The sequence below is a fragment of the Rhizobium sp. LjRoot258 genome (assembly GCF_964254185.1).
Classification (GTDB): Bacteria; Pseudomonadota; Alphaproteobacteria; order Rhizobiales; family Rhizobiaceae; genus Rhizobium.
Map to the genome: position 1 here is coordinate 2,962,501 of NZ_CAXUST020000001.1, position 56,647 is coordinate 3,019,147.

The following is a 56,647-nucleotide window of genomic DNA, read 5'->3' on the forward strand; positions in this document are numbered from 1 at the left end:
GTACTGGCTCAATCGCTTGCCGAGAAGCTGAAGTCTTTTGAGGTCGACGTTGTTGTCGGCCTACCGACACTTGGCCTGACGCTCGCAGCCGCCGTAGCGCAGAAGTTGGGGCATTCGCGATATGCGCCGCTCGGGACCTCTCGGAAGTTCTGGTACCTTGATGACCTGTCGGTGGCGCTCTCGTCGATTACCACCCCCACCCAACAGAAGCGTCTTTATATAGACCCGCGTATGCTGCCGCTGCTTAAGGGGCGACGTGTGGCGCTGGTCGATGACGTCATCTCCAGCGGAACCTCGATCGTTTCGGGCCTGCGGCTTCTTGCCGGGTGCGGGCTCGAGCCTGTTGCGATCGGTGCGGCGATGCTACAGTCACGCCGCTGGTGCGAGACCCTCGATGCTGCCGGTTCGCAATGGCGGGAAAGAACAGTTGGCGTGCTTTCCACCCCGATGCTGGAGATCACCGAGACCGGCACCTGGCGCAGGCCTGCTGTCTGAGCGCATCATCAGCGTGGAGCGCGCAATGCTATATTTCGCTCTGTACAGCGCAGGCCGAACCGCTACATTCTCGCCGTGGATTGAGGTTCGGGGCAAACCATGACGTTCGAGCAAGCATCCTTGCTGATCCTCCTGCTCGCGATGCTCGTTCTGTTTTCGTTGGAGCGCTTCCGCATCGAGGTGGTCGCGATTGCCGGTCTGCTCGCCGGTTATGCTCTCCATCTTTATTCCGCCGAGCAGGTTTTCTCCGGCTTTGCCAGTCCAGTGGTCGTCACCGTCGTAGAGATCCTGCTCATCGTGCAGGTCCTTGCGCGGGCGCAACTTTTCGCTCAGCTCGCAGATTTTTTTATACGGGCCAGATTTTCAAAGACTGCGGTCATCGCCACCTTGTCGGGAGCGGCCGGCTTCATCTCCATCTTCATGAATGACATCGGCGCCTTTTCGATCGCCCTACCGGCAACGCTGCGCGTGAGTGCCGCGCTCGCGATACCAAAACGGCAATTGATCATGCCCATCTCCTTTGCAGCCCTCTTGGGTGGGATCGTATCGCTGATCGGCACGCCCGCGAACATGCTTGTCAGCAATGCCTGGACCGCGGCAAGCGGCACCGGCTTTCGACTTTTCGATTTTGCCTATGTCGGCCTTCCGGTCGCTACCGTCGGCATCGTGCTGACTGCATGGCTCGCACCGCGCCTGTTTCCGAACGAAATCGACGAGACGCTTTCGGCAGAACTTGCCTCGCCACCGAGACGCAGGATCACGGAACGACGTATCCCTGCGGGCTCCTCGCTGATCGGTGCGCGCCTCTCGGATCTGCCTGATCGGTTCTCGCTGCAGCCGCATACGCTCGTTCGCAATGACACGTTCGTGTTCGGTACGCCCGAGAAATTGGTCGTCGAGGCGGGCGACCTGCTGTTGGCCGAAGCGGACGATACGGTGTTTGATGGGCTTCAAACCTCAGGAACGCTGCTTCCGCAGCGACGTCCGAGGGCAGCCATTGCCGATCTCGACTCCGTCGAGGCGGTCGTGATGCCGGAGAGCACGCTGGTCGGCTCGCGACTGCATTCTCTGGAGGTATTCAGCAGCCGCGACGTCACGATTTCCGCCCTCTCGATGCGCTCACCGCGGATCGAGGGGCGCTTTGCCGATCTGCAGCTGTCGATCGGCGACATTCTGGTGTTGGAGGGCGAGCAAAGGGCGATCGCCGAAGCGCTCGAGGAGTGCGAGTGTCTCCCGCTGGCGTCGCAGCCGCCGTCCCGAATGTCGGCATCGTCCTGGCAGCCCTTTGCCATTTTCGCGACAGGCGTCGTGGCGACGGCCTTCGAACTCGTCACACCTGATATTGCGTTTGCCGGCGTCGTGCTTGCCCTGGCACTCCTTAATTACCTGAACATTCGCCAGGCGATGGCCGACCTCAACTGGCCAATTATCATCATGCTTGGCGCGATGATCCCGATAGGGTCCGCCGTCGCTACAACGGGCACCGCCCAAGTCATCGCGGCGGCGCTCGGTTCCATGGTGTCGCTGGGCGAACCGAGCACGGGAGTGGCGCTCGTTCTCTTTCTGTCAATGCTCCTGACGCCCTTTGTCAACAACGCGACCGTCGCGATCGTCATGAGCCCCATCGCCGTCGCCTTCGCAGCAACCGGGCATCAGTCTCCATCCGCCTATCTGATTGCCGTCGCCGCAGGCGCCTCGCTGGATTTTCTGACGCCGTTCGGCCACCATAACAATACGCTGGCCATGGGCATCGGGAACTACCGCTTCAGCGACTTCCTGAAGGCCGGCGCACCGCTGACGGTGGTGAGCTATGGTCTTACGCTACTTCTCATCGATCTCTTCTGGCTTTAGGTGCGGGTTTGCTTGACATCCCCGGCGATGGAACTAGAGCAGGGGAAAGTTCACGATCAATGCAGAAGGATGGTCGAGCCCGTGCGAATCCTCTCCGAAGCCCATTTCCCAGAGCTCCCCAATTACTATCGCGGTAAGGTTCGCGAGAATTACGACCTGCCGGACGGGCGGCGCATCATCATCAGCACCGACAGACTGAGCGCCTTCGACCGCATTCTTACCTGCATTCCCTACAAGGGTCAGGTGCTGACGCAGACGGCTCGCTACTGGTTCGAGGCGACGAAGGATATCTGCCCCAATCATATTCTCGACTATCCCGATCCGAACGTTGTCATCGGCAAGCGTCTCGATATCCTGCCGGTCGAAATCGTCGTCCGCAGCTATCTCGCCGGCACGACGGGGACATCGATCCTCACCCTTTATAAGAAGGGCGAGCGCGAGATGTACGGCATGCGACTGCCGGACGGCATGCGCGACAATCAGAAGCTTCCGACGCCGGTTATCACGCCGACCAGCAAGGAATTCGATGGTGGCCACGACGAGCCGCTGACGCCGGCAGAGATCGTCGAGCGAAGACTGTTGACCCAGGAGCAGTGGGATACGCTGTCGCGTTACGCGCTGGCTCTCTTCGAGCGCGGCCAGGAACTTGCGGCCAAGCGGGGACTGATCCTCGTCGACACCAAATACGAGTTCGGCACGGACGAGAGTGGCAACATCATTCTCGCAGATGAAATGCATACACCGGACAGCAGCCGCTACTGGCACGCCGACAGCTATCAGGCAAGCTTCGAGGCAGGAACGCGCCCGACAAGCTTCGACAAGGACTTTGTTCGTGCCTGGGTCGCGGAGCGCTGCGACCCTTACAAGGACGAGATCCCGGAGATCCCCGTCGAGCTGATCCAGCAGACCTCCGAAGTCTACATCAAGGCCTACGAAAGCATCACGGCGCAACGCTTTGTTCCCGACAACAGCGGCGCAACCCCGGTCGAGCGCATCCGTAAAAATCTGTCAGCCTACTTCTCTTAATGTCGCCGGGCAGGAAGCCTGCAACATTGGCTTGCAGGCTTTCAGTCGTTGGCGCTAGCATCTGCAAAACTGGGTGCCGACCTCGAGCCGGCGGGGGAATGGATGGCACGCAGGCCAAGACGCAAGGCCGAAGAGACCCGTGAAGACATTCTGTCTATGGCAGAATTGTTGTTCCGCCAGCGCGGTTTCGTCGCCGTTTCCATCGCCGACATTGCCGCCTCGCTCGGTATGTCGCCGGCCAACGTCTTCAAGCATTTCCGTTCGAAAACCGCGCTTGTCGACGCCATTGCGGAACGCCACCTCGGCGACGTCGCAGATCGCTTTGCCACCTTTGACGACGAACTGCCGCCAAACGAGCAGCTGCTGCGCTTTGTGTTGCGCCTGCTCGACAGCCATCTGCAGGACATTCAGCAGAACCCTTATATCTTCGAAATGGTCCTGATGACGGTGCAAGCCAAGCTCGAGGCCGGCAATCGATATAGAGAGCGCATCGTTCAGAAGCTCGACGATATCATACGGGAAGGTATCGCCAAGGGACGCTATCATTGCAGCAGCCCGGAAGATGCCGCCAACACCGTCGCCGATGTCCTGGCGAGCGTCCTGCACCCTGTTCTGATCGCCCGTGATGATAAGGACACACTTGTCCACCGCGCAAGGCAGATCGTCATTTTCGTCGATGCCGCACTGCAAAATAGCGCTTGCTAAGTGACGATTCATAACTTACGTCACTTCGCAAAGTCTTTCTTAAATTCGGATCAGTGGCATTCGATTCTGGATCGATGATCGGCCTTCATTGTTGATGAAGGTCATTGGTCTGGACGCCACCGCACAAGGAATTCATTATGATACGGCGCATTTTCCTCGTTTCGTCCGCCCTTGCTGTCGGCGGCGTGCTCGTCGCATGCAGCGATAGCGGCAACAAGCAGGGCGCAGCCGGCATCGCTGGCGCAGCCGCTCAACAGGCCGCCCCGGTTGGCGTCATATCCCTGACGAAGGGCACCTTCCCCGTCACCACGATCCTGCCCGGCCGCGCCGAAGCTTCGCAGATCGCCGACATTCGCCCACAGGTTAGCGGCATCATTCGCGAGATCCCCTTCAAGGAAGGTGGCGAAGTCAAGAAGGGCGACGTTCTCTATCAGATCGAAGACGCGCCTTACCTGGCAACTGCTGCGCAGGCGCGCGCCGCCATTGCCAAGGCAGAAGCAAGCGTTCCAAGCGCGCAAAGCAATTTCGATCGTTATCAGCGCCTTGTCGGTTCCGGCGCAACGCAGATCGAGCTTGAGACGGCGCGCACCAATCTTCTGCAGGCGCAGGCCGAGGTCGAATCCGCAAAGGCGGCCCTGACCGCCGCCGAAATCGATGTCGACCACACGAAGATCACTGCGCCCTTCGACGGCGTGATCGACCAGACGGCATACAATGTCGGCAACGTCGTCGCGGCCAACCAGACGACGGCGCTCACCACCGTGCGCCAGCTGGATCCCGTCTATATTCTCCTGACGGAATCGAGCACCAACCTGCTGCGGCTTCGTGACGCGATCCGCAGCGGCGAAGTCAAGGGCAATGCCGGCAACGCCGCCTTCCGCCTCATCCTGGAAAACGGCAAGGAATATGACCAGAAGGGCACGCTCGACATGTCGAAGTCCGTCGTCAGCGAGACGACCGGCACCTTCATCATCCGCGTGCGTTTCCCAAATCCCGACCACATCATTCTGCCAGGCATGTATGTGCGCGCCACGCTAGAACTCGGTGCAGAGGTCGGCTATGCGCTGCCGCAGCTTGCCACCAGCCGAAATGCGAATGGTGAGTTGACCGCGCAGTTCGTCTCGGCCGACGGCAAGGTCGAAACCCGCATCTTCGAAAATGCGTCGCCCTCCAACAATGCCTGGCTCGTTACCGAGGGTATCAAGGACGGCGACCAGTTGATCGTCAGCGGCCTGCAGTCGATTGCGGCAGGCATGCCCGTCAAGCCAATGCCGATGAAAATCAATGAAAAGGGCATCGTTGTGCCCGCTGATCAGGCCGCATCCGGTGCAGCGCAAAAGCCCGCCGCGAAGTAATCGCGACGAACCGTGATCAGAGCCGCACAGGAACAGTAAGCCAATGGCCAAGTTTTTCATCCGACGCCCGATCTTTGCTTGGGTCATCGCGATCACGATCATGCTCGCGGGCTTGCTCGCAATCTTCACGCTGTCGATTTCGCAATATCCTGACATCGCGCCGACCACGGTGCGCATCAATGCGACCTATCGCGGCGCGAGCGCCGAAACCGTCGAAAAATCGGTGACGACCATCATCGAAGATGGCATGACCGGCCTCGACGACCTGACCTATATGACGTCGACCTCGTCGACCGGGTCTGCTAGCATCTCGCTGACGTTCGGCACCAGTGCCGACCCCGACATCGCGCAGGTGCAGGTCCAGAACAAGCTCCAGCTGGTGCAATCCAAGCTGCCCGGCGACGTCATCGATGCCGGCATCAGCGTCACCCGCTCGACCTCGAGCATTCTGCTCGTCGGTTCGCTGGTTTCGACCGACGGCAAGCGCAACTCGGTTGACCTCGGCAACATCATGTCGACGTCCATCGAAGATCAGATCCAGCGCCTGGAAGGCGTCGGCAGCATCAATATCTTCGGCTCCGGCTACGCCATGCGCGTCTGGCTCGATCCGTACAAGCTGTTGAAATACCAGCTGACGACCGGCGACGTTACCTCGGCAATCGAAGCGCAGAACACCCAGGTTTCGGTCGGCTCGCTCGGCGCACAGCCGGCCGTCGAAGGCCAGCAGCTCAACGTCACCATCACCGCGCAGAGCCAGCTCACCACCGTTTCAGACTTCGAGCACATCATCCTGAAGGTCGAGAAGGACGGCTCAACCGTCCGCCTCAGCGACGTAGCACGCATCGAGATCGGCCAGGAAAGCTACGGCGGCTCGTCCCGCTACAACGGCCAGCCGTCGAGCGGCTTTGCCGTCAACCTCGCCATCGGCGCCAACGCCATCGATACCGCCGCCCGCGTCCGCTCCGCCCTCGACACCATTAGTGGCGGCCTGCCTGAGGGCGTGGAGATCACCTATCCCTACGACACGACGCCGTTCGTCGAGCTGTCGATCGAAAAGGTCGTTCACACGCTGATCGAAGCCATTGTCCTCGTCTTCATTGTTCTGCTGGTCTTCCTGCAGAACCTCCGGGCAACGCTCATTCCGACGATTGCCGTGCCGGTGGTTCTGCTTGGCACTTTCGGCATCCTGGCGTTAGCCGGATATTCGATCAACACACTGACGATGTTTGCCATGGTGCTCGCAATCGGTCTTCTCGTCGACGACGCGATCGTCGTCGTCGAAAACGTCGAGCGCATCATGACGGAAGAGAAGCTCTCACCGCTCGAAGCGACCGAGAAGTCGATGGGCGAAATCACCGGCGCCATCGTCGGCATTGCGCTCGTGCTGACCGCCGTCTTCATCCCGATGGCGTTCTTCGGCGGCTCGACCGGCATCATCTACCGCCAGTTCTCCGTGACGATCGTGTCTGCGATGCTGCTCTCGGCCGTGGTTGCGATCGTTTTGACCCCCGCGCTCTGCGCGACCATGCTGAAGCCCGTTGCCGAACACCGCAAGCACCGGATCGGCGATTGGTTCAACCGCAACTTCACGCGTTCCACCAACGGCTATGTCAGGACCATCGGCTACCTGCTCAAACGGCCGATCCGCGTCATGCTCGTCTTTCTTCTCATCGGCGTCGGTTGCGCTTATCTGTTCAACCGCCTGCCGAGCTCCTTCCTGCCGCAGGAAGACCAGGGGGTTCTGCTGACCATCGTCACCACGCCTCCCGGGTCGACCACACAGCAGACCCAGGCCGTCGTCGAGAAAGTTGAGAATTACTACCGCGAGAACGAGAAGGATGCCGTCGATTCCGTCTTTGGCGCCCTCGGCTTCGGCTTCAACGGCTCCGGTCAGAACAGCGCGATCGTCTTCACGAAACTCAAGGACTTCTCGCTCCGCACGGACCCCAACCTGCATGCGCAAGCCGTCGTGACGCGCGCCCTCAAGACCTTCTTCACCTTCCGTGAAGCGCAGGTTTTCGCGCTGCTGCCACCGGCCATCCAGGGTCTCGGCGTCTCGAGCGGCTTCTCCATGTATCTCGTCGATACTGGCGGTCATGGCACCGACGCTCTCGACGCTGCCTCGAAGCGCTTGATCCAGGCTGCAAACTCCAGCGGCAAAGTCGTGGCGCTGCGCAGCAACAACAAGGAAGTCGAGCCGCAGATGAAGATTGTCATCGACCAGGAGAAGATTGGCGCGATGGGCGTCGATATCGCCGCGGTCAACTCGATGCTCTCGGTGATCTTTACGGGTCGCGACGTCAACGACTTCACGCTGAACGGCGAGATCAAGCCGGTCTATGTGCAGGGCGATGCCCCCTTCCGCATGCAGCCGAACGATCTGGACCATTGGTACGCGCGCAACTCGAGCGGCGAGATGGTTCCGTTCTCGGCCTTCACCCGCACTGAATGGGTCAAGGGCGCCCCGACGCTGGCGCGCTTCAACGCGGTGAGCGCCATCCCGCTCGACGGTGCATCGGCGCCGGGCGTGAGCTCCGGCGACGCCATGAACGAAATGGAAGCTTTGACGGCACAGCTGGGTGGCGGCTACACCGTGGCCTGGCAGGGTATCTCTTATCAGGAGCGCTTGTCCGGTTCGCAGGCACCGATGCTCTATGCGATCTCCGTGCTTGTCGTCTTCCTCTGCCTGGCGGCGCTTTACGAAAGCTGGTCGATCCCGTTCTCGGTCATCATGGCCGTGCCGGTCGGCGTACTTGGCGCCCTCGTCGCGGCAACGCTCTTCGGTCAGGCAAACGACGTCTACTTCAAGGTCGGCTTGCTGACGACCATAGGCCTAGCGGCGAAGAACGCGATCCTGATCGTGGAGTTTGCGAAGGACCGAATGGAAACAGGAATGGGACTGCTCGAGGCGACTCTCGAGGCGGCGCGCTTGCGCCTGCGCCCGATTATCATGACCTCGCTTGCCTTCATTCTGGGTGTCGTGCCGCTGGCGATTGCAACCGGGGCGGGCTCCGCGGCGCAGAACGCAATCGGTATCGGTGTGCTCGGCGGCATGCTGGCAGCAACCGCTCTCGGCATCTTCTTCGTCCCCTCATTCTTCGTTGTCATCCGCCGGATCTTCTCGCGGACGCAAAAAAATGAAGCGCGAGTGTGATATAAATGCACTGTGAGAAGATGAGACTCGTTGATACATTGCCGCCAACTGCTTCGGGATGGTGTTTCTCGTACGAGCGAAGCGCGGCCGATAGCGAAGCATGAACGCTTCTGACAAGAATAGATTTGGTCGAGTTACAGGAAGATTTTTAATGGCATCTTTTCGCTTTGCCTCTCCGGCACTTCTGCTTTTGCTCGCGGGCTGTGTGAGTGGCCCGGACCATGTTCCCCCGGAGATGCCGCTTCCGGCGAAGTTCAGCGAGGGCGGGGCCAAGAACATCGGCGACGTGTCGACGGCGGCCTGGTGGACGGCCTATCGCGACACCCGGCTGAACGGTCTGGTGGTTGAGGGCTTAAACGAGAACCTCTCGGTTCAGCAGGCGCTGGAGCGCATCAATGCGGCTGCCGGCGGCGTCACCGTGGCCGGGGCCGGCTCGCTGCCGAGCCTGGTGGTCGGCGCCAGCCAGACCACCAGCGGCAGCATGGGCGAGCGCCGCACGGCGAGCGGCGCCACCAACATCAGCGGCGGCGAGGCCAACGTCTCCTGGCTGCTCGACCTGTTCGGCCAGTACCGTCGCTCGAAGGAAAGCGCCCAGGCGAGCCTCGATGCCGCCTATTCCAGCGCCGACGTCGCCAAGCTCACCTATCTGCAGGATCTGGTGAACTCCTACATCGACCTGCGCTTCTTCCAGGAGCGCCTGGCGCTGTCGCGCGCCAACCTGAAGTCGCGCCAGGAAACCTACCAGCTGACCCAGTTCCAGCTCGAAGCCGGTGCGGCCTCGCGCCTCGACGTCGTCCAGGCCGAAGGTCTGGTGCAGTCGACGCAGGCCGAAATCCCCGGCCTGGAGACCAATATCCGCGTCGCCGCCCACCACATCGCCACGCTGCTCGGCCAGCCGGCCGGCTCGCTGCTCGGCGAGCTGTTGAAGGGCGCGCCGCAGCCGATCTTCCGCGGCGGCATCGCCTCCGGCATCCCGGCCGACCTGATCCGCAACCGACCCGACATTCGCGTTGCCGAGCGCAATCTGGCGGCGGCCACCGCCAATATCGGCGTCGCCATCTCGCAGCTCTACCCGACGATCACCCTGTCGGGCTCGATCTCGCCGACCTATGTCAAGCCGGCCGGCTTCTCCGGCGGCAGCCTGACCACCTGGTCGTTCGGCCCGACCCTGACGCTGCCGATCTTCGACGGCGGTCGCCTGCGCGCCAATGTCGACATCGCCAAGTCCGATGCCAAGACGCAGTATCTGGCCTGGAAGCAGACGGTGCTGAGTGCTGTCGAAGAGGTCGAGAACGCCCTGTCGGCGGTGCGCCGCGACGCCCAGACGGTGGAAGCGCTGCGCGCCCAGGTGAAGACGACCCAGGAAACCCTGGAACTGTCGACCGCCAGCTACAAGGACGGCGCCTCCTCGCTGCTCGACGTGCTCGATGCGCAGCGCCAGGTATCGCTGGCCCAGGCGAGCCTGGCCGCCGCCATCCAGCAGATGGCCAAGGATTATGTCTCCCTCAACGTCGCCATCGGCGGCGGCTACAATCCGGGCGCACCCAGAACCACCCAGCCGCCAAAGGCGAGCTGAGCAACAGCAGACAATAAGCCCCGCTTCGGCGGGGCTTTTTATTGCCGCCATGCGCATCCCAATGCAGGATAAAGGAGGGCGGCGGCAATTTTGGATTCGACAAGGACCATGGCCTGATATACGCAATGATTAAACGATTAATCTACGCATGTCGGAAACCATGCCTCCAACGCGACCCGGACCGAACCTGAGCAGGATTGCAACGTCGCTTGGCGTCTCCGTCGCGACGGTTTCCAATGCGCTCTCCGGCAAGGGCCGTGTTTCCGAACAACTGGCGGAGAGGATCAAGGAACATGCCGCCGAGCTCGGCTATGTTCCGAGCCAGGCTGGACGGGCGCTTCGCACCGGCCGCAGCGGCGTCCTCGGCCTTGTTTTGCCTGACATCGCCAACCCTCTTTTCCCCAAGCTTGCGCAGGCCATCGAATTCGCCGCCAGCGCCGCCGGCTACGGCGTGCTTATTGCCGACTCCCGGGGAGACGTCGCTACCCAGACCGAGGCGATCAACCGGCTCATTGAGCGCGGCGTCGAGGGCATGGTGATCGTGCCCCGCCGGGCGACCCGAATTTCTGCTGCCGCCTGTCCGGTCGCCGTCATCGATACGGCCTCCACGCCTGGCAACACCGTCGCCGCCGATCACATGCAAGGCGGCTGGGCGATCGCCGACCATTTGGCCGAGCTCGGACACCGGCGTGTCCTCATCATCGGCAACAATCCCGGTTCGAACGTCCAGAACGACCGTGCGGGCGGAGTCCGTTCCGGTCTGCGTCCCGGGATGCGTTCGGCAACTCTCTGGATCGAGACGCTGGAACGGCAACGCGGCAGCGGATGCAGCCTCGGCCTCGCTGAAAAGGTGCGTGAGGGCTATACGGCGTTCGCTGCGCTCTCCGACTTGCAGGCGCTGCGAGCTCTCACCGAATTGCAGCGCGACGGCATCGATGTGCCCAGCATGGCAAGTGTTACCGGTTTCGACGACCTCATCTGGTCGTCGGTCATCACCCCATCCCTGACGACGGTGGCGATGGACATGCACACCATTGCGGAAATCGCCATCTCGTCCTTGCTGCAAACCATACAGACGCGCGGCAGCCGCGAAGGCGTGCTTGTCACGTCCGAAACCGACCGCGTTCCGATGCAACTGATTGTTCGCCAATCCTCCGGGCCGGCGGACCCGACAAGAATGTCCTGACAGACGGAGAACAGCTGACATGAAGAATGCCCTCATCGCTTCCGCCGCGCTACTGGCGCTGTCGCCCCTCGCCGCGAAAGCGCAGGAAAAGACGCTGACGATTTCCGTCTATGCCTTTGCGCAGGACGATTTCAAGACGATCGTCTACGATCCCTTCGAGCAGAAGTGCAGCTGCAAGATCGTGGTCGAGACCGGCAACAGCGTCGAGCGTCTCGCCAAGATGGAAGCCAATAAGGCGAACCCGGCTATCGACATGGCAGTCGTCTCCATGGCCGATGCCCTGTCGGCCACACGCAAGGATCTGATCGACAAGGTCGATACCTCGAAGCTCTCCAATTTCGGCAAGCTCTATGACCTCGCCAAGGATCCAAACGGTGACGGCATGAGCGTCGGCTACACCTTCTACGCCACTTCGATCGCCTACCGCGCCGACAAGATGAAGGTCGAGTCCTGGGCAGACTTGCTGAAGCCGGAATATGTCGGCCACGTCGCCTTCCCGAACGTCACCACCAACCAGGGGCCACCGGCGCTCTACATGCTCGGTCAAGCGCTCGGCAACGACAGCCCGGACCTGAAGGCGCCGATCGAGGCGCTTGGCGAGAAGAAGGACGAGATCGTCACTTTCTATGAGAAGTCCTCGCAGCTGGTGCAGTTGATGCAGCAGGAAGAGATCTGGGCAGCCCCGATCGGCCGCTTCTCCTGGGCAGGCTTTACCAAGCTCGATGTTCCCGTGGCATGGGCAACCCCCAAAGAAGGCCAGACTGGCGGCATGAACGTCATGGTCGTTACCAAGGGTTCCAAGAACCGCGATCTGGCGCTCCAGTTCATGGATTTCTGGCTCTCCACTGAGATCCAGACGAAGCTCGCCGAAAAGCTGGTCGACAGCCCGGCGAACAAGGAAGTGAAGCTCTCCGAGGAAGCCGCCAACAACCTGACCTATGGCGAAGAGACCGCCAAGAGCCTGAAGCTCATCCCCTCTGCAGCCGCACTCGATAACCGTGCGGCCTGGTTGAAGGAATGGAACGAGAAGGTCGGTCAGTAACTCTCCAGGCCGGCTCTGGCCTTTGCCCGAGCCGGCTCCTCATCCCTCGAAAGTCACGTCATGTTTCAGAACCGCGCAGAAGCCCTGGCGCTTGCCCTGCCCGCAGCAGTTTTTGCCGCGCTGGTCTTCCTGCTGCCCGTCGTCGCGCTTCTCTCCGAGGGCTTCCGCATCGACGGCAGCTGGACGCTCGGCGCCTATACCGGCTTCTTTTCGGAGTCCCTGAACCGCACCGTCTTCCTGCGCACGTTTCGGCTCGGGCTTGAGGTGACCGCGGTCTCAGCCGTGATCGGCTATGCGGCGGCCTTTGCCATCGTCAACCTGCCGCCCAAGGGCAAGGGCAGGATGATCGGCCTCGTCACCTTGCCGCTGATGATCTCGCCGGTCGCCCGTACCTATGCCTGGATCGTCATTCTCGGCCGCACCGGTATCGTCAACGAGACCATCACCGGCCTGGGTCTGAGCGGCACGCCTCTGCGCCTGCTGTTCACTGAAACGGCCGTTTTCATCGGCCTGCTGCAGCTCTTCCTGCCACTGATGATCCTGTCGCTGATCAGCGCGCTTGAAAACATGCCGAAGGATGCCATCCCCGCCGCCCGCGTGCTCGGCGCCAACTGGTTTCAGGTGTTCTGGAAGGTGATCCTGCCGCTTACCCGGGAGGGCCTCGTCGTCGGCGGTACGCTCGTCTTCACCGGGTCGCTGACAGCCTACATCACCCCCGCCGTCCTCGGCGGCTCGAAGGTGCTCATGCTGGAAACGCTGCTTTATCAGCAGGTGTCCGTTGCCAACAATTTCGTCGCAGCCAGCGTCATCGCCTTCATGCTGATCGTCATGAGCTTTGCCGCCAACATCCTGCTCAAGCGCCTTGCCACGGCGAGGAACAAGCGATGACCGCTCGTATTCTCTCGCCGCTCGTTCTCGGCCTGCTGCTGATCTTCCTGATCGGCCCGTTCCTGATCATCATCGCAGCATCGCTCTCGGCCGGCGACACGCTTGCCTTCCCGCCACAGGGCCTCTCCCTGAAATGGGTCACCAAGGTCTTCACCATCGACAGCTTCCGCGACAGCTTCGCCATGTCGATGTTCCTTGCCGTCTTCGGCACGCTGTCGGCGCTGATCCTCGGCATCCCGGCCGCCTATGCGCTTTCGCGCTACAAGCTGCCCTTCGGCGAGACGGTGCGCACCGTCGTCTCGCTGCCAATCATCGTGCCCGGCATCATCGTCGGCCTGGCGCTGCTGCGCTATCTCGTCGTGCCCTTCGGCTTCAACATCACGCTCGCATTGTTCATGGCGCATACAGCCCTTGTTCTGCCCTATGCCGTGCGTGTTGTCTCCGCCAGCCTCAACAACTTGCGCTCGGATATGGAAGAGGCCGCCGTCCTGCTTGGCTCCTCGCGCGTCGGCGCCTTCGTCCGCGTCGTCATGCCCAATATCCGCGGCGGCATCCTGGCGGCCTTCATTCTCGGCTTCGTGACGAGCTTCAACCAGGTTCCCGTTTCGCTCTTCCTGTCCGGCCCAGGTGTGCGCACCTTGCCAATCGACATGCTGGGCTACATGGAAACCACCTACGATCCGTCGATCGCAGCCCTCTCCTCGCTGCTCGCCTTCCTCTCGATCGGCATCGTCTTCCTTGCCGAACGCTTCCTGGGATTGTCTCGCTATGTCTGACCGTTATCTTCAACTCGACAAGCTGACACTTGCCTACGGCGATACGGTCGCGGTGAAGGATCTCGATCTCGCGATCGCCAAGGGCGAACTCGTCGCCCTCCTCGGCCCGTCGGGCTGCGGCAAGACGACCACGATGCGATCGATCGCCGGTCTGCTCGGACCGACCTCCGGCCGCATCACACTCGACGGCGACGACATCACGCGCGTTTCGGCCAACAAGCGCAACGTCGGCCTCGTTTTCCAGTCCTACGCCCTCTTTCCGCATCTGACGGTCTACGAGAACGTCGCCTTCGGCCTGCGCCTGAAAGGCATCGGAGGCAAGGACCTCGACGCCAAGGTCAGCGCCGGAATCAGGTCCGTCGACCTTGCCAAGTTCGTCGACCGCAAGCCCGCGGAGCTGTCGGGCGGCCAACAGCAGCGCGTGGCGCTCGCCCGCTCCATGGTGATGGAGCCGAAGGTGCTGCTGCTCGACGAGCCGCTTTCCAACCTCGATGCGCGCCTGCGCCTGGAAATGCGCGCCGAACTGCAGCGCGTCCAGAAGGAAACAGGCATCACCATGATCTTCGTTACCCACGACCAGATCGAGGCGCTGGCGCTTGCCGACCGGATCGTCGTGATGCTGAACGGCGGCATCGAGCAGATCGGCACGCCTGAGGAAATCTACAACAAGCCCGTCTCGGCCTTCGTCGCCGATTTCGTCGGCTTCGAAAACGTCTTTGCGCTGGAGAACGGGAAGCTCGCGACATCCAACAGCCTCGTCGAGCTTTCAGGTCCAGCACCGCAGGCCGCAAAGGGCCTGGCCTGGCGTCCGCGCATGGTGATCCTTGGTTCAGGTCCTTTCCAAGGCACCGTGCGCGGCACCTCGTTTGCCGGAAATACCCGCGAGTATCTGCTCGAAACGCCGCTCGGCCCCATCAAGGCCGAGGTCGACGCCGAGTTGCCGACGCATGCGATCGGCGCCACGCTCGCATTCGACCTGCCGCTTGCCGCAGCTGTTCCCCTCTCACACTAAGGTAAGATCATGGGCGTCTGGATCGACACCGACATGGGCTTCGACGATATCGCCGCAATTCTCGTGGTGACCCACGTGAAGCTCGACATATCAGGCATCTCGCTCGTCTTCGGCAACACGCCGCTGCCCCAGGTGCGCATCAACGCCGCCGGCGCTGCCAAGGCCTTCGGCTGGACCTTCCCTGTTCACACCGGCTGCGCCATGCCCGTCCTCGGTGCCCTCGAGACGGCACAGGCCATCCTCGGCAAGACCGGCATCCCGACCAAGGGCAAAGGCCTGCCTGCCGCCCCGCCCTTGGACGAGAGCGATGCGTTTACCGCGCTTTGCCGCTGGCTGGAGGCGGACGGCCCGCACCGCATCCTTGCGCTCGGACCGCTGACCAATATCGCCGCCGTGGCCTTGGCACGCCCCGCTCTGGCCGCCCGGATCACGGAACTCATCTGGATGGGCGGTGGCGTCACGTCGGGCAATCACACCGCATCGGCCGAGTTCAACGCGCTGGCCGACCCTGAAGCGCTCGCCATCGTTCTCGCCCACGGCCTGCCGCTGCGCATGGTCGATCTGGATCTCTGCCGCAACGTCGTCGCAACACCCGACGACGTCGCGCCGGTGCGAGCTGCAGGCGGCAGCAATGCGACGCTGCTCGCCGACATGCTCGACGGTTACATCGACATCGGCACGAGCCGTGGCAGACATGGAATGGCGATCTATGACCCCTGCGCCTCTGTCGCCTTTGCCGCGCCCGAGATCGCCAGCTTCCGTCCTGCCCGGATCGACGTTGAACTGCAGGGCCAGCATACCCGCGGCCGCACCGTTGTCGAGACGCGGGCGACGCACGCCACGTTCAATGCGGAATACGCAATTGACATCGATGTCGAGAAGGCGCGCGCCCTTATCTTCGGCGCATTGATCGATGAGGCCAGCCGATGAGCGCCGCGGAACCGAGGGACCTCAACGATCCCACGCTTCGCGCGCGCGCCGTTGCCGCCGCACGCGGCGACGCAGCCTTCGACATCCTGATATCAGGCGGACGCCTGCTGGATGCCGTCACCGGCCTTACCCGTAAAGCCGACATCGGAATCGTCGGGCCGCTGATTTCAAGCGTCCATGCGCCTGCCAGCCGCACAGACGCAACAGAAACGATCGACGCCACAGACAGCATCGTTTCCCCCGGCCTGATCGATACGCACATGCACATCGAAAGCTCGATGGTGACACCGGCCGAGTATGCTGCAGCCGTCGTTCCGCGTGGTGTCACAACGATCGTCTGGGATCCGCACGAGTTTGGCAATGTGCATGGCCTGGACGGCGTGCGCTGGGCGATCGAAGCCTCCCGCGGCCTGCCGCTCCGCACGATCGTGCTCGCTCCTTCCTGCGTTCCCTCCGCACCGGGGCTTGAAGTCGCCGGCGCCGATTTCGACGCCGCCGTCATTGCCGAAATGCTCCGCTGGCCTGACGTCGGCGGCGTTGCCGAGGTTATGAACATGCGCGGCGTCATCGACGGCGATACCCGCATGACCGCAATCGTCAATGCCGGTCTCGCCTCCAAAAAACTGGTCTGCGGACACGCGCGTGGGCTCGATGGCGCCGATCTGAACGCCTTCATGGCCGCTGGCGTCACCTCCGATCATGAGCTGACCTCCAGCGCCGATCTGCTGCAGAAGCTGGCGGCCGGCCTGACCATTGAGCTCCGCGGTTCGCACGACCACTTGCTGCAGGAATTCGTGAGTGCCCTCAACGCCATCGGCCATCTGCCGTCAACGATCACGCTGTGCACCGACGACGTCTTCCCGGACGAACTGAAGGACGGAGGCGGCCTCGATGACGTGATTCGCCGGCTCGTCCGGTATGGAATGAAGCCGGAATGGGCGCTGAGGGCAGCAACCCTTAACGCAGCGCAGCGATTGAAGCGTTCGGATCTTGGCCTCATCGCTGCCGGCCGGCGGGCCGACATCGTCCTCTTCGAAGATCTGGTTGACTTCGCCACGAAGATTGTCATCGCCAATGGCGAGATCGTATCGACGGCCGGCAAGATGAATGTCCGCATGCCCTCCTTCGAGACGAAAGCCCTGCAAAACTCGGTCAAGCTGTCGCCGTTAACGCAGAACGACTTCAGGGTTCCAGCCGAAGGAAAGCGGGTTCGCGTCGCCACGATCGATCGCCCGCGGTTCACGCAATGGGGCGAAGCCGAAACCGTCGTCAAGGACGGTTTCGTCGTGCCTCCGGCCGGCAGCACCATGATTGCGGTCGCGCATCGGCACGGAAAAGCCGATGGGCGACCGCGCGTCGGCTTCCTCACGGGTTGGGGAACATGGCGTGGGGCCTTCTGCACAACGGTTTCCCACGACAGCCACAACCTCACGGTTTTCGGCGGCAATGCACGTGACATGGCGGTCGCTGCCAACGCTGTGATTGCCGCAGGCGGCGGGATGGCCGTGGCCAGGGATGGTCAGGTTGAAACCCTTCTGCCTCTGCCGGTATCCGGCCTTGTCACCGAGGCGCCATTGGAAGAGACGGCCGCCTCCTTCAGGGCGGTCCGAAAGGCGATGGAAAAGATCGTCGACTGGAAACCGCCTTACCTCGTTTTCAAGGCCTGCTTCGGCGCAACGCTTGCCTGCAACATTGGCCCGCATCAGACGGATCGCGGGATCGCTGACGTCCTGACCGGCAAGCTTCTCGAGAGCCCTGTGATCGCGGTTCTCTAGCGCAAGGAATAGCCGCATCCGGGCGTTTTTGCCCCGGGTGCGCTCGGCCATGGCGCGAAGTGCTGATCGGCCAGCGACCTAAGGCTCGGCCTTCAGCTCGCGCTCCACAAGCGCCGTCCAAAAGGCCACGCCGTAGCCGATTGCACTGTCATTGAAGTCATACGCCGTGTTGTGATGCAGGGCGCCATCGACAGCCGGCCCGTTGCCGAGCCAGACGTAGCATCCGGGCGCATTCTGGCCGAAAAAAGCGAAATCGTCGCCGGCGGTCGAGGGCGGAAAATTCGTGCGCACGTTTTCCCCGAACACCGCGACGGCTGCGCCGAGCGCACGCTCGGTGGCGTTCGCGTCGTTGACGACAGGCGGGATGCGTCGTTCGAACTGATAGTCGAGCGCAATGCCGAACATCGCTGCAGTACCGGCCGCAAGCCGGCCGATTTCTTCCTCGAGCTGATCGCGAACGTCAGGCGAATAGGCCCGAGCCGTACCGCCGATTTCAACAATATCGGGTATCACGTTGAGCGCCTTCGGGTCGCCGGCCTGCAACGAACATGCACTGACAACGGCCGGCTGCAGCGGATCGACGACACGCCCGACGATCGTCTGCAAAGACGCAAGGAACGTCCCGGCCGCCGTGATCGGATCCTTGCCGAGGTGTGGCTTGGCGCCGTGCGTACCTATGCCGCGAAACGTGACGCGCCAGCTGTCGGACGATGCCAGTCGCGGCCCCTCGACGACGGCGATTTCGTCGACGGCAAGGCCCGGCATGTTGTGCAGGCCGTAGACGGCATCGCACGGGAACAGCTCGAACAGGCCGTCCTCGACCATCTTGCGTGCGCCACCCCTGCCCTCCTCGGCCGGCTGGAAGATGAAATGCACGGTCCCTGAAAAGTCGCGTGTTGCCGCCAGATGTCGTGCCGCGCCGAGCAGCATCGCCGTATGCCCATCATGCCCGCAAGCGTGCATTTTCCCGGCAAATTTGGATTTGTAGGGACGATCCGCCACCTCCGGCATCGCAAGCGCGTCCATATCAGCCCGCAATCCGATCGTCCGTGTCCCGTTGCCGACCTGCAGCGTGCCGACCACGCCCGTGCCGCCAAGCCCCCGATGAACCTTGATGCCGGCCTCTTCCAGAAGCTTCGCCACGATGCCGCTCGTGCGCTCCTCCTCGAAGCCGAGCTCGGGATGTGCGTGCAGATCGCGACGCAACTCGGTGAGGAAGGGCAGATCGGTCTCGATCCGGGCGGAAATGGGCATGGGCCTGGATGTCCTGTAAATGCAAGCGGGCGCCAGAACGGCGCCCGTCGCAATCCTTTCCTTATTTAGCAATCAGTCCGAAAATTCAACCTTTTCGAACGGCTTATACCAGGGTCTCCCGCCATCGACCGTCAGCGCGACGTGCTGCCGAACAAAATGGTACTCACGAGTACATTATTTACTGAACGGTAATGCGGAGAGAAGTACACACGTGCGGATCGCCTAGAAGGAGGGCCGCATGGTTAGTGCAGTTTCCAGTTCATCGACATCCGCAACATCGATTTCGACGTCGACCTCGTCTTCGTCGTCATCGGACGATGCAGCAAGTATCAAGCAGGAGATCGCCAGCAAGAAGGCCGAGCTTGCCACCACAGAGGATCCCAACGAAGCACAATCGTTGCAAAGCGACATCTCAACGCTTGAAGCAAAACTGGCAAAGCTGGAAAAGTCCTCGAATTCCGCGGCCGGTCAGCAGGGCAGCGGCCAGCAGGCAAAACTTTCGGGCGAAGGAGACAGGATCGGAACGACGAATTTCGATGACGATAGCGAATTCGGCGAGCGGGTTGCCTACGTCTGATGTCAACGCGTGTGCGCTCAAGACACAGCGTCGGCAGGAAAACTCCCGAGCGGACGCGGCATCGCTGCAAGGGTTGGCCGGCGCGGGAAATATCCCCGTCCCGCAGATGCTGAGCGCACGCACCCGATCCTATCGGCGCACGCTTGACACTGTCCAAGACCGAATGGCCTAATCGCCGCAACGCGAAAGGGGCCACCGATGAGCGATGATCAAACGTCGAGCGACAGCAAGCTCACCACATCGAAGCGCCGGTGGGCGGCGGAGGGAAAATTTCTCACCGGCCGCATCAGTCGGCCGGAAACCGAACGCCTGCCGCCAGGACAACACCTCGTCAAGAATTGGCCGGTCCTGGATCTCGGCCGGCAGCCGCTCATTTCGACCGAGACCTGGCGCCTGGAAGTCCGCGGACTTGTCGAAACTCCGCTTGATCTCACTTGGGCCGCCTTCCAGGCGCTCGAGCAGAGCACCAAGGTCACCGACATTCATTGCGTCACCACCTGGTCGCGCTATGACAACAGATGGAAGGGTGTGTCGACCCGCGACCTGCTCGACCATGCGATGCCGAAGCCGGAGGCCCAGTATGTGATGCTGACGAGCTACGACGGCTACACCACGAATCTACCGCTCTCCGACTTCGCCGCCGAGGATGCGATCCTCGCAACTTCCTGGGAAGGCCTGCCGCTGACGCGCGACCACGGCGGCCCAATGCGGCTCGTCGTCCCGCATCTCTATTTCTGGAAAAGCGCGAAATGGCTGCGGCGTATCGATCTGCTGCCGGCCGACGCAGCCGGCTTCTGGGAAAAGAACGGCTATCACATGTATGGCGATCCCTGGCGTGAACAGCGCTACTCCGGGGATTGATACCAGTAGCGATTGCTGGCGGCGCCAGATGACAGAGCCGGTACCGCAATCTGCGCGCTATAGTTTGCAGATACCCTGCCGCTGCCTCTCGATATCTGCGACCACAAACCCGTTTAACGGGTAATTCGTATGGGTGCAAATTCACCTCAGAATAGATACAGAAAGCAATATATTTTTCAAATTAATGCCTTACGACGATTTGAACGCTATCGACTATTGAACCTCTACCCATTTTGGGTTGTTGTTGTATGCCGATTCCAGATATCGCGTATGGGTTGATGAACACGGGCACTTCATTTCACACTGTCACGCAGAAGCTGCTGGATGCGTGGTTGCATACCACCCCCCAGCTGCCTGCCGCGCCGGCAGATATCTATCGCGACGTCCTCGACCTTCTGACGATCAGGATGAGGATGACGCTCGTCGTTCTCGACGGCGAGGATCCGCTGCAATGGCATCTGAAGGTCGTGCGCCCCTCTGGCTTCAGTTCGCGTCTCCTCAACATCAACAAGCTCTTTGCCGATCAACGCATCGGCGAGTTCAAGGATCGTGCCTACATGGAAACGGCCGTTATCCCGCGCTATCGCGAGGTGATCGCCACACAGAAGCCTTCGATGGAACTGGTCAAGACGAGGGTGCTTGGCGTCAACCTCGGATACGAGCGGTTGATCCTTCCGCAAAAGACAACGGCGCGGCGCCCATCCTGGCTGCTGACGGTCTCGAATGGCCGCTTCATGTTCAACCCGCCGCAGCAGCAAGCCCGCATGGATGCGACTGACGAAGCGGTGATCCAGCTTTTGACGGAAGGCGCGACGGCCAAGGAGATCGCAGCCGATCTCGGGCTCTCGCATCGGACGGTCGAGCACCGCTTGGAGCGCATGAAGGAGCGTTACGGTGCGAAGAATACTGTGCACCTCGCAGCCATGCTGGTTGCAACGCACTTCGACCGCGATGTGGAGAAGAGCTAGAGCGTGATCCGCCGAAGCAGGCGCCGCCCGCAATAGACCACAGCAAGGATCGCCGCCGCGAGCGCCGTCAACGTCGCCATGCTTTCAGGATGCAGCGGAACGTCCCTCCACGCCGGGCGAACGACATCCGCAGTATTGAACGCATCACCGCTAAACTGGCAAGTGATCAGCGCCAAGCCGCCCAGCACCATGCCGGCATCGATCGCCGAGACTATGGCCTCGGCCTCGACAGCCTCGCCGCCCATGCCACGCATCGATAGCAGCACGGCCTTCGTTGCCGCGAGATATGCATGCGAGCACTCATTGAATGGACTGGCCTCGTCCGTCACGCCGCCGGGCATTTTTCCCCAGAGGCAGTAGGCGTGCTGGATTTGCGCATAGTTGAGTACGCGTCGGAACGGCTCGTTCGTGTCCGTGGCGCGCGCCGCGAGATCGATGATCCGATCGCGATACTGTGCGATCATGATCATTTCGCCATGTGAGATTTCAGCGATTGCGATGCCGGTGTGGGGACCACTGCTGCTCTGCTGGTGCGCGCTGGCCGCAACAGACCACAGCTGCAGCACTGCTATCATTGCCACGAAGAAAATGGAACGCCGGTAGGTCATCGCCTGGTGCAGGCTCCGGATCGCTCCGGAGCCTTCTCCGATCAATGAAAAGCCGGCGCGCGTTCGCGTGGGCTGGCAGCGACACCAAGCTTGCGTTCGGCCAGTGCGCCGAAGGCCAGGCCAAGGACGCCCCAGAGGATCACGTGCATGCCGATCGAAGTCGTGCGGAAACGCCACAGGACCAGCGCCGAATAATTCTCCGGCACCTCGTTGATCGGTGGCAGCAGATACTGCACGAGACCGATGAAGACGACATAGGCGAGACCTGCTGCAATCGCCGCATTCCAAACCCCAAACCGAGGCGCCAGGCGGCGTGCAAGCGCAATTGCCGCAACGAGGGCGGCGATCGAAACGACGATCATCAGGAAGAACAGCTCGGTCCTGACGCCGATCGTGTCAGGGTTGCCGACCGCCGGCGGGTTGGCCGGATATTTGATGTTGGGTACGATGACAACGGCGACAAAGGCCGCAATCGCAATGACCACAGACGTTGCGCGCGCTCCGAGCGTGCTGAACCGGCCTTGGACGAAAGCAAAGACGAGCGCAAACAGGCCACCGACGGCGATACTGTAAGCCATCACGCCGGTGAACAGACCAAAGCCCGCCTGCGTGGCACGGCTGACGATTTCGGGCTCGCCAGTTGCGCCTGCCGCCTGGGCAGCGGCTTCCTCGAACGCAATCGCCTGGTCGACAAGCGGCTCACCGAAGGTATGGGCAAAAGCGAAAACGAGGACGCCAGCGATCAGGCCCGCGAGCATCCCGCGAAGCAAAAGATTTCCAACCATGTCCGGAACTCCCTTAGTGGCAGGGGAAGCCGAGCAGATGCCGGCCGTCATGCACGAACTCGTGCACGTACATACCGTTGAAAAGCGCCATCGCGCCCTCTTCGGTGCCGACGAAATAGATGGCGATGAGCATCAGCAGACCGCCGAAGATCGCCCAGGGCAAAAGCTCGCCAACCGGAATCGGGGCCGGTGCGGCGACGGGCGCAAAAGTGGAGTCAGACATGTATTCCTCCTGGAATGACGCGTTCAGTCGAGAATTGTTGCGTGGCAGGGTCTGACTTCCAGTCCGAGGTATCCTCATCCTGATCACAGTGGCGCGACCGCACCGGAATTTCACCGGTTTCCAAACCCACAACAACACCGTTATATCTGCGGCTTCGAACCTGTCAACGAAACTTCATGCAGTGACAGGCCACCCTCCTTGTTATCCGGAGACGACCAACGTGATGACGCGCCTCACCTGGATCTGCCATGGCTCGACCGCCGCCAACCGCGAGGCGCGTTTCCCCTTGGACGAGCCCTTGAACGAGAAGGCAGTCATTGCCACGCAGGCAATTGCGCCTCGCCTTCGGCACGCCGATAACGTCTTCGCCAGCCCGACATTGCGCACGCGGCAGACGGCCGATGCGCTCGGCCTGCAGCCCGCATTCTCCGATGCGCTCGCCGATTGTGATTTTGGCCGCTGGGCGGGACGTTCGATCGCCGAAATCCAGCAAGCGGAGCCGGAAAACCTTGCGGCCTGGATGGCGCGGCCGGAGGAGGCTCCGCATGGTGGTGAGGCAATCGCTGCCGTGTGCACGCGTGTAAACGCCTGGCTGAGCCAGCGCTTGCAGGCCGGCGGCCACATCGTCGCCATCACCCATGCCGCGGTTATTCGGGCGGCCATCATCAGCACGCTGAACGCACCCGTCGCGTCATTCTGGATTGCCGACATCGAGCCACTCGCAATCGTCCACATGACGAGCAATGGAAGCCGCTGGTCACTGCGCGTCGAAGGCGCAACGGCTTAATTTTCAAGGCGATAATTTAGGCCAGCCTTACGCAAGCACGCCATGCCATAGCTTTCCGACCCGACACCGTCGGGGCGTCAATCCTTGCCCCAAGGAGGATCAAGCATGCCTTATGATTGGAGCGGCGCGCAAATGCGGCGCACGCGACTGCTACGCATGACCGCCGTTGTGATGCTTCTCCTGCTTGTCATCGGCGCATCCCTACTGATCAGGCCCTGAGAACGACAGGCGGGCGGCTGCACCGTTCGCCTTTCGAACCACCTCTCCCTGCGCCGTAGATGCAGATACCAAGAATTCACCCTTTGGTTTCAACATACCCTTCAGACTTCAATGATACACCGGCGCCCGGGTGGAGATGGAGTGAAGCATGCCGGTATTCTTCCAGAGCAGGGCCGGGAGGCAATGCCTGTTGGTCATGGCGTGGGGGTTAACGCTGTGGCTCGTCGGTGCGATCCTCGAATTGGACAACTGGCTGGTCGCTTTCGTCGGCGCCTACGAGAACTATGGTGCAGACAAGCTCGTCCTCGCGCTTGGCATCGGCGGCGCCATGAGCTTCGTTTATTCGATCTTGCGCATCCTCGACCTGCGCAAAGAGATGGAATTGCGAACCAGCGCCCAGGCCAAGGCCGACTGGACGGCAACACACGATCACCTTACCAAACTTCCCAACCGTTACGCATTCGAGCGCAACCTTGTTCCGCGAAGGACGAAGACCGACGTCGAAGACGCCGAGTGGGAGCAGAATGTTACGATCTTCTCGGTCGACCTCGACGGCTTCAAGAAGGTCAATGATCTCGTCGGCCACAATGGCGGCGACGCCCTGCTGATCGAAGTGGCAAAGCGCATCTGTGCGATCGGAAATGCTGATTGCGTCTATCGTTTTGGCGGCGACGAGTTTGTCGTCGTTGCGCTCGGCCTCTCCCCCCGGCACGAGGAACGCTTCGCGCGGTTGCTCATCCAGGCCGTAACACGCCCCATCCATATCAATGGGTTTGCCGTCGAAGTCGGCGCCAGCGTCGGTTACGATCGCTGGGAACAGGGTCGGGAACCGCTCGAGTACGCCGCCCATCGTGCCGACCTGGCCATGTACGAGGCCAAGTCACGCGGACCAAACCACCATATGGTGTTTGAAGCCTCGATGCAGGACAAGGTGGCAAAGCGCGCAACGCTGGAATCCAAGCTGCGTATCGCAATCCAGAAGAAGGCGATCCGGCCGTTTTATCAACCGTTGATCGATCTCAAGAGCGGCAAGGTCTGCGGCTTCGAGGCGCTCGCCCGCTGGACGGATGAAGAGGGCGTCGCCATTCCGCCGCCGGTCTTCATCGGGATTGCCGAAGAAACCGGAATGATTACCGAGCTCTTCGAAGATCTACTGGCTCAGGCCTGCAGGGATGCGCTGGCCTGGGACGACCACGTCACCCTGTCTTTCAACGTCTCTCCGGTGCAGATGGAGGACAAGCTGCTGGCCTCGCGCATCTTCAAGGTGCTTTCGGCAAATGGTCTGCCACCGCGCCGCCTGGAGATCGAGATCACCGAGAATGCGCTGATTCAGGATCCGGCAGTTGCCGCCATCATTTTGGACGAGCTCCACGATGCTGGCGTCCAGATCGCCCTCGACGATTTCGGCACGGGTTACTCAAGCCTCGCCCAGCTCGCCCGATATCGCTTCGACAAGATCAAGATCGACAAGAGCTTCATCGCGACCTACCGCGATGATGAACGCCAGGAAAAGATCATTCGCGCAATGCTTGGGCTCGGCCGCAGTCTCAACATCCAGACCACTGCCGAGGGCATCGAGGAGCATCGCCAACTCGGGCACCTGCTTCAGCTCGGCTGCGATGTCGGACAGGGCTATCTCTTCGGCAAGGCCATGCCTGCCGAAGAGACGCGCTCCTTCGTTCTTGATCGTGACGAGGCATTGGCCAGCGGATAAGCGCCGCGAAATACGCGCCGCGCGCCACCTCGCACATCAGAAATTCGTGATGGAACCCTTTCAGACAGGGCAACGTTAGCTCGTTGGTTCTGTGGGCGGACACTTCCACTGAAAGTGTATCTGCATGCCGCATGGGCCGCGATCATTGATCGAGCCCAGCTCGATTGGTGTGCAAACGGAGTGGACCCTTGTCATAGGAGAGGGATTTATCATGTATTTTCGTATAATTGCTGCCTCGGCGGCCTTTATGGGTCTTGCGGGGGCTGCATCGGCCGCTGACCTTGTGAGCGAGCCGCCGGCAGCCCCGGTTGCACAAGCCGCACCGGTTTTCACCTGGAACGGCTTCTATGTCGGCCTGCAAGGTGGTGGCGCCTGGGGCAACGGTGACTTCTCCGGCATCGGCGACGCCAACCTCAACGGCGGCCTCATCAACGGCTTCACCGGATACAACTGGCAACTCGACAACAATATCGTGCTCGGCGTCGAAGGTGACGTTTCCTACAATTGGAACGATGAAACCGTTGGCGGCAATGAATACAAGTTCGACACGACAGGCTCCGTCCGCGCCCGCGTCGGTTACGCTCTCGATCACGCGCTGTTCTATGGAGCCGCCGGCTGGACGGGCGCAAGAGGCCATGTAAACACACCCGTCGGCGATGACGACGCCACGTTCTCGGGCTGGACCGTTGGAGCCGGCTTGGACTACGCCTTCACCGACAACATCTTCGGGCGGGTCGAATATCGCTACAACGATTACGGCAGCAAGGACCTGCTCGGTGTGGACACCGACTTCAATCAGAACGTTGTCACCGTCGGCGTCGGCTTCAAGTTCTGAGATCTCTGAACCTGCCGACGAACGGGCAGGAAATGACAAAGCCCGGGCAACGACCCGGGCTTCGTTCATTTGATATGACGGTGACCGCCGTGAAAGGCGGTCCGTTCGCCTTCTAGTGGTTTCCGCCGTGGCCACCGCCATGGTTACCGCCACCTTCGTTACCGCCACCCTGACTGCCGCCGCCCTGGCTGCCGCCACCGTCGTTGCCGCCACCCTGATTGCCGCCGCCCTGGCTGCCGCCACCTTCGTTGCCGCCACCCTGGCTGCCGCCACCCTGGCTGCTGCCGCCCTGGTTGCCGCCGCCTTCGTTGCCGCCGCCCTGGCTGCCGCCGCCCTGGCTGCCGCCGCCCTGGCTGCCGCCGCCCTGGCTGCCGCCGCCCTGGCTGCCGCCGCCCTGGCTGCCGCCACCCTGATTGCCGCCACCCTGGCTGCCGCCACCCTGGCTGCTGCCGCCCTGGCTGCCGCCACCTTCGTTGCCGCCACCCTGGCTGCCGCCACCTTCGTTGCCGCCGCCCTGGCTGCCGCCACCTTCGTTGCCGCCACCCTGGTTACCGCCACCCTGGTTGCTGCCACCCCGGTTGCCGCCACCTTCGTTGCCGCCACCCTGGTTGCCGCCACCTTGGTTGTCTCCACCCTGATTACCGCCGCCTCGGTTCTCGCCACCTTGGCTGCCCCCGCCGTGGTTACGACTACCGCGCGGACCGTCACCCTTGGAGGCGTGCTGGCTTTTTGGGCCATCGCCGCGAGGGCCGTCGCCCTTGGAGCCGTGGTGGTCTTTCGGGCCATCGCCCCGGGGGCCGTCCCCCGTGGAGCCGTGATGATCCCTGGGACCGTCGCCGCGAGGGTCATCGCCCTTCGAACCGTGGTGATCTCTCGGGCCATCGCCGCGAGGACCGTCGCCCTTGGGACCGTGGTGGTCTTTCGGGCCATCGCCGCGAGGGCCATGATCTTTGGGTCCGTGGTGGTCTTTCGGACCATGGTGATGGTGGGCCCCGCCATGATGACCACCGCCGCTGCTGCCATCGCCGCCGTCACCATCCCCATTGCCACCGCCGCCATTGCCATCGCCGGCGCCACCAGAACCTTCGCCTGTGTTGCCGCTGCCGCCGCGTCCATTGCTATCACCGCTGCCAGCGTCGGAGCCGCCGGCATTCCCTCCCCCGGAAGAATTGCCTGCGGACTGCCTGCCTCCCAGCAATCGGCCACCGTGATGATCAGGATCGGCAAAAGGATTAAGATTGATGGATGCTACCGGCCCGCACAATCTCTCCTCAATCGTGCCTGGCCGCACCGCCTGACAATTGAGCCGCTGACTCTGTGCACTTGCGAGGCTGGTTCCGGCAAGAAGAAAAGCGATGCCGGCAGAAATTGTCAGTAAATTTGTACGCATAGTTACTCACTCCCAAAGTTAACAGAGCGTTAACGAGGAGATTTATACAGTCCTAATAAAGTAAAAAGAAGAATAACTATCGTAAACAGACCCTAAAACGTTAGTATATAGTTAACCTTTAAAATATAAAATTCTAATTAAAAGGTGGCAGCTTAAAGTGTATAATTGGCAGGTCAGCACTCAGCCGAAGGGATGTTTTCGATGCGAGCCTTTGCAGCTTTCGCGGCGTTCACTCTTGTTTTCGCAGCGTTTGCGGGTGAGAGCTACGCAGGCTCAGCCCTTCGCCCATCACGCTCGATCGGAGCCCCGATAGGCTTTCCCTCCGCATGCACGCGCTATGCTTGGCTCTGCCATGGCACCGGCGGTCGTGAGATGAGCGACGAAGAGGCGATGCCCCTGCTCCAGAAGGTGAATAGGCAGGTCAACGCCGGCGTTGCAGCAGCAACGGACACACGGACATCAGGAAAATCGGAATACTGGTCGCTGCCCATTAACAACAAAGGCGACTGCGAAGACTATGCGCTGCTGAAGATGAAGACGCTGCTCGGCGCAGGCTTTGCATCAAACAAACTGGCGCTTTCGGTCGTAATCGATCGAGGCGGCAACAACCATGTCGTCCTGCTGGCGCGATTGAAGTCAGGCGACTATGTGCTCGACAATCTTGTCGGTAAAGTAAAACCCTGGGCAAGCACGGGATATACTTTCTTGGCAAGCCAGAACTTCAGCAACAAGAGTGACTGGCAAGTAACGCTGGCGGGCCCGAGAGCTGCGCAATTCTCCGGAACGTGAGGAAGTGGGATACCGCAATTCTCCAATTGCCCGATCCAGGAGAACTCCTTCATGCGACCGAGCAAGGGTTAGTGGACCGACGGGTCCTCTTCTTCCAAAAATGTTCTGATCCCTTCGCGCGCGACCGTCGCCAAAAACTCGTCAAACGCCTCGCGATCGGTCGCAAAGGGCGCCTCCCATTCGATGAGGTCCTCGTGCTGGGTCACCACTTCCATCTTCCAGTCGCCATTCGTGCCCGCAGGGCGGAAGATGTCGACGAGCACCGTTACGCCGTCATCGGTGAACTCACCAGCAAGGTCGGAATGCTCCAGTTTCGGCTCGTTCGCCATTCTCAAATCCGATCCGTGATTTCGTCGAGTAGTCTAAGCCGCAACGATGACACGCCTGCAGACCCACCATCGTGCATAGCGTACGCAAAGGAGAAAGGCCCGAGGCCAAACTTTATTGAAAATTCCACAGGAGAAAATGCGTCATTTAGCTGGTAGTGGAGGCGCGCCTTTCAACGCATCTCTGGGATTATCGTTGGCCGTGTCGAGGCTGCGTGAACTGAGGGCATAGCATCCAGGATCCGGAAACCGAATACCCGTCGCCTTCGACGGCGGGCTTTCTGCGGAGCGGAAGACTACTTCCGCCCCCCACTTGGGCGAGGTTTTCCGCCCGCTCCACCTGCGGTCTTGGCGTCGGGCGCCTGGCCAAAATTGGTTCCCCCTAGTGCCCTCCACCGCTCGTATTTGCAACTTGGCGCTCCGATTTGCGCTGGATCTCAGCCGCATCGGTTTTGCTCATTCTAGATTCCTCTTCCTTGCAAGAGTGATCGCTGCCCGACGTAGCCGGCAGATGAAATCGATTTTGGGAGAAAAGGTCTGCTTGACGCCAACGGGCGCGAAACGAAGCTCGACTAGCAAACTGAAACAGGTAAGCAGAGCCGCCATTGTGTTTAAACCAAGTTCTCTAGACCGGTGGAGCAGCCAACAAAAAAGGCCGGGGCGAAACCGCACCGACCTTCCTCACATCGCTACTCACACCAGTGCCAGTACATCCGTGGTCAAAAGCAGAAAGCAATTGCGGCGATTGCGAGCGACAGATACTTTCCAGCGCTCATCAGCAATGCCGATAGCAGGGATATAGGCACTCCCCGCATGAAACGCAACCTCAATTTTTGGTTTTGTTACCGAGACCTTATAAAAACGAAAATTGCAGGAATCACGTTGCATGCGGAGCCGCGCTCAGGCATGGTGACTCCTTCAGCAGCCAATGTTACGGGCGCTGCTGCATCAGGGCTACCGGCCCTTGCCCCAAATGGAAGGAGGACCGAAATGTCTTCCGAACTTAGCTCTGTCTTGAAGTCAAAAGACCTCACGATGCTGCAAGGCGTCTTGGATGCGGCTGGATACTGTTCGGCCAGTAGCGTTGCTGATCCCGAACGATACAACGTCGCGGCGAAACTGCTTATCGAACGTTTCCGGCACGGGATGACCTCCGCCGACGACCTATCCCGGGAATTGGAAAGGCATTTTGGCACTGTGATTTCGGCAATATCTCCGCCAAGCTTCGAGCGGACGCGCGCTGCCATTCAGGGACGCCCTCTCCAGTAGAAGCTTCCGGGAGCCGCAGGGCGGGGCTCCCAAAGGCGTCGGCCGCTCATAGCCTTCTGCTCTTGGGCTATGCAAAACATCGAACCTGACGACTTTGTCTCCGCCCCACGGCGCTTTCAAATTCTCCCTCAATTTCAATCGACGACGGTCCAGCTACTCGCGATCGAACATTGCAGCCGCTGCGCCGAAGCGTTGCAAGATGCAAGGGCAATAGTGGTAGCGGAGGACCGTAGCGGCCTCTATCACCGACTGGATTCCTCGGGCCTTATCGACTTCGGAAACTGGCAGATTGCCTTGCGGAATGCGATGTCTGAATATCTTCGAGTCGCAACGCCGAGTACAAACGGCCAGATGGAGCCGGTTAATGCCAGGATGGAAGCAGCCCCCGTCTCCATGGGTGGCGAAGGCATCGAGGATGCCGGTGACGCCATCGACCTGCCCCTGAGTTAGAGACGTGCCGAAAATACCGGATGCCCGGCGGCGCACCGCGGCGAAGAGAATCTTGCGGTCGATAAGATGTTCAAGATTTGTCTGAAGGAGAGTGTTGCAGTTCCGCACTCGACTCGCCGCTGAAGCGATGTTTCAAGTAGCGAAGCCTAAAGTTGGGAGTTGGCGATGTACTACGAGTGGGACGAAGCGAAAGCGAGACGGCAGTATCTGGTCAAGTTTGCCTCGGTCTGGCTAGCAGCGATTGCGCTGGCATTTCTTCCTGTGTGGTGGCTGGTACAGGAAACCACCTTTTAGCCCGTCACGGGGCGGACCAGCGATATTGCCATCAATATTACAGCCAGAAACTTATTTTGAGACGACATCGCTCCTAGGTCCGGTAGGCTCCATATCCATGTGGGGAGGAGCTAGGATGACCTCGGAAGCTCATGAACATCAAGCCGACTGGCAAAGCATCGCCATGGTGCTAACAATGCCATTGGCCATTGCCATTGTTTCAATTGGATGCCAATTCTTTCTTTAAATCACGCGGTTACGCCGGCCTTGAAATAACCCGCAACTCAGCCAAAAAGCCGGGCACGGTTGGTTGCGAGGCCGCTGACCGGCTTGGACCTTGGCCAGTTCAGAAGAGATCTGAAGGCCTCGACGCGGCAGTGAAGAAGGCGTCGCGGATCAGCGAAACCCATCGCCTCGAAGCCGGCCGCCATCATCGCATCAGTCCGAACGAACGTCCCGCTACACTCGTAGGCGATCTGAACTGCCTTCGAATGTGTCTTGATCCAAACGTCGCCCTGATCAGGCAGGCCGGCAGGAAGGAGCTGAGCTGCAGCCTGAACTGCCTAGCTGACACACTGGTGACAGAGGCGGCGGCGGGATCGGGAAGGCGACCACTCCTGACTATCCTCAGGAAGCTTGCCGGCGACGTGCGTGTGCCCGCCAAAACCGCGGCGCATGCCATTCTTGACCGGCACGGGCTGGTCGCTCTTCCCGGCGTGATGCCTTTCAGGCTGCTGTAAATGATATGCCCCGCTATGCAGCGGGGGACGAGCGGCGAAGCAGCATTTCTTCAAAACCATTTACGCATTTCTGAAAAAAGGCAATGTCCGGTATTGGCGGCGCACAACTGCCGTAGGCGTCGTCGGCTTTTGACGCCCCAAGCGGACGTTCGTGCCTCGGCTGTCATGCCCATGCCCCCAAACGGCCATTCCCATTGCAAACTCGGACGTAACGCGTGGTTGGAATCGGTCTTGGATCGCAACGAGGCTACACGCCATCAGCCGTTCCTCCTGCCGCCGCGGCAAGGTATTCTTGTCGCGGATTGCAGCGAGTGTTAGCATCGAACGTGGCGGGATGTCCGGATAGCCGGATGGCGAAGTTGGCGGCGACCGCACCGTCACGGAAGCAGGAGCGCGCTAGCCCGTCGCCACGGCGTCAAGCCGCTTGCGCGCCGCACGGGCTCGACCTCGAAGCACTTGTCGCCTTGTCTCTTCTTGACTGGTCCTTCGGGCGAGGAGGTTGTCCATGTCTGCGCATTATTTGGACCATCCGTTACAACCGGGCGATCAGGCCCCGAACATCGTCCTGGATGCGATCTCACGCGAGGGGAAGATCGCACTTGATGAATTTCGCGGCCGTAGCCCGTTGTTGATAGGTTTGTTTCGAGGCCTGCTTTGCCCGTTCTGCCGACGCCATGTCGCGGCGATGGCACAGCTCGTCCCGGCCCTACACGAGAAAGGCGTGGACTCTCTAGCGGTGGTAAACACCCCGGTCGAACGCGCGCGACACTATTTCCGCTATCATCCGATACCCGGTCTTCATGCTGCATCCGACCCGGAGCGAGCTTCGCACCGCGCTTTCGGCTTACCCATCCTCGAGTTCACGCAGAATGAGACCAACTGGCCTTACAAGGTCGGAATGGATGTGGTCATGACAATGCGGGTTGATCTGCCGGGGGAGTTGCCCGAACCGATGGATCCGGCGGCCGCGGGCGACCTTCTCAGCGAGAAGGATGGGTACGAGATCACAGAAGCCGATCAGCAGATGAGGACACCCGGACAGATGCAGCTTGTCGGCCATTTCCTGCTCGATCGAGAAGGCGTGGTGCGCTGGAGCTTCACAGAAGTTGAAGAGGAAGGCCGACATGTGTGCCGGGCGCTAGATCCCGAAGAATTGATGTCGGCAGCTTCCCAAGTCGCACATTGACAGCGAAAAACTCGGTCGACGATCAGCGCGCCGGCGGGTTGACTCTGCTACGCGGACAATCGCCATACCAGAAACCGTGCAGAACTCCGCGAAAAGCGCAAGACGCAGAACGCGTGTGTTCATGGGCGGTTCAGGCGCGATGGTTCTATGTAGTTAGCGAGGAGGAGTTCATGATGAAAAAGCTCTTATCCGCCCTCGCAGCTGTAGTCCTGGCTGCCTCTTTCGCCCTACCGCTAAACGCCGCGCCGATGTTCGTGCCGAAAGCAGAACAAGTGCAGACCGGCGATGTCGTGCAGGTCAAAAACCGGCACCATGGTCATTGGCGTTCGGATCGCTACTGGAACCGGCGGTACGCCTACCGTTCCTGCGGTTACTACGGCAACTGCTACTCTCGCCCATATGGATACCGCAGTTATCCGAGGTACTATGGCTATCCTCGGTACGATGGCGGCTATCCTGACTATTATGGCTACCACCGGCGGTCGGGAGTGACCCTCTATTTTGAATTCTAAAGCTTGTCGCGTCTAAATCGCCTCATACCCTGCGGCCTTGAAGTAGTTTCGACATTCTTCAACGGGGAACAGTGCACAGATGTCGCTCAGGGCATTTGATATTGCGTCGAAACTCCTTGCGGCTTTCTTTCGTAGGAGCGTCTTGAGTTTCGAGAAGGCCATTTCGATCGGGTTTAGATCGGGCGAGTACGCAGGTAGAAAAAGCAGCCAGGCACCCTTTTGTCTGATGAGATTTTCGGCCTTTTCGCTTTTGTGGAAACGAACATTGTCGGCAATCACGACGTCGCCCTTGGATAGAGTTGGGACGAGTTGCGTTTCGATCCAGGTCTCGAATATCTCGGCATTCATTGGCGAGTTGACGATCCATGGGGCGACCATGGAATGCGATCTGAGGCCAGCGATGAACGTCTGCGTCTTCCAGGATCCGAAAGGCGCATGACTGCGGTAACGGTGGCCCTTTGGCGACCATCCGGAGCGTTTTGTCAGCTTCGTGTTCGTTGACGTTTCATCGATAAAAGTAAGGCGAGCCAGAGCCTTATCGAAGAATGGCTTGCGCCTTTCGAGCCATAGACTTCTCGCCCGAGCGATTTCCGGGCGAAGCTGCTCGCTTGCCATGAGGCTTTTTTTATGGCTCAAACCGAGCCGGTGCAACATGCGTCCAACGCTCGAGCGATGCACAATGACGCCGCGCTCTGCAAGCTCGAGGCACAATTCGTCAAGCGTCAAATCACCCTTCTCAGCCATACGTTCACGGAACCATGTTCCATGGTCGCTCAACTTGCCGCCGCCGACATGGCCCTGTCGTCTTGGCAACAGAGAGCCCGTTTCACGCTTCAGGATAACAAGGTTATTCACAAACCGAGGCGACACACGGAAATGCCGAGACGCCTCGCGATGGGTGTTACCTTCTTCAACGAACGCAACAACACGGGAACGCAACTCGATCGGATGTGATTTGCCCATGATCGGTCTCCTTCCAGCTACGAAGGAATCACAAATCGGCCGATTCGAGAACCTGAATCAAAAAACGGGCGACGCGCTTTAGCCGATGGCATTCGCAGGTTAGGGAACGCCGCAGCCACCATATAAGGGCGCACCACCACAAGGAAGACTTGGCCCCGTCGGCGCGAATGCCGGCGGGTTTTTCGTGTTGCATCCGTGTTGCAAGTCATAAACTGCAACACGTTGAAAAGCCCGGAAATGGGCCGTTATAGCACGCAACACTGCAACACGGACCAGGCAGCCAATAATTACAAATTATGTAATAATTTCAGTTAGTTGACTGGTAGCGGAGGAGGGATTTGAACCCCCGACACAAGGATTATGATTCCTCTGCTCTGACCTACTGAGCTACTCCGCCACTGGTCAACGGTGCCATTCGCGATGCGGCGGCCCGTGGGATGAGCGGCTTATAAGGTGCGCTTCGGCTTTGTGTCAAGCGCATGATCGAGAAAATACCACAGGCTTTTTCAAGCTGCGACCGGGCTCGCTAGCAGGGCCTTCAGCGAGGCTTCCGCCGCCGGTTCGCGCTCGGAACGCTCGATGAAACCACCGCCGTAAACGCGGGCGTCGTCGCCATGCGCCGAATAGAGTGCGCAGGCCTGGCCCGGCGCAACGCCAGCTTCCCCGATCGCGAGGTCGACGTAGATGCCGCTCGCATCGGCATGCAGGACAGCGGGTGTCGGGGCCCGCGTCGAGCGGACCTTGGCAAAGCATGCGAAGCCTTCTCCCGAGGCAGCCTCGGCAAGCGGCTCGTCGCCGAGCCAGTTGACATCCCGCAGATAGACGCGGTGCGTCTCCAGCGCCTCCCTCGGCCCGACGATGACCCGGCGAGACCGGGCATCGAGATAGACGACATAGAGCGGTTCGCCAGCGGCAATGCCGATGCCGCGGCGCTGGCCGATGGTGTAGTGTAGGATGCCTTCATGCTGGCCCAGCACGCGGCCGTCGAGATGGACGATCTCGCCTGCGAGCGCCGCATTCGGCTTCAGCTTGTTGATGATGTCGGAGTATTTTCCCTGCGGCACGAAACAGATGTCCTGGCTGTCAGCCTTCTTGGCGACAACAAGGCCCATGTCTTCGGCAAGCTTACGGGTTTCGGCCTTGGGTAGGCCGCCAAGCGGAAAGCGCAGGTAGTCGATCTGCTCCTGCGTCGTCGCAAACAGGAAGTAGCTTTGGTCGCGATCGGCATCGGCGGGACGATAAAGCGCGCGGCGACCGGGATTGCCAGATGCCGGATTGGACCGCGAGCGAATGTAGTGGCCAGTTGCCAACGCGTCGGCACCGAGCTCCTTGGCCGTTGCCAGGAGATCCGCGAACTTGACGGTCTGATTGCAGGAAACGCAGGGGATGGGCGTCTCGCCGGCCACATAGCTGTCCATGAAGGGATTGATCACAGTGTCGCGGAACCGCTTCTCGTAGTCCAGCACATAATGGGGAATACCAAGTGTCTCGCAAACACGACGGGCATCGTCGATATCTTGACCGGCACAGCAGGAACCGGCGCGGTGAACGGCCGCGCCATGATCATAGAGCTGCAGCGTAATGCCGAGCACGTCATAGCCCTGGCGTTTGAGAATACCTGCCACCACGGAGCTATCGACGCCGCCGGACATGGCGACGACAACGCGGGTATCTTCCGGCCTCTTGTCAAAATCCAGTGTGTTCACGGGTGGCTGCCAATTCTAAGCTTGCTGCGATCCGCCCATCAGAGTCGGCGGATTTGGTGTGTCCGAGCGGGATCGGCCGCCGGACTTTCGTTGCCGAGGATATAGAAAGGATTGGGTTCCTGCGCAAGAGGCGGGGGATTTGCGGGCATCTCGGCGCAGATTTCAACCCTTACGCAATCGCTTCAGAGTATCCCGAACAGCTTCCACGCCATCCCAGCGGCGGCACATCCGAACAGTGTGGGAATAACCGACATCCTGAACCGGAAGATCGCAACAGCGGCGGCAATACTGAGAACGAGCGATGGCAGTGCCGGCGACGACCACACGGGCAGCTCTATCCATATAGGGCCGAGCCGATGGATGCGCGCCTCGGTGAACAGGAAGTGCAGGCCGAACCAGATCGCGAGGTTCAGAATAACGCCGACCACGGCAGCGGTGATGGCCGACATGGCGCTCGCGAGCGCCGCATTGCCCCTGAGCTTTTCAATGAAAGGCGCACCGAGAAAAATCCAGAGGAAGCACGGCACGAACGTCACCCAGGTCGTAAGCATCGCAGCCAGCGTAGCGGCTGTGATCGGATCGAGGGTCCCCGGGTCGCGATAAGCGCCCATGAACCCCACGAATTGGAGAACCATGATCAGCGGGCCTGGCGTCGTCTCGGCCATGCCGAGCCCGTCGAGCATCTCCGTCGGCCGCAGCCAGCCGTAGTGCTGCACCGCCTCCTGCGCGACATAGGCGAGCACGGCGTATGCGCCACCGAAGGTCACCACGGCCATCTTGCTGAAAAAGACGCCAATCTGCGTGAACACGTCATCTCCGCCGCGGAAGACATAAAGCAGCAGAAGCGGCCCGAGCCAAAGCGCAAGCATGACAGCCGAAATCTTGAGCGACCACAACAGGTTCGGCCGCGCATGGACCGGTGTTTCCTCGCCAAGCGCGGAGTCTGCATCGGCAAGAACACGACCGGTCGTGGCCTTGTGGCCATTGCCTGTCTGGAAGAGCCTCGAGCCGGACTTGGCCCCCGCTAGGCCTATGATCGCGGCGACCAGAATGATCAGCGGGAACGGGACATGAAAAACAAAGATCCCCAGGAAGGCCGCGGCCGCGATGGCGATCATGGCCGGGTTCCGGAGCGCCCTGCCCCCGATCCGAATGACGGCTTGCACGACGACCGCAAGCACGGCGGCCTTGAGGCCGAAGAACATGCCTTCTACGGCGTCGACGTTTCCAAACACCACGTAGACGTAGCTGAGGGCAAGGATGGACAGGAAGCCGGGCAAAACGAAAAGGATGCCGGCCACAAGCCCTCCTGCCGTCCTGTGCATAAGCCAGCCGATATAGATGGCGAGTTGTTGCGCCTCGGGCCCAGGCAACAGCATACAATAGTTGAGAGCGTGCAGAAAACGCTGTTCGCCGATCCACTTCTTTTCGTCGACGACGATCCTGTGCATGACGGCGATCTGCCCGGCCGGGCCGCCGAAACTCAGCGCCGCCACGCGCAACCAGACGCGAAACGCCTCGCCGAAGGAGATGCCGTGGCTCATGACGCCCGCCGTTCCCTCGGCGGGCGTATCTGTGACAAGGTTGGCCATCTCAGCTTCCCTTCTTCGCGGAGGGCCAATTGTGGGTTTCCTCGGTCGCGTCCCGGCACCATCGGTAGAAAGCATCGTACAGGGTCATGCCTGCGGCCAATTGCTCGAGGTCGTCGGCAAACATCCGCGAGAGCCCGAGCGAGGCCGCCAGTAATCCCGCCGCTTCGGGCGCGAGATCAAGCCTTGCGGTATCTGCAGCCCTGACGATCGTAGCAAGCCTAAGGAGCGGCCCGGATTGAAGGGCGAATTCCTCCACCATGATATCGAACGAGCATCGATCGCCGCGGTGGCTCCAGAAGACATCCTCGATGTCGAAAGGTGTTGCCCCGAAACGGTCGGCGACCATAAGCACGTCCGCGGCAGGAACGAACAGAAAGACCGCGGACGGATCCACGAAGCGGCGGATCAACCAGGGGCACGCTATACGGTCGATCTTCGGGCGGGCGCGAGTGACCCAAACCGTCCGCCCCTTGGCGTCGCGAGGCGGCAGCTTCTCCTCGGGCACGGCGACCCCGCCTGCCTTGATCCATGCCTCGAACCCGCCCTCGAGCGTTTCGGCCTGCACGCCCATGACACGAAGATGCGCGGCAACGCCGTGGCTGAGCTTGGCGCCATGGTGGCAGACGATGACGGCCGGGCCGTGGATTTCAGCACCCCATTCGTCCACATCCTTGAATGGCCTGCGGATCGAACCGGGGATGAGACGAGGATCGGCGGAAAAGTCCTCGTCATTGCGCACATCGATCAATACCGGTGCACCCGGCGTGCCGATGAGGCGGTTCAGTTTATCGGTTGAGATTTCGGTGAATGACGGCATCGCGCGTCCTCCGTTTTAGCGGCTTCGTTGGACGCGACTCTTCGGCTGGCGCCTCGTGGGGTGATCGCGACCCCATGAACCATATGATCCACGGTGGGTCGGGTATGTCAACACCTTCCAACTGCTTGCGCTGCCGGACAATTGAGATGTAACGACTGAACCACAGGGCGAAGCCGCAGCAGCCAAGCTGAAGGACCTTCAGGTCGCCGTCAGATTTGAGAAGCAGAAGACCCATGGCGGGTAGTTTGTGAAAGGTAGTTCGAATGGTCGACGTCGCCGGCTCAAGACCCTCGGCCCTGCGGGCGATCCCGAAAGGCGTCTGGGCTCTTGGCTTCGTCTCCCTGTTCATGGACATCTCCTCCGAGATGATCCACGCGCTGCTTCCGGTCTACATGGTTGCCGTCCTCGGTACTTCGGCATTTGCGGTCGGGCTGATCGAAGGCATTGCCGAGGCGACCGCCGCCATCACCAAGGTGTTTTCCGGAGCACTGAGCGATTGGCTTGGCAAGCGAAAGCTGCTTGTGGCCCTGGGCTACGGCATGGCTGCGTTGATAAAGCCCGTCTTTCCCTTGGCACCATCGCTTGGCTGGCTGGTGGCAGCACGTTTCATAGACCGCGTCGGCAAGGGCATCCGCGGCGCGCCACGCGACGCCCTGATCGCCGATATCAGTCCGAAGGAAATCCGTGGCGCAAGTTTCGGTCTGCGCCAATCGCTCGACACGGTCGGCGCATTCCTTGGGCCGGCGCTGGCTCTTGTTTTGATGTGGTGGACCGCCGACCACTATTCGACAGTCTTCTGGATCGCGGTCATCCCGGCGTTCTGCTCCGTCGCGATTATCCTCTTTGTCGTCAAGGAACCGCAGCGGACCGAGCAGCGCCGCATTCGGGTCCCGTTCCACCGCTCGGAGCTGGTCCAGTTGCCTGCGATCTACTGGCTGGTCGTTGCCGTTTCGGCAGTATTCACCCTTGCGCGGTTCAGCGAGGCCTTCCTCATTCTCGACGCTCAACAGATGCGGCTTCCCGTCATGTTCGTGCCGGTCGTACTGATCGTCATGAACATTGCCTATGGGTTGTCGGCCTATCCGGCAGGCGTCATGGCGGACCGCGTTGACCGGATAACTCTGCTGATTGTCGGCCTGGTGCTTCTCGTTCTCGCCGACCTCAGCCTTGCGCTCCTTCCCGGATTGGCGGGCCTCGGGATCGGGGTACTGCTGTGGGGTCTCCACATGGGATTTACGCAAGGGTTGTTGGCCGCCCTTGTTGCGGATGCCGCACCCGCCGAACTGCGCGGAACCGCCTTCGGCATCTTCAACCTGATTGCGGGTACCGCGCTTCTCGCAGCGAGCGTGCTTGCCGGTGCCCTTTGGGACTGGGGCGGACACCAGATGACCTTCTTCGCCGGCGCGGCCTTCGCTTTGCTCGCCGGCCTTTCGCTGCTGCCGCTGAGAAAGCGACTAAGAAGTGCTTCGTAAAGCCAGAGCTGGCGATCCGGCGTATTGGATAAATGATGAAAATCCGCGTGCGCGGTAGCGAACACGCGGATCGGCGATCATCGACTGCCGATTATCCGGCCGGCGATCTTGAAGGAAGCTTGCCCACGAAAATCGACAAGCAGAATGCAATCGCCCAGGCCGTGAAAAATGCCTTCAGCCATTCGTGCAGCCATTCTGCTGTCGGCCCGAGCGTCAGGAGACTGAACAGTCCCGTCATGCAGAAGGCCATCATGCAGGCGATCAGCAGTCGGGCGATCAGCAGGGTTTTGGTATCGGTCGTTGTCGTTCTCCACGTGGGAGGCGGACTGCGCCAGAAGCGTTCTCCAAAGACACAGGCACCACCTCTCAGTAAGGTCAGGTGCCGTGGGTTCGCCTTTGGCGACCAATTCCCGCTGGTGCGAGGGGCCGGAATAACCAACCGGCCGATCATTTTTCGGCCCGCTCTGGTTATTGCGGCATGTCGAGTCCGTCAATCGACAGGGCCAAAGGAACAGTGAGCCGTCGCCTCACGCGCTCGCTCGCTTCGCAGCCCGATCCTAGTCGAACTTCTCAGTCGTATCTGCCTTCCCCTTCACCCAATAGCCGGACGCCTTGATCCAGTGCAGCGGATAGCCTCTCTCGGCGACCAGATACTCGCGAACGGCGCGCGTGACCGAAGCCTCTGCCGCGACCCAAACGAAGGTCCCGGGCTCGATGTCCATGTTGCGCAAGATTCTCAGCAGCGGCCCGGCGTCCGTCGCATCCGAAAGAGGACGGTCCGCCCAATGCAAATGCAGGTCCGCCTTGGTTTCGAAGATCTGCCTCTCTGCCGGACCGGCCACCGCAGCGATCGCGGTGATTACTGTACCGGTGTCGCATTCTTCGATCCGGCGTCCCATCGCCGGCAAGGCAGTCTCATCGCCGATCAGCAGCCACCGGGTCACGCTGGCGGAGACCACCGCCGAGCCTCGCGGCCCACCGATGGCTAGCGTATCGCCCCGGGATGCATCGATCGCCCATTGGGTCACCGGACCCGCCTCATGCAAGGCAAAGTCGATCGTCAATGTGCGGGCATCGTTGTCGTACCGCCGAGGCGTGTAGTCGCGGCGCGCTTCGCCCTCGGCCGCGGGTACGAAAATCTTCACGTGATCGTCGGGCGCTAGGCTGACGAAGTCCGCGAGATCGTCACCCGTGAGGACGATGCGGCGCATGCCCGGCGTGATATCGGTGACTTCGGCGACCATCAGGGAGCGGCGACGCAGCTCATGGCGAACCCGTTCGATCTGTGGAGCCGGCAGGCTGTGAGTTGGGTTTTGATTGTTATCCATCGTGTCCTTCAGAGGCTCTTTGCCTCGATCCGCAGGACACAGTCGCGCAGATCGAAGCCGCAGAGCCGTTCGATCATACGCGTTGAGTGACGTTAACGCTTACGTGACCGAGAGATGCTCGGCCATTGACGAACCCGATGTAATCGACATCTCAAGGCCGTGCAACAACCGCCGGCGGCAAATGTCGATTGTTGCGAAAGTTTAACTTTCATGCGGGCGTCAGCCGGTCAAGACTTCCCGGGCGGCGGCCGCTCAAGTGGAGGCTGGACTTGCCGATTGGATCGATTTCAGGATCGGTGACGCGGTGCAGATGATCAGTGAGCTCACGGATGGCATCGACCTTGTCCTGGTGGATCTCTGGAAGGACTTGTACCTGCCATGCCTGGAGGCCTTTTACCCCAAGCTCAATCCCAGCGCGATCGTCGTTGCCGACAACATGCTGCGTCCGGGCGACGAGAACGTCAGGCAGTATGGCGCAGCTATCCGGGCCAAGCCGGGCATTACCAGTGTGCTTCTGCCCGTCGGTGGCGGCATCGAGGTCAGCCGCTTCGGTGGGTGAAATCGAAACCGGCGGTGCGGGCCATTCAAGCCTGATCGGCAAGGCTTGGATCGGCAAAAAGCGTGCCGTCAGCAGCCCCGAAACAGGTTCTGATGGCAACCACGATCCAGATCCCCGACAGCGCGACGACCAGAACTCCGCCAAAGATGGCGATCGCCGGGAGATGAACCGCCGCCGCCAGGCGCAGCGTGGCAACCGCATAGACTCCGATCGGGAAGGTATATCCCCACCAGCCGAGATTGAACGGGGGGCCGTTCGGCAGGTAGCGCGCAGTTGTGGCGAGCGCTATGCCCAGCCACCACAAGCCATAGGCCCAGAGCAGGATTGCGCCGAGGAGGGCGGCACCGGACATTGCACCGGCGAAGACGCCGAGACCGTTGGCGATAAGCACCGCGTTCCCGTTCAGGGTAAAAAGGATCAGTCCGAGCGCGCCGGTCCCGATCGGACCGAGCGACAGGAAAGCGGTCGACGCCATGTGAGCCGGCGGCAGCTTGTGGAGGACCATGCGCAGGAAGAGGATGGTGAGCAGCCCCAGCGCCAGCGGCACCGAACAGGCCCAGAGCACGTAGCTCGCAAACAGCACCGTCATCTGGTCACTCGCGCCGGGAATATGCGGAAGAAGCAGGCCGCCGCTTGCCGCGGTCACTTCGCAGGCAACGATCGGCAACAGCCAGATCGCACTCATCTCTTCGAAGACATGGTTCTGCCGGGTGAACATGGCAAATGGGATGGCCAGTCCGGCAAGCACGGCGAGCGCGGCATCAAGCCACCAGAGGCCGATGGCGACGGGAACGGCCGCTTCGCCAAACCGCGTCAAGCCGAAGATGACCGTTCCGTTGACGATCGTCGCAAGTCCCATGGGAATGCACCCGAAGAACATCGATACGACGGGGTGTGAGAAAGCGCGCAAGGCCTCGCGCGGGTGTCGGATCCATTTTCCGGCATAGAGGATCGAAAGACAGGCAAACAGCACGATATTCGAGAGCCATAGAACCTCCCCGGCCGCAACCAATGCCAGTGCATTCGGGAACTGTGCGAGACAGGTGGCAAGAATGCCTGTGCCCATCGTCGCCGCGTACCAGTTCGGCGTAAAATGCAGGACGCACCGGCGTCCTTCCGATTGCGTGGGTCGAATGCCTAGGACGGTGAATGCGGTCATGGCCATATCCTTAAGAAGTCGTCCATCGATACGCCCACAGATCAATCGATTCCAACGAATTGTAATTCTAGTTACGTTCGATAAAATCGAATGATCGAGCCACAGCGAATGATCCCTTGACCCTCGAGCAGCTTCGCATTTTCGTGGAGGTCGCCGCCCGCCAGCACATCACCCAGGCAGCGGCCCACCTCAACATGACGCAATCGGCCGTCAGCGCCGCAATCACTGCGCTTGAAAGCAGGCATCACGTTGCGCTGTTTGATCGCGTCGGACGCTCGATCGTGCTGAACCAGACCGGACGCGTGTTCCTCAAGGAGGCGCAAGCCGTCCTTTCGAGCGCGCGCGCTGCCGAAGCCGCTTTGATGGATCTGTCGGGTCTCATGCACGGTGAACTGTCGATCATGGCCAGCCAAACCGTCGCCGGCTATTGGCTGGCCCCACGTCTCGCGGACTATCGCAACCTCTACCCCGGCATCGCGCTCAAGGTTCTCATCGGCAATACGGAGGAAGTCACCGACGCCGTAGTGCAGGGAAGGGCAGAGATCGGCCTCATCGAATGGCCGCAGGAACGCCGGAGCCTGTCGGCCAGAAGGATTGCCACTGACGAGATGATTGTGATCGTCGCGCCTGGACACCCCTGGGCCGACGGCAAACCGCTAACCGTCGACGACTTCCCGAAGACGGCTTGGATCCTGCGCGAGACCGGTTCGGGAACCCGCCGCGCATTCGAGAGCCTACTGGAAACTGCCGGGTTGACGGCCGCCGCGCTGGATATTCCAATGTCGCTGCCGGGCAACGAAACGGTGATCGGCATCGTTGAGGCTGGACTAGGGGCAACGCTGATGTCACGAAGCATCGCCGCCCCTTTCCTCCGGGCTGGAACTCTCAAGGAGGCGAACATCCCGCCCCTGCCCCGCCCGTTCTTTCTGCTGCGCCATCAGGAACGCTATCGCAGCAAGGCTGCCGACACCTTCGATGCGATGATTTCAGCCACGGGCTCCGACAAGCAAGGGTGAGGCGTCGCCTTCGATCAGAGCCTGCGCCTCGGCCTGCAGCATCGGCCTGCCAAGCAGGAAGCCTTGCACCTCGCTGAAGCCTTCGGCGCGCAATTTCTGCAACTGCTCCTCGGTCTCGATCCCTTCCGCAAGCGTCGTTGCGTTGAAGCCGGAGCCGATACCGACGACCGCACGTACGATCGCCAGATTGCCGGGATCCGTTTCGATGCCAGAGACGAAGCTGCGGTCGAGCTTGATCTTGTCGAAGGCAAAGGCCCGCAAGTAGCTGAAAGACGAATAGCCGGTGCCGAAATCGTCAATGGCGATGCGGATGCGAAGTTCCTTCAATGCCCGCAGCAGCGGCAGGCTTTGCTCGACGTCGGCAAGGAAAACGGATTCGGTAATCTCGATCTCGAGGCGTTCTGGACGAAGGCCGGTCTCGTCGAGTGCGGAGACGACCATCGCAAGCAGGCCGTTGTGCCGGAACTGGCACACGGAGAGATTGACCGCGATCTTCAAATGATTGGGCCAGGCAGCCGCCGCCCGGCAGGCTTCGCGCAACACCCACTCGCCGATCTGGATGATGAGGCCAGTTTCCTCTGCGAGGGGTATGAATTCCATCGGCGGAATGAGCCCTCGGACGGGATGGCGCCAGCGGATCAAGGCCTCGAAGCCCGCCAAGCCATCGTCATCAAGTTGCACGATGGGCTGGTAGTGAAGTTCGAACTGGCCCTTTAGTAGCGCCTCGTGAAGTTCGGACGTGAGCATGTGCCGGCGCTCTGCTTCCAGACGCATCTCCGGCAGATAGAAGCGGTAGGTCGAGCGGCCGCTCTCCTTGGCTGCATAGAGCGCAAGGTCCGCGTTCCGCATCAGGACATCGTCGTCCTCGCTATGTTCAGGCGCAAGCGCAATGCCAATGCTACAGGTGACGTGCTCGTTGACGCCGTCGAGATCAAACGGGGTCGATAGCGATCTGAGCAGACGTTCGGCAAAGCGTTCGATGCTCTCGCGTCGCTCCAAGCGCAGAAGCAGCGCGAATTCATCGCCGCCGAGGCGAGCGACGAGATCGCCGTCTGCCACCAGTTGCATCAGACGTGCCGCGACCTGGCAGAGCAACGCATCGCCTGCCGCGTGGCCCTTGCTGTCATTGATGTGCTTGAAATGGTCGACATCGAGGTAAAGCAACGCCAGCGGGTGTTCCGCCGTGGCGATCGCTGCTTCCCGCTGGATATGATCGGCAAAGAATGCCCGGTTCGGCAGGCCGGTCAGTGCATCATGCATTGCCATGTAGGCGAGACGTGCCTCGACCGACCGCTCCTCGGTCACGTCCTGGGAAATGCCGAGCACATAGCGCGGCGCACCGCCATCCGGTGCGGGAAGTGCACGCTTGATCGTCCGCAGGATCCGCGGCGCCCCATCGGCGCGCTGCATCGTCTCCTCGAAGCTGATGGTTGCTCCGGCCCCAAGAGCCCTAGAGTCCTGCTCGCGAAAAATGGCCGTTTGCCTGTCGTCGAATAGGATGCGATCGCTCTGGCCGACAATGTCTTTCGGGTCATAGCCGACGATGCCGCCGCAAGCCTCGTTGAAAAGGATGTAGCGGCCGTCTTCGTCCATGTCCTTCACGAAGACGCCGACGGGCAGGTTGTCGACGATGCTGTCTAGCATCGAGCGCGTGTCGCTCACCTGCCGCTGGGCTGCGTTGACCTCGGTCCGGTCCTGAACGATCGCGAGGATCGCATCCCGCCCGTCAAAACGAACCGCCCGCCCATAGGTAAGGACTTCCAGGGTGTGGCCATTGGCTTTCACGTGCGTCCAGCGCTCGGCGCGTTCCATGTCGGTTCGGCGCTGCACGGCATCGAGCATTCGCTTGCGCTCCTGCTCCGGCCTGATGTCGAGGACCGTCATGCGCGCATAGTCCTGGCGCGAATAGCCATAGAGATCGACAGCAGCGTTGTTGACGATCAGGAAGCGAAGGCTGCCGGGGTCGTAAACCCACATCGGCGAGGGATGGGTTGCAAACAGCGACTGAAAATCGTCGTTCGGCGCATCGATCGGAAGAAGTGCTTTCTGAAGACCGGTCATGAGGAAATCACATGAAATAATGGCGGCGGATCGACAGGTTATAGACAGAAAAGCTAAATAAAATCAGAATCATAGTGCGCCCAAACTTTAGGCGAAACGCCTTTGGATTGTGCAGTATATCTTCCGGCTCTGTTGTCGTTTCTTTGGCTTATCGATCCGGCATCCATCGTCAGTGACGGGCGTGACTGCACTGACCGTGATCCGCCAGAACCTCGATGACCCGGCACTGATCGACGCGACCATGACCGCAGCCTTCCACCATCAGTTCCAGTTCCGCCTTCAAGGCCATCAGGCTTCGGATTCTCTGCTCGACTTCGACGAGACGGGCCTTGGCGATCGCGTCCGCAGAAGCGCAGGACTGATGTGGATCGTCCTGCAGTGTCAGAAGCGCGCGGATCGCTTCCACCTCGAAACCAAGCTCGCGAGCATGGCGGATGAAGGCGAGCCTGCGCAGATCTGCGGGTTCGTACGCGCGTTGATTGCCCTCGCTGCGGTTTGGCTCCGGCAGGAGGCCGATGCTTTCGTAGTAGCGGATCGTCGGTACCTTAACGCCGCTTTTTCGGGAGGCCTCGCCGATCGTGATCTTTTTCATGATTTTCCTCTTGCACCTCTAGTCGCTAGAGGATGTAGGAAGGATGCTTCTGTCTGACAAGGAAGCGGATCATGGGTGAAACGGTGGAGAAGCGTTACAGGGTTGGCGGCATGGATTGCGCCGGCTGCGCAGCCAAGATCGACACGGCCGTCCGGCGTATGCCAGGCGTCGAAGACGTTTCGGTCTCAGTGACGGCAGGAACGATGACGGTGCGCCACGATGGCAACAGCGACCCTGTCGCGATCGAAAGGAAAGTGGCGAGCCTCGGCTATGCCGTCTCGCAGGTCGCCGGAAGGTTGCCGGCCCAAACACCACCGGCAAATCATGCACACCAGCACCACGACCACACTGACCATGATCATGCCAACCACGATCACACAGGTCACGAACATACCGAGGAAAAGGCGACGGACGCACTTCAGGGCCTCCACGGTCACGACGTGACAATGGCCGGACCTTGGTGGCAAAGCAAGAAGGGCCGCCTGACAATCCTTTCCGGCGCAGCGCTCGTTGTCGCCTACGTCATTGGTCACCTCGTGCCGGCAATTGCGCCCTATGCATTCATCGTGGCAATGCTCGTCGGGCTTGTTCCAATCGCTCGGCGCGCCGTCGCCGCCGCCTTCGCAGGCACACCCTTCTCGATCGAAATGCTGATGACGATCGCGGCGGTCGGCGCGGTGATCATCGATGCAGGCGAGGAAGCCGCGACAGTGGTCTTCCTGTTCTTGGTCGGCGAACTGCTGGAAGGCGTCGCCGCCGGCAAGGCGCGCGCGAGCATCCAGTCTCTGACGAGCCTGGTTCCGAAGCGTGCCTTCCTCGAAGAGGCTGGTACGACCCGGGAAGTGCCGGCCGAGAGCCTCGCCGTCGGTTCGACCATTCTCATTCGTCCGGGCGACCGCATCGCGGCTGATGGCACCATTCTCTCCGGCGAGAGTGCAATCGACGAAGCGCCGGTCACCGGCGAAAGTACGCCAGTGCGCAAAGGCGATGGCGACATGGTTTTTGCCGGCACCGTCAACGGTGACGCAGCGCTTCGGGTAAAGGTGACGGCCGCGGCAGCCGACAATACGATTGCACGCGTCGTCCGTCTCGTGGAGGAGGCGCAGGAATCCAAGGCGCCGACGGAGCGCTTCATCGATCGTTTTTCTCGCTATTACACGCCTGGCGTCGTCGTCGTTGCAGCCCTCATCGCAATCCTGCCACCGCTTCTTGCAGGCGGCGCCTGGGACGAGTGGATCTACAAGGGCCTCGCGATATTGCTGATCGGTTGCCCCTGCGCCCTGGTGATTTCGACCCCGGCCGCAATTGCCGCCTCGCTGTCTTCGGGAGCGCGCCGTGGCCTGCTGCTGAAGGGCGGCGCGGTCCTCGAGACGCTTGGCAAAGTCACCGCCGTCGCTCTCGACAAAACAGGCACGCTGACGGAAGGCAAGCCGCAGGTGACTGATGTGATTGCGTTCGGACAGGACGAAGCCGAAGTCCTCAAATATGCCGCCGCCCTTGAGACTGGGTCTAGCCATCCGCTGGCGCTGGCGATCCTGGCAAGGGCAACGGCCGCGGCGATCACGCTCCCCGCAACGACAGACGCCAAGGCTCTAGGGGGCAAAGGCATTACCGGGACGGTCGAGGGCCAGCCGGTGTTCTTCGGCTCTCCCAAGGCCGCCGGCGAGCGAATTCCTCTTACGGCCGATCAGACGGCGCGCATCACGGCGCTCAACGACGATGGAAAAACGGTCTCGGTGCTCGTCGTCGGCGACACGCTGGCAGGAGCCATTGCCATGCGCGACGAACCGCGTGACGACGCCAAGTCCGGCCTTGCGGAATTGACGGAGGCAGGCATCAAGATCGTCATGCTCACCGGCGACAACCGCCGCACCGCTGAGGCCATTGGCAAGCAGCTCGGCATCGAGGTGCGCGCCGAGCTGATGCCGGAGGACAAGCAGCGCATCGTGAACGAGCTGAAGCGTGATGGTTCGATCGTTGCCAAGGTCGGGGACGGTATCAACGACGCTCCGGCGCTAGCTACAGCCGATGTCGGTATCGCCATGGGCGGCGGCACCGATGTGGCGCTCGAAACTGCCGACGCCGCCATCCTGCATGGCCGGGTCAGCGATGTTGCGGCATTGATCGCGCTTTCCAAGCGCACCATGCGCAACATCGTCGAAAACATCACCATCGCGCTCGGCCTGAAGGCCGTGTTCCTGGTGACCACCATCGCTGGTATCACCGGCCTATGGCCCGCGATCCTGGCCGACACCGGTGCCACGGTACTGGTCACCATCAACGCGCTGAGACTGCTGAAACCGGCCAAATAAGGATCGCCGGTCCCGCGCCCATCCACAGCGAGCGTCGGTCACGGAGACATCGGTCGTTCGTTCTACCGTTTCTCTCCGAGGTACTGAAACAGTGTCCGCCTCCAACGCTGGTCGTGGATTGCCTCGAGGACGGCGACGTCGATTGCCTTGCGATACGGGCGGCCGAGCGGCATGGCAAGCCCGTAGCTCTGCGGTTCGAAGTCGATATCCAGGACTTGCACGGTGCTGGAGAAATGTTGCTCCACTGTCCAGGCGAGAAGCGGCTTGTCGTACACGAAGGCATCGATCGATCCGGCTTCGAGCGCCTTGAGCCCGTTGTCAACCTTTGCAAACGTGCGATGCTTGATGCGCTCGCCGTCCAGGAAGCCGATGGTTGCCGAGTTGGCCAGCGTCCCGACGCGCACGCTCGGCAGGTCCTCCACGCCGTTGACCAGCCCGCGCATCTGCCTGGTCGTCAATGCGGAAGTGACGCTGGCAGTAAAGACCGCGATCGTGATGATCGAGACCACCATCCAGATAATCGCGAGCGCCCTGCCCGCGATCGTGATCGGTCCGCGATGTCCGGTGCTGGCTTGCGTCATTGCCTCCGCGGACCACCAAATGCTCGCGCCCAATCCGCGTCCCACCGGTCCTCCGAAGTCGTCGTTATGGCGCCGCTCAAACAGCCATACCAGCGCGCCGACGAGCAGCGAGATGCCGATCAGCGCTCCCGCCGCCTGCAGGAAGCCCGCTGAGATCATCGTCCGGACGATTTCGCGCCACACCGACACGCTGTTGACGGATACCGCGATCCCCAGGCCGGTATCGTAGAAAGGCTGGCTGAAATCCACGCTGCGTTCGCGTTCGGCCGTGATCGTGATCGCCGCCACGGAAACATCTTAGTCGCCCCGCGACGTCGCTTCGATGAGCTTCTGGACATCAGGTTCTTCGGAGAGACGAAATTGCAGTCCGAGCTTCTGTGCAACCTCGCGCCAGAGCTCGATGGAAATGCCGCTCCAATTGCCGTGAGCATCCTTCATCGCGAAGGGCGGTGCCTCCTTGGTACCGATAACAAGCTCTCGCTGAGGAAAGTCCTGCCTATTTGATTGCTGCGGCATCTGGCCGTAGACACTGCCTTCACCAACCGCAGCTGCGCCGATCGCCGCGAGGCCAATTAGCGCGCGCCCGACATAGCGGAGCGCGCCGTGCAGCCAATTACGTCCGCTGCTCGCGTCAAACACTGCAAGGGAGACTGCCATCATACCCGTTCCACCAGCCTCCAACGTCGAAAAGAACCGCCCGCAGGGGCCGCCCAGTCCGCCGTGATCGCCGGCTGGTCACCCCGGTTGGGCGGCGGTCCGAAGCGAGCCACGGAAGAGCGTAAATTGGAAGTACGTTACGGTAAAATTGCTCTCAGCTTCACGGCGTTCGTGCGCCTGCAAACCTCTTGCGCCGTTTACCTTCGGAATTTGCACGCGGCCCGGAACATTTTGCGCGCTAGGGAGTTAACGTTAAGAGGAGGAGTAACATGACGAATGACTTCAACAAACCAAACCCGATGAATACCTCAGCGTCCAAGAGCAAGACGCTATGGATTGTTTTAGCAGCCATTGTCGTTATCGTAGCTCTAGCAGCCACTTACTGGCCGAGATCACAGAGCAGCTCGACCGCGACAGCTCCGAACGCACCGGCTCCGACCGCTTCTGAGCCAGCTTCGCCGCCACCCGCATCGACTGCACCGGCAACAGCGCCGGCAGCTAATCCGCCAGCAGCGAATCCGGCCGCTGACGCTCCGGCAACTCCTGCGGCTCCTGCGGCTCCTGCGGCTCCTGCCGCTCCGGCTCCTGCGAACCCGCAGTAATTTCGAGCCCGCTTGCTCAGGCGGGCTTTACTGCTTCCCCAGAATAGAGGCCGGCTGTTCGACTTAGTTCGCGCCGGCCTTGAGGACACGATGCGTGCTGGCATCGAGCGCATTGCCCGCCTCCCTGCCGTCCTTGGCAAGACCATTCGCCGTGTTTGCGCAGGATGAGAGGCCGATTAGCGATGCAAGCGCAATGGCGATAGCGACGGCTGACTTTGTCATGGAAGCTCCCGAATTGACCGTGAAAGAACGATAGTCGCCCGCGTGACAGTGATCAACTCGGACGACCGAGAGCCAAAACGAGAAAACCCGGCGTAAGGTTCCCACGCCGGGTTTTCTGATTGCCTTGGGAGCAAAACTCAATCGACCGCAAAGACCAGCGGCTTTGCCTGGCGGATCGCCGTGTTCGCCGTCAGCTTGGCAAGCACCTCATCGCCAATCGGACCATCGACGTAAAGCAGCGCGATCGCATCTCCACCCTGCTTGTCACGGCCGAGTTGGAAATTCGCGATATTGACGCCGGCGGCGCCAAGCGTCGTGCCGATGAAGCCGATCATGCCGGGCACATCGGTGTTGGTGATGTAGACCATGTGCGAGCCGACGTCGGCATCGAGGTTGATACCCTTGATCTGGATAAAGCGCGGCTTGCCGTCCGAGAACACCGTACCAGCGATGGAACGGGTCATCGAGTCGGTCTTGACGGTCAACTTAATGTAGCCGTCGAACACGCCGGTCTTGTCCCGCTTGACCTCGGAGAGCACGATGCCCTTTTCCTTGATCATGATCGGCGCGGAGACCATGTTGACGTCGGCAACCTGCGTGCGGATCAAACCGGCAAGCAGTGCGCTCGTCAGGGCGCGCGTGTTCATCGTGGCCGTCGCACCGTCGAAAAGGATCTCGATTTCCTTGATCGGCTCTTCGGTAACCTGGCCGACGAAGGCGCCGAGAACGTCGGCGAGCCGGATGAACGGCTTTAGGATCGGTGCTTCTTCCGCCGTGATCGACGGCATGTTGATGGCGTTGGAAACGGCACCCTTCACCAGGTAGTCCGACATCTGCTCGGCAACCTGCAGCGCTACGTTTTCCTGTGCTTCCGTGGTCGATGCGCCGAGATGCGGTGTGCAGACGACGTTCGGCAGGCCGAAAAGCGGGCTTTCCTTGGCCGGCTCGACTTCGAAGACGTCGAAGCCGGCACCGGCGACATGGCCGGACTTGATGGCTTCGGCAAGGGCCGCCTCGTCGACGAGACCGCCACGAGCGCAGTTGATGACGCGAACGCCGGGCTTTGTCTTCGCAAGGTTTTCAGCGCCGAGAATGCCGCGCGTCTTGTCCGTCATCGGCACGTGCAGGGTGATGAAGTCGGCCTTGGCCAGCAGCTCGTCGAGCTCAACCTTGGTGACGCCCATTTCCTCGGCGCGTTCCTTCGAGAGGAAGGGGTCGTAGGCCAGAACGTGCATCTTCAGGCCGATGGCGCGCGCGCAGACGATCGAGCCGATATTGCCGGCACCGATGACGCCGAGCGTCTTGCCGGTGATTTCGACACCCATGAACTTCGACTTTTCCCACTTTCCGGCCTGCGTCGAGGCATCGGCAGCCGGCATCTGGCGGGCGACCGCGAACATCAGCGCAATGGCATGCTCGGCCGTGGTGATCGAGTTGCCGAACGGCGTGTTCATGACGATGATGCCGCGGCGCGAGGCGGCCGGAATATCGACATTGTCGACGCCGATGCCGGCGCGGCCGATGACCTTGAGGTTGGTCGCAGCGGCGATCAGCTTCTCCGTCGCCTTCGTGGCGGAGCGGATGGCGAGACCGTCGTAATTGCCGATGATTTCGGCGAGCTTGTCCTTGTCCTTGCCAAGCTGCGGCTGGAAATCGACTTCGACGCCGCGATCACGGAAGATCTGGACGGCGGTTTCCGACAGTTCGTCGGATACGAGAACGCGAGGTGCCATTGGGGGCTTCCTTCAAAAATGTTCAGCGATGGATGAAATCAGAAATGCGAGGCTCCGCCCGTTCGGCGGAGCCGGATGCGATCAGCTCAGGCAGCAGCCTGGGAAAGCGTTGCCTTCTGCGTCTCGAAGGCCCAGGAAAGCCACGGCATCAGCTTCTGCATGTCGGCGGTTTCGATCGTGGCACCGGCCCAGATGCGCAGGCCCGACGGCGCGTCGCGATAATGGCCTATGTCGTAGGCCACACCTTCCTTGTCAAGCAGGCTGACGATCCCTTTGGCGAAGTTCGCCTGGCCATCGGCATCGAGCGCCAGAACGTCCCTGTCGACGATCTTCAGGCAAACGGAGGTGTTGGAGGCCGTCTCCGGCTTCACGGCCAGGTTGGCGATCCAATCGTTGGCAGCCACGAAATCGGCGATGACCTTGGCGTTCGCATCGGCGCGGGCCATCAGGCCCTTGAGACCGCCGACCTGCTTCGACCACTGCAGCGCATCGACATAGTCTTCGACGCAGAGCATCGAAGGCGTGTTGATGGTTTCGCCGCTGAAGATGCCTTCGATCAGCTTGCCGCCCGAGGTCATGCGGAAGATCTTCGGCAGCGGCCAGGCCGGTGCGTAGTTGAGCAGACGCTCGACGGCTCGCGGCGACAGGATGATGACGCCATGTGCGCCCTCGCCGCCCAGAACCTTCTGCCAGGAGAAGGTGACGACATCGAGCTTGGCAAAATCGAGGTTCTGCGCGAAAGCGGCAGAGGTCGCGTCGCAGATCGTCAGGCCCTTGCGATCGGCCGGGATGAAATCGGCGTTCGGAACGCGCACGCCCGAGGTCGTGCCGTTCCAGGTGAAGACCACGTCGCGGTCAAAATCGATGGTCGAAAGATCCGGCAGCTCGCCATATCCGGCTTCGATCTTGCGAACGTCCTTCAGCTTCAGCTGCTTGACGACGTCGGTGACCCAGCCCGCGCCGAAGCTTTCCCAGGCGACCATGTCGACGCCGCGCTCACCGAGGAGCGACCAGAGCGCCATTTCGACAGCTCCAGTGTCAGATGCGGGAACGATGCCGATGCGGTAGTCGGCCGGCACTTCCAGAATTTCACGGGTAAGATCGATGGCCTGCTTCAGCTTCGTCTTGCCGATCTTCGCACGGTGCGAACGGCCAAGGGCCGCGTCGGAAAGAGCTTCGAGCGTCCAACCGGGGCGCTTCGAGCAAGGGCCAGAAGAAAAATGAGTATTGTTCGGACGTACGTCCGGCTTTGCGGTCTTCGCCATGTGCTATCCTTCCAGATAGATAGCTCCTCGTTGGGGAGGAGTGTCCCGCCGCCGTCGTTATAGGGCGGTGAGATCGAAGTCAAGCAGTCGGCGTCGCAACGAGAGAAATTTTTGGCGTGTACGCGGCATTGCGTCGCGGATCAGCCGACCCTACCAGCCAGCGATGCGCAGGCCGATGCGGACTTCGTGCCGGGTCATCCCGTCATCGCGCCCGCTTGCCGAGGAGGGACCTGTAAACATGCTGCCGCCGGCAATATCGGAAAAGCGATAGCCAAGATCGACCTTGATGTTGTCGGTGACTTCATAGCTGACGCCAACCATCAGTGCATAGGTGAAGCGCCAGCTGTTTTCTCCGTTGAATTCTTGCGGGGCGAAGGTCGCTCCCGCGCATGTCGAGGCGCCGTCGACGCAGTCCGGTTGGGAACTCACACTCCCCCATCTGACATTTGTTATCCCGACGCCGGCACCGACATAGGGGGTGAAGCCGGCAACGGTCGCAAGGTCGGCATAGCCGTTTGTCATGATGCCATACGCCCGAACATCGGCACGCGTGCCGTAGGCGCAACCGGTTCCGATAGGAGCGGAGGCCGCACAAGGCAGATCGAGGCGTGCTGTACCGGTAAAATCGCTTCTGAAGAAATCTGTCGTTAAATCAGCACGCCAGATGTCGGTGAATTGATAACCGATCCCGACGCCACCGGAAACGGGCTGGGAAAAGCGCGCCGGATCGAACTCGCCGGCGTCGGCACCACCGAGGTGATAGGTTGGCTTTTCGTTGCCCGTCCAGGGCGCATAGCCGAGATCACCCCGAAGATACCATCCGGTCGTCATTGAGCCGTCGGCGATGCTAACCTCCGGTACGTCCGTGATGAGCGGTTCTTCCGCCGCCACCGGACTGCCGAGCAGCACAAGGCTTGCTACAGTGGCGAGGATCACTTTGGACGATTTCATTGGAAATTCCCGGCCGGGCAAGACAACGCCCGCATGACTGACTAGGCGGACATTATTCCAGCGAGATGCTAACGCGCGGTTAACCATATTTGTTAACTGCGGTCAGCGTTCGGCCGATGCGAAAAAGGCTGCCGTGAAGGCAGCCTTGCAAGTGAGAACTCACACAACGAAGAACGTGGCTGGCTATTGCAATGAGTAGCGCAAGGCGAGCTTGAAATCGTGCGAAGTAATGTTGTCGAAATGCATCGGCCCAGTGTTCACCGTGTTGTCATATGAGTGGATCCGGCCGGTCTGTGCATCGCCTAGATCAAGGTAGGTATAACCGAAATCGACGGTGAGACGATCTGTCACTTGATAGCCGAGACCCGCATGCAGCGCCCAGGCAAAGTTCCAGGTCGAGTCGCTGTCGGCATAAGCAACCCCCTGGGTCGGGACGTTGACGTCCCTGAAACCGGAGATAGTGTTGCGGGAGGTACCGACACCGGCCCCGACATACGGTGTAATGCCGTACCAGGTGCCTAGATCGACATAGGCGTTGGCCATCAGCAGCCATTCCGACTTGGCACCGTCGTAATCATTCGTGGCATCCCAAACAGCCGTCCCCGTTGCATCGGTGTGCCCATAACGATCGAGTGCGGAGAAGTCGGCTTTGCCGCGATACTGGACGATCGCGTCGGCGCGTAGCCACTGGTTGAATTGATAGCCTACGCCCAATCCACCAAGCGGCGCGCTGTCGAAGCCGCCATCGTCCAGAAATTCATGGAGCTCCACGTCGTCAAACAATTCTTGCTGCAACCCGCCAAGGCGCTGGTTGCTCATGCCCAATTCGCCGCGCAAATACCATCCGCCGAACACAGGCGCCGGTGCCGGCGGATCGACATAGAGATCGGCCGCGAGAGCTGGGGCAGTTCCCAGCACCACCGCTGCCGCGGCAATCAAAAATCTCTTCATAATAATTCTCCAGGAATACAAATAATCCGCGTGTCAGTCGACCGCATCCGGCTCTTATTCGTCCCGAAGTCTTACAAATCAGAGTTAATGTCCGATTAAATTTACAAGATGTTCATCATGGCCTTATGCAAAAAAATGCATAGCGGGGTCGAATCGACATCCGCCATGCACGGCCGCCTTCACGCCGCGTCGCGCACCCCACCGATCACGCCAGTCAGATCATTGACGATGCGTTCAATCTGGGCGCGGTCGTCGCCCTCGGCCATGACCCGGATCAGTGGCTCGGTGCCGGACGGACGGATGACGAGGCGGCCGTTCTTGGCAAGCTCGGCCTCCGCATCGGCGATCGCCTTCTGCACCCGGATATCCTCCAGCGGCTTGCCGCCGGAAATGCGGACGTTGCGCAGCAGCTGAGGCACCGGATCGAAGCGACGGCAAACTTCACTCACCGTCTTGCCGGTCCGCTTGACCGCAGCAAGGATCTGCAAGGCGGCCACCAGACCGTCGCCAGTCGTGCCGTAGTCGGACAGCACGATGTGGCCGGACTGCTCGCCGCCGACATTGTAGTTGT

The 56,647-nt window shown here is 60.9% G+C and carries 51 protein-coding genes, 1 tRNA gene and 2 pseudogenes (2 of these 54 running past the window's edge); 31 read left to right on the forward strand and 23 right to left on the reverse strand.

Features of this window, described 5'->3' with window-relative positions; translation table 11 throughout:
• From ACSQ9D_RS14595 to ACSQ9D_RS14660, 14 genes are all read left to right on the forward strand, one after another.
• Positions 1-495, forward strand: partial view of a phosphoribosyltransferase gene (locus ACSQ9D_RS14595; protein WP_436282813.1) — the 3' portion only. It extends 201 nt beyond the left edge of the window; 495 of the gene's 696 nt are visible here — the last part of the coding sequence; its start codon lies beyond the left edge, outside the window; the stop codon is at positions 493-495.
• Positions 496-594: 99 nt separating this feature from the next.
• Positions 595-2,346 (forward strand): SLC13 family permease, encoded by a 1,752-nt coding sequence (locus tag ACSQ9D_RS14600; RefSeq protein WP_436282814.1) that lies wholly within the window; start codon positions 595-597, stop codon positions 2,344-2,346.
• 81 nt (positions 2,347-2,427) lie between these two features.
• Entirely contained in the window at positions 2,428-3,372 is a 945-nt protein-coding gene (locus ACSQ9D_RS14605; protein ID WP_436282815.1) for a phosphoribosylaminoimidazolesuccinocarboxamide synthase, read from the forward strand.
• A gap of 102 nt (positions 3,373-3,474) precedes the next feature.
• Positions 3,475-4,077 (forward strand): TetR family transcriptional regulator, encoded by a 603-nt coding sequence (locus ACSQ9D_RS14610; RefSeq protein ID WP_436282816.1) that lies wholly within the window; start codon positions 3,475-3,477, stop codon positions 4,075-4,077.
• Between the two features lie 137 nt (positions 4,078-4,214).
• Positions 4,215-5,432, forward strand: coding sequence for an efflux RND transporter periplasmic adaptor subunit (locus tag ACSQ9D_RS14615; protein ID WP_436282817.1), 1,218 nt, complete (start codon positions 4,215-4,217; stop codon positions 5,430-5,432).
• A gap of 43 nt (positions 5,433-5,475) precedes the next feature.
• On the forward strand, positions 5,476-8,586 hold the full coding sequence (locus ACSQ9D_RS14620) for an efflux RND transporter permease subunit (protein WP_436282818.1): 3,111 nt from the start codon (positions 5,476-5,478) through the stop codon (positions 8,584-8,586).
• Positions 8,587-8,737: 151 nt separating this feature from the next.
• Entirely contained in the window at positions 8,738-10,162 is a 1,425-nt protein-coding gene (locus tag ACSQ9D_RS14625) for an efflux transporter outer membrane subunit (RefSeq protein ID WP_436282819.1), read from the forward strand.
• 160 nt (positions 10,163-10,322) lie between these two features.
• Positions 10,323-11,348, forward strand: a complete 1,026-nt coding sequence (locus ACSQ9D_RS14630) for a LacI family DNA-binding transcriptional regulator (RefSeq protein WP_436282820.1) — start codon at positions 10,323-10,325, stop codon at positions 11,346-11,348.
• A gap of 19 nt (positions 11,349-11,367) precedes the next feature.
• Positions 11,368-12,390 carry an ABC transporter substrate-binding protein gene (locus tag ACSQ9D_RS14635; RefSeq protein ID WP_436282821.1) on the forward strand — a complete coding sequence of 341 codons (1,023 nt, stop codon included), beginning with the start codon at positions 11,368-11,370 and terminating at the stop codon, positions 12,388-12,390.
• A gap of 60 nt (positions 12,391-12,450) precedes the next feature.
• A complete protein-coding gene (locus tag ACSQ9D_RS14640) occupies positions 12,451-13,278 on the forward strand; it encodes an ABC transporter permease (protein WP_436282822.1) in 828 nt (275 codons plus the stop codon).
• On the forward strand, positions 13,275-14,054 hold the full coding sequence (locus ACSQ9D_RS14645; RefSeq protein WP_436282823.1) for an ABC transporter permease: 780 nt from the start codon (positions 13,275-13,277) through the stop codon (positions 14,052-14,054). Before ACSQ9D_RS14640 ends, ACSQ9D_RS14645 begins: the two co-directional genes overlap by 4 nt.
• Entirely contained in the window at positions 14,047-15,066 is a 1,020-nt protein-coding gene (locus tag ACSQ9D_RS14650) for an ABC transporter ATP-binding protein (protein ID WP_436282824.1), read from the forward strand. The genes ACSQ9D_RS14645 and ACSQ9D_RS14650 overlap by 8 nt, the downstream gene beginning before the upstream one ends.
• 9 nt (positions 15,067-15,075) lie before the next feature.
• Entirely contained in the window at positions 15,076-15,996 is a 921-nt protein-coding gene (locus ACSQ9D_RS14655) for a nucleoside hydrolase (protein WP_436282825.1), read from the forward strand.
• Positions 15,993-17,771 carry an adenine deaminase gene (locus ACSQ9D_RS14660; protein WP_436282826.1) on the forward strand — a complete coding sequence of 593 codons (1,779 nt, stop codon included), beginning with the start codon at positions 15,993-15,995 and terminating at the stop codon, positions 17,769-17,771. Before ACSQ9D_RS14655 ends, ACSQ9D_RS14660 begins: the two co-directional genes overlap by 4 nt.
• A gap of 78 nt (positions 17,772-17,849) precedes the next feature.
• Here the strand turns inward: ACSQ9D_RS14660 and ACSQ9D_RS14665 are convergent, their stop codons facing one another.
• On the reverse strand, positions 17,850-19,025 hold the full coding sequence (locus ACSQ9D_RS14665) for a M20 aminoacylase family protein (protein ID WP_436282827.1): 1,176 nt from the start codon (positions 19,023-19,025) through the stop codon (positions 17,850-17,852).
• A 238-nt stretch (positions 19,026-19,263) separates the two neighbouring features.
• Between ACSQ9D_RS14665 and ACSQ9D_RS14670 the strand changes: the two genes are divergently transcribed.
• From ACSQ9D_RS14670 to ACSQ9D_RS14680, 3 genes are all read left to right on the forward strand, one after another.
• Positions 19,264-19,602 (forward strand): hypothetical protein, encoded by a 339-nt coding sequence (locus ACSQ9D_RS14670; protein WP_436282828.1) that lies wholly within the window; start codon positions 19,264-19,266, stop codon positions 19,600-19,602.
• 198 nt (positions 19,603-19,800) lie between these two features.
• Complete coding sequence (locus ACSQ9D_RS14675; RefSeq protein WP_436282829.1) at positions 19,801-20,463, forward strand: sulfite oxidase-like oxidoreductase; 663 nt, start codon at positions 19,801-19,803, stop codon at positions 20,461-20,463.
• Positions 20,464-20,795: 332 nt separating this feature from the next.
• Entirely contained in the window at positions 20,796-21,431 is a 636-nt protein-coding gene (locus tag ACSQ9D_RS14680; protein ID WP_436282830.1) for a response regulator transcription factor, read from the forward strand.
• Here ACSQ9D_RS14680 and ACSQ9D_RS14685 read toward each other — a convergent pair.
• The 3 genes from ACSQ9D_RS14685 to ACSQ9D_RS14695 are packed head-to-tail and all read right to left on the reverse strand — an operon-like array spanning position 21,428 to position 23,047.
• Complete coding sequence (locus ACSQ9D_RS14685; RefSeq protein WP_436282831.1) at positions 21,428-22,039, reverse strand: hypothetical protein; 612 nt, start codon at positions 22,037-22,039, stop codon at positions 21,428-21,430. The two genes, ACSQ9D_RS14680 and ACSQ9D_RS14685, sit on opposite strands and share 4 nt — an antisense overlap.
• Positions 22,040-22,080: 41 nt before the next feature.
• Positions 22,081-22,824, reverse strand: coding sequence for a CbtA family protein (locus tag ACSQ9D_RS14690; RefSeq protein WP_436282832.1), 744 nt, complete (start codon positions 22,822-22,824; stop codon positions 22,081-22,083).
• Between the two features lie 13 nt (positions 22,825-22,837).
• Positions 22,838-23,047: a CbtB domain-containing protein gene (locus ACSQ9D_RS14695; RefSeq protein ID WP_037126869.1), complete on the reverse strand. Its 210-nt coding sequence runs from the start codon at positions 23,045-23,047 to the stop codon at positions 22,838-22,840.
• Positions 23,048-23,270: 223 nt separating this feature from the next.
• Between ACSQ9D_RS14695 and ACSQ9D_RS14700 the strand changes: the two genes are divergently transcribed.
• The 5 genes from ACSQ9D_RS14700 to ACSQ9D_RS14720 all read left to right on the forward strand — a co-directional run bounded on the left by ACSQ9D_RS14700 (position 23,271) and on the right by ACSQ9D_RS14720 (position 28,781).
• The gene (locus tag ACSQ9D_RS14700) at positions 23,271-23,834 is read left to right on the forward strand and encodes a histidine phosphatase family protein (RefSeq protein ID WP_037126867.1); all 564 of its coding nucleotides are present in this window, start codon (positions 23,271-23,273) and stop codon (positions 23,832-23,834) included.
• Between the two features lie 367 nt (positions 23,835-24,201).
• Positions 24,202-25,767: a putative bifunctional diguanylate cyclase/phosphodiesterase gene (locus ACSQ9D_RS14705; RefSeq protein WP_436282833.1), complete on the forward strand. Its 1,566-nt coding sequence runs from the start codon at positions 24,202-24,204 to the stop codon at positions 25,765-25,767.
• Between the two features lie 211 nt (positions 25,768-25,978).
• A complete protein-coding gene (locus ACSQ9D_RS14710; protein ID WP_436282834.1) occupies positions 25,979-26,602 on the forward strand; it encodes an outer membrane protein in 624 nt (207 codons plus the stop codon).
• Positions 26,603-26,741: 139 nt separating this feature from the next.
• The gene (locus ACSQ9D_RS14715; RefSeq protein ID WP_436282835.1) at positions 26,742-27,980 is read left to right on the forward strand and encodes a hypothetical protein; all 1,239 of its coding nucleotides are present in this window, start codon (positions 26,742-26,744) and stop codon (positions 27,978-27,980) included.
• A 213-nt stretch (positions 27,981-28,193) separates the two neighbouring features.
• Positions 28,194-28,781, forward strand: a complete 588-nt coding sequence (locus ACSQ9D_RS14720) for a transglutaminase-like cysteine peptidase (RefSeq protein ID WP_436282836.1) — start codon at positions 28,194-28,196, stop codon at positions 28,779-28,781.
• Positions 28,782-28,849: 68 nt separating this feature from the next.
• Here the strand turns inward: ACSQ9D_RS14720 and ACSQ9D_RS14725 are convergent, their stop codons facing one another.
• Positions 28,850-29,110 carry a hypothetical protein gene (locus ACSQ9D_RS14725; protein ID WP_037126862.1) on the reverse strand — a complete coding sequence of 87 codons (261 nt, stop codon included), beginning with the start codon at positions 29,108-29,110 and terminating at the stop codon, positions 28,850-28,852.
• Between the two features lie 690 nt (positions 29,111-29,800).
• Positions 29,801-29,995, reverse strand: a complete 195-nt coding sequence (locus ACSQ9D_RS14730; protein ID WP_436282837.1) for a hypothetical protein — start codon at positions 29,993-29,995, stop codon at positions 29,801-29,803.
• 450 nt (positions 29,996-30,445) lie between these two features.
• On the opposite strand from ACSQ9D_RS14730, the gene ACSQ9D_RS14735 reads away from it, so the two are divergent.
• The 5 genes from ACSQ9D_RS14735 (at position 30,446) to ACSQ9D_RS14755 (ending at position 33,537) form a co-directional block, all read left to right on the forward strand.
• Positions 30,446-30,826 carry a hypothetical protein gene (locus ACSQ9D_RS14735; protein WP_436282838.1) on the forward strand — a complete coding sequence of 127 codons (381 nt, stop codon included), beginning with the start codon at positions 30,446-30,448 and terminating at the stop codon, positions 30,824-30,826.
• A 165-nt stretch (positions 30,827-30,991) separates the two neighbouring features.
• Positions 30,992-31,120, forward strand: a complete 129-nt coding sequence (locus ACSQ9D_RS14740) for a hypothetical protein (protein WP_007793444.1) — start codon at positions 30,992-30,994, stop codon at positions 31,118-31,120.
• A gap of 356 nt (positions 31,121-31,476) precedes the next feature.
• Entirely contained in the window at positions 31,477-31,839 is a 363-nt protein-coding gene (locus tag ACSQ9D_RS14745; protein ID WP_436283895.1) for a hypothetical protein, read from the forward strand.
• Positions 31,840-32,344: 505 nt separating this feature from the next.
• Positions 32,345-33,025: a redoxin domain-containing protein gene (locus ACSQ9D_RS14750; RefSeq protein WP_436282839.1), complete on the forward strand. Its 681-nt coding sequence runs from the start codon at positions 32,345-32,347 to the stop codon at positions 33,023-33,025.
• A 173-nt stretch (positions 33,026-33,198) separates the two neighbouring features.
• Complete coding sequence (locus ACSQ9D_RS14755) at positions 33,199-33,537, forward strand: hypothetical protein (RefSeq protein WP_436282840.1); 339 nt, start codon at positions 33,199-33,201, stop codon at positions 33,535-33,537.
• Between the two features lie 12 nt (positions 33,538-33,549).
• Here the strand turns inward: ACSQ9D_RS14755 and ACSQ9D_RS14760 are convergent, their stop codons facing one another.
• The 5 genes from ACSQ9D_RS14760 to ACSQ9D_RS14780 all read right to left on the reverse strand — a co-directional run bounded on the left by ACSQ9D_RS14760 (position 33,550) and on the right by ACSQ9D_RS14780 (position 38,615).
• The gene (locus ACSQ9D_RS14760) at positions 33,550-34,500 is read right to left on the reverse strand and encodes an IS630 family transposase (RefSeq protein ID WP_436281282.1); all 951 of its coding nucleotides are present in this window, start codon (positions 34,498-34,500) and stop codon (positions 33,550-33,552) included.
• Between the two features lie 320 nt (positions 34,501-34,820).
• Positions 34,821-34,897 (reverse strand) — tRNA-Met (locus tag ACSQ9D_RS14765).
• A 109-nt stretch (positions 34,898-35,006) separates the two neighbouring features.
• Complete coding sequence (gene mnmA, locus ACSQ9D_RS14770) at positions 35,007-36,206, reverse strand: tRNA 2-thiouridine(34) synthase MnmA (RefSeq protein WP_436282841.1); 1,200 nt, start codon at positions 36,204-36,206, stop codon at positions 35,007-35,009.
• Positions 36,207-36,388: 182 nt separating this feature from the next.
• Positions 36,389-37,798, reverse strand: a complete 1,410-nt coding sequence (gene chrA / locus ACSQ9D_RS14775; RefSeq protein ID WP_436282842.1) for a chromate efflux transporter — start codon at positions 37,796-37,798, stop codon at positions 36,389-36,391.
• A 1-nt stretch (position 37,799) separates the two neighbouring features.
• Positions 37,800-38,615 carry a chromate resistance protein ChrB domain-containing protein gene (locus tag ACSQ9D_RS14780; protein ID WP_436282843.1) on the reverse strand — a complete coding sequence of 272 codons (816 nt, stop codon included), beginning with the start codon at positions 38,613-38,615 and terminating at the stop codon, positions 37,800-37,802.
• A gap of 263 nt (positions 38,616-38,878) precedes the next feature.
• Here ACSQ9D_RS14780 and ACSQ9D_RS14785 point away from each other — a divergent pair, with 263 nt between their 5' ends.
• Positions 38,879-40,087 carry an MFS transporter gene (locus ACSQ9D_RS14785; RefSeq protein WP_436282844.1) on the forward strand — a complete coding sequence of 403 codons (1,209 nt, stop codon included), beginning with the start codon at positions 38,879-38,881 and terminating at the stop codon, positions 40,085-40,087.
• A gap of 91 nt (positions 40,088-40,178) precedes the next feature.
• Here ACSQ9D_RS14785 and ACSQ9D_RS14790 read toward each other — a convergent pair whose 3' ends face one another.
• Together ACSQ9D_RS14790 and ACSQ9D_RS14795 are read right to left on the reverse strand one after the other, a co-directional pair.
• Complete coding sequence (locus ACSQ9D_RS14790) at positions 40,179-40,538, reverse strand: DUF2798 domain-containing protein (protein ID WP_436282845.1); 360 nt, start codon at positions 40,536-40,538, stop codon at positions 40,179-40,181.
• Positions 40,539-40,644: 106 nt separating this feature from the next.
• Positions 40,645-41,415, reverse strand: coding sequence for a siderophore-interacting protein (locus ACSQ9D_RS14795; protein WP_436282846.1), 771 nt, complete (start codon positions 41,413-41,415; stop codon positions 40,645-40,647).
• Between the two features lie 256 nt (positions 41,416-41,671).
• Between ACSQ9D_RS14795 and ACSQ9D_RS14800 the strand changes: the two are divergent.
• A pseudogene (locus ACSQ9D_RS14800) lies at positions 41,672-41,974 on the forward strand (O-methyltransferase); the annotation flags it as partial.
• Between the two features lie 25 nt (positions 41,975-41,999).
• Here ACSQ9D_RS14800 and ACSQ9D_RS14805 read toward each other — a convergent pair.
• A complete protein-coding gene (locus tag ACSQ9D_RS14805) occupies positions 42,000-43,133 on the reverse strand; it encodes a TDT family transporter (protein WP_436282847.1) in 1,134 nt (377 codons plus the stop codon).
• A 116-nt stretch (positions 43,134-43,249) separates the two neighbouring features.
• On the opposite strand from ACSQ9D_RS14805, the gene ACSQ9D_RS14810 reads away from it, so the two are divergent.
• Positions 43,250-44,149, forward strand: coding sequence for a LysR family transcriptional regulator (locus tag ACSQ9D_RS14810; protein ID WP_436282848.1), 900 nt, complete (start codon positions 43,250-43,252; stop codon positions 44,147-44,149).
• Here ACSQ9D_RS14810 and ACSQ9D_RS14815 read toward each other — a convergent pair.
• Together ACSQ9D_RS14815 and ACSQ9D_RS14820 are read right to left on the reverse strand one after the other, a co-directional pair.
• Positions 44,120-46,210 (reverse strand): putative bifunctional diguanylate cyclase/phosphodiesterase, encoded by a 2,091-nt coding sequence (locus tag ACSQ9D_RS14815; RefSeq protein WP_436282849.1) that lies wholly within the window; start codon positions 46,208-46,210, stop codon positions 44,120-44,122. The genes ACSQ9D_RS14810 and ACSQ9D_RS14815 overlap by 30 nt on opposite strands.
• Positions 46,211-46,379: 169 nt before the next feature.
• The gene (locus tag ACSQ9D_RS14820) at positions 46,380-46,802 is read right to left on the reverse strand and encodes a MerR family transcriptional regulator (protein ID WP_436282850.1); all 423 of its coding nucleotides are present in this window, start codon (positions 46,800-46,802) and stop codon (positions 46,380-46,382) included.
• A 71-nt stretch (positions 46,803-46,873) separates the two neighbouring features.
• Here ACSQ9D_RS14820 and ACSQ9D_RS14825 point away from each other — a divergent pair, with 71 nt between their 5' ends.
• Positions 46,874-49,114 (forward strand): heavy metal translocating P-type ATPase, encoded by a 2,241-nt coding sequence (locus ACSQ9D_RS14825; RefSeq protein WP_436282851.1) that lies wholly within the window; start codon positions 46,874-46,876, stop codon positions 49,112-49,114.
• A 62-nt stretch (positions 49,115-49,176) separates the two neighbouring features.
• On the opposite strand, the pseudogene ACSQ9D_RS14830 reads toward ACSQ9D_RS14825, so the two are convergent.
• The 7 genes and pseudogenes from ACSQ9D_RS14830 to glmM form a co-directional block, all read right to left on the reverse strand.
• Positions 49,177-50,355, reverse strand: a pseudogene (locus ACSQ9D_RS14830) (transporter substrate-binding domain-containing protein).
• Positions 50,356-51,017: 662 nt separating this feature from the next.
• A complete protein-coding gene (locus tag ACSQ9D_RS14835; protein ID WP_436282852.1) occupies positions 51,018-51,176 on the reverse strand; it encodes an entericidin in 159 nt (52 codons plus the stop codon).
• Positions 51,177-51,313: 137 nt separating this feature from the next.
• A complete protein-coding gene (serA, locus tag ACSQ9D_RS14840) occupies positions 51,314-52,909 on the reverse strand; it encodes a phosphoglycerate dehydrogenase (RefSeq protein WP_436282853.1) in 1,596 nt (531 codons plus the stop codon).
• A gap of 86 nt (positions 52,910-52,995) precedes the next feature.
• Positions 52,996-54,174 (reverse strand): phosphoserine transaminase, encoded by a 1,179-nt coding sequence (locus tag ACSQ9D_RS14845; RefSeq protein WP_436282854.1) that lies wholly within the window; start codon positions 54,172-54,174, stop codon positions 52,996-52,998.
• 150 nt (positions 54,175-54,324) lie between these two features.
• Entirely contained in the window at positions 54,325-55,125 is an 801-nt protein-coding gene (locus ACSQ9D_RS14850; protein WP_436282855.1) for an outer membrane protein, read from the reverse strand.
• Between the two features lie 183 nt (positions 55,126-55,308).
• Positions 55,309-56,076, reverse strand: a complete 768-nt coding sequence (locus ACSQ9D_RS14855; protein WP_436282856.1) for an outer membrane protein — start codon at positions 56,074-56,076, stop codon at positions 55,309-55,311.
• A 179-nt stretch (positions 56,077-56,255) separates the two neighbouring features.
• Positions 56,256-56,647, reverse strand: partial view of a phosphoglucosamine mutase gene (glmM, locus tag ACSQ9D_RS14860; RefSeq protein WP_436282857.1) — the 3' end only. Its footprint extends 961 nt past the window's final position; the window shows 392 of its 1,353 coding nt (coding positions 962-1,353); its start codon lies off the right edge, out of view; its stop codon occupies positions 56,256-56,258.

What these genes read in the sequence shown, in the direction of transcription:
- ACSQ9D_RS14675 (WP_436282829.1), top strand. Translation starts at nt 19,801, where the DNA reads ATGAGCGATGATCAAACGTCGAGCGACAGCAAGCTCACCACATCGAAG.
- ACSQ9D_RS14825 (WP_436282851.1), top strand. Translation starts at nt 46,874, where the DNA reads ATGGGTGAAACGGTGGAGAAGCGTTACAGGGTTGGCGGCATGGATTGC.
- ACSQ9D_RS14790 (WP_436282845.1), bottom strand. Translation starts at nt 40,538, where the DNA reads ATGATCGGCCGGTTGGTTATTCCGGCCCCTCGCACCAGCGGGAATTGG.
- ACSQ9D_RS14780 (WP_436282843.1), bottom strand. Translation starts at nt 38,615, where the DNA reads ATGCCGTCATTCACCGAAATCTCAACCGATAAACTGAACCGCCTCATC.
- ACSQ9D_RS14855 (WP_436282856.1), bottom strand. Translation starts at nt 56,076, where the DNA reads ATGAAGAGATTTTTGATTGCCGCGGCAGCGGTGGTGCTGGGAACTGCC.
- ACSQ9D_RS14690 (WP_436282832.1), bottom strand. Translation starts at nt 22,824, where the DNA reads ATGGTTGGAAATCTTTTGCTTCGCGGGATGCTCGCGGGCCTGATCGCT.
- ACSQ9D_RS14750 (WP_436282839.1), top strand. Translation starts at nt 32,345, where the DNA reads ATGTCTGCGCATTATTTGGACCATCCGTTACAACCGGGCGATCAGGCC.
- serA (WP_436282853.1), bottom strand. Translation starts at nt 52,909, where the DNA reads ATGGCACCTCGCGTTCTCGTATCCGACGAACTGTCGGAAACCGCCGTC.
- ACSQ9D_RS14650 (WP_436282824.1), top strand. Translation starts at nt 14,047, where the DNA reads ATGTCTGACCGTTATCTTCAACTCGACAAGCTGACACTTGCCTACGGC.
- ACSQ9D_RS14630 (WP_436282820.1), top strand. Translation starts at nt 10,323, where the DNA reads ATGCCTCCAACGCGACCCGGACCGAACCTGAGCAGGATTGCAACGTCG.
- chrA (WP_436282842.1), bottom strand. Translation starts at nt 37,798, where the DNA reads ATGGCCAACCTTGTCACAGATACGCCCGCCGAGGGAACGGCGGGCGTC.
- ACSQ9D_RS14600 (WP_436282814.1), top strand. Translation starts at nt 595, where the DNA reads ATGACGTTCGAGCAAGCATCCTTGCTGATCCTCCTGCTCGCGATGCTC.
- ACSQ9D_RS14700 (WP_037126867.1), top strand. Translation starts at nt 23,271, where the DNA reads ATGACGCGCCTCACCTGGATCTGCCATGGCTCGACCGCCGCCAACCGC.
- ACSQ9D_RS14760 (WP_436281282.1), bottom strand. Translation starts at nt 34,500, where the DNA reads ATGGGCAAATCACATCCGATCGAGTTGCGTTCCCGTGTTGTTGCGTTC.
- ACSQ9D_RS14755 (WP_436282840.1), top strand. Translation starts at nt 33,199, where the DNA reads ATGAAAAAGCTCTTATCCGCCCTCGCAGCTGTAGTCCTGGCTGCCTCT.
- ACSQ9D_RS14710 (WP_436282834.1), top strand. Translation starts at nt 25,979, where the DNA reads ATGTATTTTCGTATAATTGCTGCCTCGGCGGCCTTTATGGGTCTTGCG.
- ACSQ9D_RS14785 (WP_436282844.1), top strand. Translation starts at nt 38,879, where the DNA reads ATGGTCGACGTCGCCGGCTCAAGACCCTCGGCCCTGCGGGCGATCCCG.
- ACSQ9D_RS14735 (WP_436282838.1), top strand. Translation starts at nt 30,446, where the DNA reads ATGCAAAACATCGAACCTGACGACTTTGTCTCCGCCCCACGGCGCTTT.
- ACSQ9D_RS14795 (WP_436282846.1), bottom strand. Translation starts at nt 41,415, where the DNA reads ATGGATAACAATCAAAACCCAACTCACAGCCTGCCGGCTCCACAGATC.
- ACSQ9D_RS14820 (WP_436282850.1), bottom strand. Translation starts at nt 46,802, where the DNA reads ATGAAAAAGATCACGATCGGCGAGGCCTCCCGAAAAAGCGGCGTTAAG.
- ACSQ9D_RS14665 (WP_436282827.1), bottom strand. Translation starts at nt 19,025, where the DNA reads ATGCCCATTTCCGCCCGGATCGAGACCGATCTGCCCTTCCTCACCGAG.
- ACSQ9D_RS14670 (WP_436282828.1), top strand. Translation starts at nt 19,264, where the DNA reads ATGGTTAGTGCAGTTTCCAGTTCATCGACATCCGCAACATCGATTTCG.
- ACSQ9D_RS14850 (WP_436282855.1), bottom strand. Translation starts at nt 55,125, where the DNA reads ATGAAATCGTCCAAAGTGATCCTCGCCACTGTAGCAAGCCTTGTGCTG.
- ACSQ9D_RS14685 (WP_436282831.1), bottom strand. Translation starts at nt 22,039, where the DNA reads ATGACCTACCGGCGTTCCATTTTCTTCGTGGCAATGATAGCAGTGCTG.
- ACSQ9D_RS14620 (WP_436282818.1), top strand. Translation starts at nt 5,476, where the DNA reads ATGGCCAAGTTTTTCATCCGACGCCCGATCTTTGCTTGGGTCATCGCG.
- ACSQ9D_RS14815 (WP_436282849.1), bottom strand. Translation starts at nt 46,210, where the DNA reads ATGACCGGTCTTCAGAAAGCACTTCTTCCGATCGATGCGCCGAACGAC.
- ACSQ9D_RS14740 (WP_007793444.1), top strand. Translation starts at nt 30,992, where the DNA reads ATGTACTACGAGTGGGACGAAGCGAAAGCGAGACGGCAGTATCTGGTC.
- ACSQ9D_RS14715 (WP_436282835.1), top strand. Translation starts at nt 26,742, where the DNA reads ATGGTTACCGCCACCTTCGTTACCGCCACCCTGACTGCCGCCGCCCTG.
- ACSQ9D_RS14725 (WP_037126862.1), bottom strand. Translation starts at nt 29,110, where the DNA reads ATGGCGAACGAGCCGAAACTGGAGCATTCCGACCTTGCTGGTGAGTTC.
- ACSQ9D_RS14635 (WP_436282821.1), top strand. Translation starts at nt 11,368, where the DNA reads ATGAAGAATGCCCTCATCGCTTCCGCCGCGCTACTGGCGCTGTCGCCC.
- ACSQ9D_RS14720 (WP_436282836.1), top strand. Translation starts at nt 28,194, where the DNA reads ATGCGAGCCTTTGCAGCTTTCGCGGCGTTCACTCTTGTTTTCGCAGCG.
- ACSQ9D_RS14845 (WP_436282854.1), bottom strand. Translation starts at nt 54,174, where the DNA reads ATGGCGAAGACCGCAAAGCCGGACGTACGTCCGAACAATACTCATTTT.
- ACSQ9D_RS14660 (WP_436282826.1), top strand. Translation starts at nt 15,993, where the DNA reads ATGAGCGCCGCGGAACCGAGGGACCTCAACGATCCCACGCTTCGCGCG.
- ACSQ9D_RS14705 (WP_436282833.1), top strand. Translation starts at nt 24,202, where the DNA reads ATGCCGGTATTCTTCCAGAGCAGGGCCGGGAGGCAATGCCTGTTGGTC.
- ACSQ9D_RS14835 (WP_436282852.1), bottom strand. Translation starts at nt 51,176, where the DNA reads ATGACAAAGTCAGCCGTCGCTATCGCCATTGCGCTTGCATCGCTAATC.
- ACSQ9D_RS14655 (WP_436282825.1), top strand. Translation starts at nt 15,076, where the DNA reads ATGGGCGTCTGGATCGACACCGACATGGGCTTCGACGATATCGCCGCA.
- ACSQ9D_RS14625 (WP_436282819.1), top strand. Translation starts at nt 8,738, where the DNA reads ATGGCATCTTTTCGCTTTGCCTCTCCGGCACTTCTGCTTTTGCTCGCG.
- ACSQ9D_RS14805 (WP_436282847.1), bottom strand. Translation starts at nt 43,133, where the DNA reads ATGACCGCATTCACCGTCCTAGGCATTCGACCCACGCAATCGGAAGGA.
- ACSQ9D_RS14640 (WP_436282822.1), top strand. Translation starts at nt 12,451, where the DNA reads ATGTTTCAGAACCGCGCAGAAGCCCTGGCGCTTGCCCTGCCCGCAGCA.
- ACSQ9D_RS14695 (WP_037126869.1), bottom strand. Translation starts at nt 23,047, where the DNA reads ATGTCTGACTCCACTTTTGCGCCCGTCGCCGCACCGGCCCCGATTCCG.
- ACSQ9D_RS14610 (WP_436282816.1), top strand. Translation starts at nt 3,475, where the DNA reads ATGGCACGCAGGCCAAGACGCAAGGCCGAAGAGACCCGTGAAGACATT.
- ACSQ9D_RS14615 (WP_436282817.1), top strand. Translation starts at nt 4,215, where the DNA reads ATGATACGGCGCATTTTCCTCGTTTCGTCCGCCCTTGCTGTCGGCGGC.
- ACSQ9D_RS14645 (WP_436282823.1), top strand. Translation starts at nt 13,275, where the DNA reads ATGACCGCTCGTATTCTCTCGCCGCTCGTTCTCGGCCTGCTGCTGATC.
- ACSQ9D_RS14730 (WP_436282837.1), bottom strand. Translation starts at nt 29,995, where the DNA reads ATGCAACGTGATTCCTGCAATTTTCGTTTTTATAAGGTCTCGGTAACA.